General features: G+C 61.2%; 52 protein-coding genes and 2 pseudogenes (1 of these 54 only partly in view). 38 read left to right on the top strand and 16 right to left on the bottom strand.

Going from position 1 to position 57,267, the window contains the following annotated elements; translation table 11 throughout:
- A protein-coding gene (locus tag FSO04_RS09185; protein ID WP_154559375.1) for a nuclear transport factor 2 family protein crosses the window boundary here: on the top strand, positions 1-132 show its 3' end. Its footprint begins 252 nt before the window's first position; 132 of the gene's 384 nt are visible here — the last part of the coding sequence; its start codon lies beyond the left edge, outside the window; the stop codon is at positions 130-132.
- Between the two features lie 64 nt (positions 133-196).
- Here the strand turns inward: FSO04_RS09185 and FSO04_RS09180 are convergent, their stop codons facing one another.
- On the bottom strand, positions 197-949 hold the full coding sequence (locus tag FSO04_RS09180) for an SDR family oxidoreductase (RefSeq protein WP_154559374.1): 753 nt from the start codon (positions 947-949) through the stop codon (positions 197-199).
- Between the two features lie 189 nt (positions 950-1,138).
- Between FSO04_RS09180 and pdxR the strand changes: the two are divergent.
- Positions 1,139-2,683 (top strand): annotated as a pseudogene (gene pdxR, locus FSO04_RS09175) (MocR-like pyridoxine biosynthesis transcription factor PdxR).
- Here pdxR and FSO04_RS46295 read toward each other — a convergent pair.
- Complete coding sequence (locus FSO04_RS46295; RefSeq protein ID WP_166618160.1) at positions 2,670-2,834, bottom strand: hypothetical protein; 165 nt, start codon at positions 2,832-2,834, stop codon at positions 2,670-2,672. The pseudogene pdxR and the gene FSO04_RS46295 overlap by 14 nt on opposite strands.
- 466 nt (positions 2,835-3,300) lie before the next feature.
- On the opposite strand from FSO04_RS46295, the gene FSO04_RS09170 reads away from it, so the two are divergent.
- The 7 genes from FSO04_RS09170 (at position 3,301) to FSO04_RS09140 (ending at position 9,290) form a co-directional block, all read left to right on the top strand.
- Positions 3,301-4,344: an AraC family transcriptional regulator gene (locus FSO04_RS09170; RefSeq protein ID WP_154559438.1), complete on the top strand. Its 1,044-nt coding sequence runs from the start codon at positions 3,301-3,303 to the stop codon at positions 4,342-4,344.
- 211 nt (positions 4,345-4,555) lie between these two features.
- The gene (locus tag FSO04_RS09165) at positions 4,556-5,488 is read left to right on the top strand and encodes a hypothetical protein (RefSeq protein ID WP_154559373.1); all 933 of its coding nucleotides are present in this window, start codon (positions 4,556-4,558) and stop codon (positions 5,486-5,488) included.
- A 46-nt stretch (positions 5,489-5,534) separates the two neighbouring features.
- A complete protein-coding gene (locus FSO04_RS09160; protein WP_154559372.1) occupies positions 5,535-6,107 on the top strand; it encodes an OsmC family protein in 573 nt (190 codons plus the stop codon).
- Positions 6,108-6,343: 236 nt separating this feature from the next.
- Complete coding sequence (locus tag FSO04_RS09155; RefSeq protein WP_093641710.1) at positions 6,344-6,772, top strand: YciI family protein; 429 nt, start codon at positions 6,344-6,346, stop codon at positions 6,770-6,772.
- A gap of 158 nt (positions 6,773-6,930) precedes the next feature.
- Complete coding sequence (locus FSO04_RS09150) at positions 6,931-7,218, top strand: DUF1330 domain-containing protein (RefSeq protein ID WP_154559371.1); 288 nt, start codon at positions 6,931-6,933, stop codon at positions 7,216-7,218.
- A 330-nt stretch (positions 7,219-7,548) separates the two neighbouring features.
- A complete protein-coding gene (locus FSO04_RS09145; RefSeq protein WP_166618162.1) occupies positions 7,549-8,514 on the top strand; it encodes an EAL and HDOD domain-containing protein in 966 nt (321 codons plus the stop codon).
- A gap of 119 nt (positions 8,515-8,633) precedes the next feature.
- A complete protein-coding gene (locus tag FSO04_RS09140) occupies positions 8,634-9,290 on the top strand; it encodes a GntR family transcriptional regulator (protein WP_233464785.1) in 657 nt (218 codons plus the stop codon).
- Between the two features lie 42 nt (positions 9,291-9,332).
- Here the strand turns inward: FSO04_RS09140 and FSO04_RS09135 are convergent, their stop codons facing one another.
- From FSO04_RS09135 to FSO04_RS09120, 4 genes are all read right to left on the bottom strand, one after another.
- Positions 9,333-10,070 carry an amino acid ABC transporter ATP-binding protein gene (locus FSO04_RS09135; protein ID WP_154559369.1) on the bottom strand — a complete coding sequence of 246 codons (738 nt, stop codon included), beginning with the start codon at positions 10,068-10,070 and terminating at the stop codon, positions 9,333-9,335.
- On the bottom strand, positions 10,048-10,737 hold the full coding sequence (locus FSO04_RS09130; RefSeq protein WP_054033465.1) for an amino acid ABC transporter permease: 690 nt from the start codon (positions 10,735-10,737) through the stop codon (positions 10,048-10,050). Before FSO04_RS09130 ends, FSO04_RS09135 begins: the two co-directional genes overlap by 23 nt.
- On the bottom strand, positions 10,737-11,405 hold the full coding sequence (locus tag FSO04_RS09125; RefSeq protein WP_154559368.1) for an amino acid ABC transporter permease: 669 nt from the start codon (positions 11,403-11,405) through the stop codon (positions 10,737-10,739). Before FSO04_RS09125 ends, FSO04_RS09130 begins: the two co-directional genes overlap by 1 nt.
- Before the next feature lie 69 nt (positions 11,406-11,474).
- Entirely contained in the window at positions 11,475-12,305 is an 831-nt protein-coding gene (locus tag FSO04_RS09120; RefSeq protein ID WP_154559367.1) for a transporter substrate-binding domain-containing protein, read from the bottom strand.
- Between the two features lie 160 nt (positions 12,306-12,465).
- On the opposite strand from FSO04_RS09120, the gene FSO04_RS09115 reads away from it, so the two are divergent.
- Genes FSO04_RS09115 through FSO04_RS09090 form a run of 6 tightly spaced genes read left to right on the top strand, consistent with a single transcriptional unit; the run spans position 12,466 to position 17,935 of the window.
- On the top strand, positions 12,466-12,771 hold the full coding sequence (locus tag FSO04_RS09115) for a (2Fe-2S)-binding protein (protein WP_233464784.1): 306 nt from the start codon (positions 12,466-12,468) through the stop codon (positions 12,769-12,771).
- Positions 12,761-14,185, top strand: coding sequence for an NAD(P)/FAD-dependent oxidoreductase (locus FSO04_RS09110; protein WP_233464783.1), 1,425 nt, complete (start codon positions 12,761-12,763; stop codon positions 14,183-14,185). The genes FSO04_RS09115 and FSO04_RS09110 overlap by 11 nt, the downstream gene beginning before the upstream one ends.
- On the top strand, positions 14,182-15,342 hold the full coding sequence (locus tag FSO04_RS09105; RefSeq protein ID WP_154559364.1) for an NAD(P)/FAD-dependent oxidoreductase: 1,161 nt from the start codon (positions 14,182-14,184) through the stop codon (positions 15,340-15,342). Before FSO04_RS09110 ends, FSO04_RS09105 begins: the two co-directional genes overlap by 4 nt.
- On the top strand, positions 15,339-16,289 hold the full coding sequence (locus FSO04_RS09100) for a dihydrodipicolinate synthase family protein (protein ID WP_154559363.1): 951 nt from the start codon (positions 15,339-15,341) through the stop codon (positions 16,287-16,289). The genes FSO04_RS09105 and FSO04_RS09100 overlap by 4 nt, the downstream gene beginning before the upstream one ends.
- The gene (hydA, locus tag FSO04_RS09095) at positions 16,286-17,707 is read left to right on the top strand and encodes a dihydropyrimidinase (protein WP_054033454.1); all 1,422 of its coding nucleotides are present in this window, start codon (positions 16,286-16,288) and stop codon (positions 17,705-17,707) included. Before FSO04_RS09100 ends, hydA begins: the two co-directional genes overlap by 4 nt.
- A 6-nt stretch (positions 17,708-17,713) precedes the next feature.
- Entirely contained in the window at positions 17,714-17,935 is a 222-nt protein-coding gene (locus tag FSO04_RS09090; protein ID WP_154559362.1) for an FmdB family zinc ribbon protein, read from the top strand.
- Positions 17,936-17,984: 49 nt separating this feature from the next.
- On the opposite strand, the gene FSO04_RS09085 is transcribed toward FSO04_RS09090, so the two are convergent.
- On the bottom strand, positions 17,985-19,727 hold the full coding sequence (locus FSO04_RS09085; protein ID WP_154559361.1) for a thiamine pyrophosphate-binding protein: 1,743 nt from the start codon (positions 19,725-19,727) through the stop codon (positions 17,985-17,987).
- A gap of 376 nt (positions 19,728-20,103) precedes the next feature.
- Positions 20,104-21,849: a methyl-accepting chemotaxis protein gene (locus FSO04_RS09080; RefSeq protein ID WP_154559360.1), complete on the bottom strand. Its 1,746-nt coding sequence runs from the start codon at positions 21,847-21,849 to the stop codon at positions 20,104-20,106.
- A gap of 340 nt (positions 21,850-22,189) precedes the next feature.
- On the opposite strand from FSO04_RS09080, the gene FSO04_RS09075 reads away from it, so the two are divergent.
- Both FSO04_RS09075 and FSO04_RS09070 read left to right on the top strand, forming a co-directional pair.
- Entirely contained in the window at positions 22,190-23,206 is a 1,017-nt protein-coding gene (locus FSO04_RS09075; protein ID WP_166618161.1) for a DnaJ C-terminal domain-containing protein, read from the top strand.
- Positions 23,207-23,226: 20 nt separating this feature from the next.
- Positions 23,227-23,589 carry a translation initiation factor Sui1 gene (locus FSO04_RS09070; RefSeq protein WP_154559358.1) on the top strand — a complete coding sequence of 121 codons (363 nt, stop codon included), beginning with the start codon at positions 23,227-23,229 and terminating at the stop codon, positions 23,587-23,589.
- A gap of 71 nt (positions 23,590-23,660) precedes the next feature.
- On the opposite strand, the gene FSO04_RS09065 is transcribed toward FSO04_RS09070, so the two are convergent.
- The 3 genes from FSO04_RS09065 to FSO04_RS09055 all read right to left on the bottom strand — a co-directional run bounded on the left by FSO04_RS09065 (position 23,661) and on the right by FSO04_RS09055 (position 26,967).
- A complete protein-coding gene (locus tag FSO04_RS09065; RefSeq protein WP_154559357.1) occupies positions 23,661-24,548 on the bottom strand; it encodes an SDR family oxidoreductase in 888 nt (295 codons plus the stop codon).
- 147 nt (positions 24,549-24,695) lie between these two features.
- The gene (locus FSO04_RS09060) at positions 24,696-25,805 is read right to left on the bottom strand and encodes a polyamine ABC transporter substrate-binding protein (RefSeq protein ID WP_154559356.1); all 1,110 of its coding nucleotides are present in this window, start codon (positions 25,803-25,805) and stop codon (positions 24,696-24,698) included.
- A 49-nt stretch (positions 25,806-25,854) separates the two neighbouring features.
- Positions 25,855-26,967 carry a DmpA family aminopeptidase gene (locus FSO04_RS09055; RefSeq protein WP_154559355.1) on the bottom strand — a complete coding sequence of 371 codons (1,113 nt, stop codon included), beginning with the start codon at positions 26,965-26,967 and terminating at the stop codon, positions 25,855-25,857.
- Positions 26,968-27,122: 155 nt separating this feature from the next.
- Here FSO04_RS09055 and FSO04_RS09050 point away from each other — a divergent pair, with 155 nt between their 5' ends.
- The 9 genes from FSO04_RS09050 (at position 27,123) to FSO04_RS09010 (ending at position 39,820) form a co-directional block, all read left to right on the top strand.
- Entirely contained in the window at positions 27,123-27,926 is an 804-nt protein-coding gene (locus FSO04_RS09050; RefSeq protein ID WP_154559354.1) for a helix-turn-helix transcriptional regulator, read from the top strand.
- Between the two features lie 201 nt (positions 27,927-28,127).
- Positions 28,128-30,053 carry a potassium transporter Kup gene (locus FSO04_RS09045; RefSeq protein ID WP_414693408.1) on the top strand — a complete coding sequence of 642 codons (1,926 nt, stop codon included), beginning with the start codon at positions 28,128-28,130 and terminating at the stop codon, positions 30,051-30,053.
- 16 nt (positions 30,054-30,069) lie between these two features.
- The gene (locus FSO04_RS09040; protein ID WP_154559353.1) at positions 30,070-31,620 is read left to right on the top strand and encodes a DUF2235 domain-containing protein; all 1,551 of its coding nucleotides are present in this window, start codon (positions 30,070-30,072) and stop codon (positions 31,618-31,620) included.
- A gap of 524 nt (positions 31,621-32,144) precedes the next feature.
- The gene (locus FSO04_RS09035; protein WP_154559352.1) at positions 32,145-33,527 is read left to right on the top strand and encodes an NAD-dependent succinate-semialdehyde dehydrogenase; all 1,383 of its coding nucleotides are present in this window, start codon (positions 32,145-32,147) and stop codon (positions 33,525-33,527) included.
- A gap of 21 nt (positions 33,528-33,548) precedes the next feature.
- A complete protein-coding gene (locus tag FSO04_RS09030) occupies positions 33,549-34,724 on the top strand; it encodes an NAD(P) transhydrogenase subunit alpha (RefSeq protein WP_154559351.1) in 1,176 nt (391 codons plus the stop codon).
- Positions 34,725-34,785: 61 nt separating this feature from the next.
- Positions 34,786-35,157, top strand: a complete 372-nt coding sequence (locus tag FSO04_RS09025) for an NAD(P) transhydrogenase subunit alpha part 2 (protein WP_154559350.1) — start codon at positions 34,786-34,788, stop codon at positions 35,155-35,157.
- Between the two features lie 10 nt (positions 35,158-35,167).
- A complete protein-coding gene (locus FSO04_RS09020; protein WP_154559349.1) occupies positions 35,168-36,619 on the top strand; it encodes an NAD(P)(+) transhydrogenase (Re/Si-specific) subunit beta in 1,452 nt (483 codons plus the stop codon).
- A gap of 33 nt (positions 36,620-36,652) precedes the next feature.
- Positions 36,653-37,687 carry a zinc-dependent alcohol dehydrogenase gene (locus FSO04_RS09015; RefSeq protein WP_154559348.1) on the top strand — a complete coding sequence of 345 codons (1,035 nt, stop codon included), beginning with the start codon at positions 36,653-36,655 and terminating at the stop codon, positions 37,685-37,687.
- Positions 37,688-38,056: 369 nt separating this feature from the next.
- Entirely contained in the window at positions 38,057-39,820 is a 1,764-nt protein-coding gene (locus FSO04_RS09010) for an ABC transporter ATP-binding protein/permease (RefSeq protein ID WP_154559347.1), read from the top strand.
- A 26-nt stretch (positions 39,821-39,846) separates the two neighbouring features.
- Here FSO04_RS09010 and FSO04_RS09005 read toward each other — a convergent pair whose 3' ends face one another.
- Entirely contained in the window at positions 39,847-40,812 is a 966-nt protein-coding gene (locus FSO04_RS09005) for a D-2-hydroxyacid dehydrogenase family protein (RefSeq protein ID WP_154559346.1), read from the bottom strand.
- Positions 40,813-40,944: 132 nt separating this feature from the next.
- A complete protein-coding gene (locus FSO04_RS09000) occupies positions 40,945-41,871 on the bottom strand; it encodes a LysR family transcriptional regulator (protein ID WP_233464781.1) in 927 nt (308 codons plus the stop codon).
- Positions 41,872-42,164: 293 nt separating this feature from the next.
- Here FSO04_RS09000 and FSO04_RS08995 point away from each other — a divergent pair, with 293 nt between their 5' ends.
- Both FSO04_RS08995 and FSO04_RS08990 read left to right on the top strand, forming a co-directional pair.
- Entirely contained in the window at positions 42,165-43,526 is a 1,362-nt protein-coding gene (locus FSO04_RS08995; protein WP_154559345.1) for an MFS transporter, read from the top strand.
- Between the two features lie 44 nt (positions 43,527-43,570).
- Positions 43,571-44,320, top strand: coding sequence for a maleate cis-trans isomerase family protein (locus FSO04_RS08990; protein ID WP_154559344.1), 750 nt, complete (start codon positions 43,571-43,573; stop codon positions 44,318-44,320).
- Between the two features lie 49 nt (positions 44,321-44,369).
- Here FSO04_RS08990 and FSO04_RS47435 read toward each other — a convergent pair.
- Positions 44,370-44,525, bottom strand: a pseudogene (locus FSO04_RS47435) (AraC family transcriptional regulator); the annotation flags it as partial.
- Between the two features lie 181 nt (positions 44,526-44,706).
- A complete protein-coding gene (locus tag FSO04_RS08980) occupies positions 44,707-44,916 on the bottom strand; it encodes a hypothetical protein (RefSeq protein ID WP_154559343.1) in 210 nt (69 codons plus the stop codon).
- A 35-nt stretch (positions 44,917-44,951) separates the two neighbouring features.
- Here FSO04_RS08980 and FSO04_RS08975 point away from each other — a divergent pair, with 35 nt between their 5' ends.
- Positions 44,952-47,384: a DNA-binding protein gene (locus FSO04_RS08975; protein WP_154559342.1), complete on the top strand. Its 2,433-nt coding sequence runs from the start codon at positions 44,952-44,954 to the stop codon at positions 47,382-47,384.
- A gap of 97 nt (positions 47,385-47,481) precedes the next feature.
- Here FSO04_RS08975 and FSO04_RS08970 read toward each other — a convergent pair whose 3' ends face one another.
- Positions 47,482-48,609 (bottom strand): porin, encoded by a 1,128-nt coding sequence (locus tag FSO04_RS08970; RefSeq protein WP_154559341.1) that lies wholly within the window; start codon positions 48,607-48,609, stop codon positions 47,482-47,484.
- Positions 48,610-49,128: 519 nt separating this feature from the next.
- Here FSO04_RS08970 and FSO04_RS08965 point away from each other — a divergent pair.
- The 9 genes from FSO04_RS08965 to FSO04_RS08925 form a co-directional block, all read left to right on the top strand.
- Positions 49,129-50,160 carry an ABC transporter substrate-binding protein gene (locus tag FSO04_RS08965; protein ID WP_154559340.1) on the top strand — a complete coding sequence of 344 codons (1,032 nt, stop codon included), beginning with the start codon at positions 49,129-49,131 and terminating at the stop codon, positions 50,158-50,160.
- 3 nt (positions 50,161-50,163) lie between these two features.
- A complete protein-coding gene (locus FSO04_RS08960) occupies positions 50,164-50,997 on the top strand; it encodes an ABC transporter ATP-binding protein (protein WP_154559339.1) in 834 nt (277 codons plus the stop codon).
- Positions 50,997-51,836: an ABC transporter permease gene (locus FSO04_RS08955; protein WP_154559338.1), complete on the top strand. Its 840-nt coding sequence runs from the start codon at positions 50,997-50,999 to the stop codon at positions 51,834-51,836. Before FSO04_RS08960 ends, FSO04_RS08955 begins: the two co-directional genes overlap by 1 nt.
- A gap of 37 nt (positions 51,837-51,873) precedes the next feature.
- Entirely contained in the window at positions 51,874-53,259 is a 1,386-nt protein-coding gene (locus tag FSO04_RS08950; protein ID WP_168435621.1) for an FAD-dependent oxidoreductase, read from the top strand.
- The gene (locus FSO04_RS08945; protein ID WP_154559336.1) at positions 53,256-54,437 is read left to right on the top strand and encodes a CaiB/BaiF CoA transferase family protein; all 1,182 of its coding nucleotides are present in this window, start codon (positions 53,256-53,258) and stop codon (positions 54,435-54,437) included. Before FSO04_RS08950 ends, FSO04_RS08945 begins: the two co-directional genes overlap by 4 nt.
- Positions 54,434-55,207, top strand: a complete 774-nt coding sequence (locus FSO04_RS08940; protein ID WP_154559335.1) for an enoyl-CoA hydratase-related protein — start codon at positions 54,434-54,436, stop codon at positions 55,205-55,207. The genes FSO04_RS08945 and FSO04_RS08940 overlap by 4 nt, the downstream gene beginning before the upstream one ends.
- Positions 55,207-55,542, top strand: coding sequence for a ferredoxin (fdxA, locus tag FSO04_RS08935; RefSeq protein ID WP_097395489.1), 336 nt, complete (start codon positions 55,207-55,209; stop codon positions 55,540-55,542). The genes FSO04_RS08940 and fdxA overlap by 1 nt, the downstream gene beginning before the upstream one ends.
- A 9-nt stretch (positions 55,543-55,551) precedes the next feature.
- The gene (locus FSO04_RS08930; RefSeq protein WP_154559334.1) at positions 55,552-56,466 is read left to right on the top strand and encodes a LysR family transcriptional regulator; all 915 of its coding nucleotides are present in this window, start codon (positions 55,552-55,554) and stop codon (positions 56,464-56,466) included.
- A gap of 23 nt (positions 56,467-56,489) precedes the next feature.
- The coding region (locus tag FSO04_RS08925) for an aldehyde dehydrogenase family protein (RefSeq protein ID WP_168435620.1) at positions 56,490-57,267 on the top strand (778 nt) is incomplete at its 3' end.

Below are 57,267 nucleotides of genomic sequence, written 5' to 3'. Positions count from 1 at the left end.
CAGGGGCGGGCGGCTTACACGGTAAGCATTATGGAGTTCCGCAACGGCAAGGTCGTTCACGAGACCCAGTATTTTTCGGATCCTTTCGAGGCACCGGGTTGGCGGAGTCGATGGGTTCAGCAGAACGCGTGAAGGCGCATTGCTCGAACGTGCGGTCGCAACAATGCGTTAGTTCAGGTTTCGCATAAACCTGCAATCAACCCTTTTTAGCCTGCGCCAGCCACTGGTCGAGACTGATGCGGCCGGTCCGCGCGTCGCCGAGCGGCACGAGCGATTGCTCCTCGACACGGCCGCCGTAGTACAGCGCATCGCGATCCGTCACCACCGGGCGTGCGTCGCCTACCGATTTCAGATAACGGGTGACGATCTCCGCGAAGGGCGCGCGGTCCGGGCCGGCGATCTCGACCGTGCCGTTCAGCGGCGTGGCGAGCGCGATCTGCGCGAGGCTCGCCGCGACGTCGTCCGCGGCGATCGGCTGAAACAGGCCGTCGCCGACGCGCACCGTGCCGCCGACTGTGCTGAAATCCGCGATACCGCCGATGAACTCCATGAACTGGGTCGCGCGCACGATCGTGTACGGCACGCCCGCCGCTTCGATCACTTCTTCCTGTGCAACCTTGGCAACGAAATACGCGTTCTCCGGCGTGCGGTCGCAGCCGACGATTGATAGCGCGACATGATGGCGTACCCCTGCGGCCACTTCGGCTTTGCCGAGGTTACGGGCCGAGGTGCGGAAAAAGTCGAGCACCGCCTGCGGCTCCCACGATGGCGCGTTCGTCACATCCACTACAACGTCCGCGCCCACGAGCGCGTTGCTCAGGCCTTCGCCCGTAACGGCGTTTACGCCGGTGCGCGGCGACGCGGCAAGCGCTTCATGACCCGCCTCGCTGAGCAGCGTGACCACACGCGAGCCGATCAGGCCGGAACCACCGATTACGACGATCTTCATGGCAGATTCTCCAGATGAAAGTAACTGAACATGTGAGGCGCTGGCGGGCATCGTATTGCGTGAAAGTGTTCGCCGCCGTCGCATCGCGTGAGGCCATTGTGGAAGAATCATGCTCTATCGAAAAGTGCCAAGAATTGTCGATCCGACTAGTCCATGTCGGTTGCTGCTCCCCTTGCCCGCGAGACCCTCATGACCGAACCGACTCCCGCATTGAGCATCGAAATCGATCGGCAGCAGCAGTTGCCGATCTATCTGCAGATCTGCGAGCGTTTCAGGACCGCGATCGCCGCGGGGCATCTGCGTCCCGGCGATCGCGTGCCTGCGCTGCGCGGTCTCGCCACGCAACTGAGCACGGCGCGCGGCACTGTCGAGCTCGCCTACACGATCCTCGTCGACGAGGGCTACCTGCAGATGCGCGGCGCGGCGGGCACCTTCGTATCGACGTCGCTGCCGGCATCGGTGATGCGCCCGTCGCGTGCGCAAGGTGTTCAGGACGCGCGGGGCAGGCAGAGCACTGAAGGAACGGGCACGCCGCAGACGCCGGGCGAATCGCGCAGTGGTCAAGCGGCGCCGCGGCAGCAGGCCATCGCCGTCGCCATGAGCGGCGAGCCGCGGCCGTTGTAACCAGGGCTGCCTGCGCTCGACGCATTTCCGAGCAAGCTATGGAACCGGCTCGTTTCGCGTCGCGCGCGCAGCGGCGACCGCGCGATGCTCGCGTATCCGGATCCAGCCGGCTACCGGCCGCTGCGCGAACATATCGCCACTTATCTTGGGCTGTCGCGCGGGGTGACCTGCCTGCCGGAACAGGTGTTCGTGACCGGCGGCTACCGTGCGACGCTCGAACTCGTATTGCGCAGTCTCGCTCGCCCGAATGATCGCGTGTGGTTCGAGGATCCCGGCTATCTGTTCGCGCGCGGTTTTCTGGCCGAGACCGGCGTGCAACTCGTACCGGTGCCGGTGGATGGCGAAGGGATCGACGTCGAGCGCGGCACACTGCTGGATGCAGAGGCGCGCTTCGCAGTGGTCACGCCGTCGCATCAGAGCCCGCTCGGGCACACGCTGTCTCTCGCACGACGCATGGCACTGCTGGACTCGGCAGAGAAAGCGTCCCGCTGGATCATCGAAGACGACTACGACAGCGAGTTCCGTTATCTGGGCCGGCCATTGCCGGCTTTAAAGAGCCTCGACCGGCGCGATCGCGTGATCTATTGCGGCACGTTCAGCAAGGTGATGTTTCCCGGTTTGCGGCTCGCGTATGTGGTGGTGCCGGAGCGAGCCGTCGAGCGCGTTGGGCGGGTGGCGCACAGCATGAACGCCGGATCCCCGACGCTATTGCAGGCAGCCGTGGCGGATTTCATTGAGCAGGGGCATTTTGCGCGGCATCTGAAGCGGATGCGTGCGTTGTACGGCGAGCGGCGCGTGCTGGTCGTGCACGCGCTGGAGCAGGCGTTTGGCGAACGGCTGATTGTCGATTTGCCGCCAGGTGGAATCCAGTTCGCGGTGCAGTTCGCCGAAGGCCCCGATGGCCCGGTCGACGATGTCGCCGTCGCCGCCCGCGCCCGCGAAGCGGGGCTCGCGGTGCTGCCGCTTTCGATCTGGTACGCGAATGGCCGCGCGCGGCGCACGCTGCGCGGCCTCGTGATGGGCTTCGCGAACATCGCCGATGCGCGTGAGGCCGGTCGTCTCGCGCGAACGTTGCGCGCGTGTCTGGAGTACGGCACTACCCCTTGTTGAACAGGCTCAAGACACGGGACATGGATTTTGCTGCCAGAGCGAGCAGAGCGCCGGAGACGCTGTAGTCGACGTTGAACATCAGGTCGATCAAATAGAACATGGATAGCGCGATGAGCGGGTGGTACATCGCAAGGCTTATCAGGCGTTTCATCGGCATCTCACGCGGTTTCGTTTGCACGAACCGGTAAGTCACTGTGCGTGAACCGATCTGCGCAAGTTTCGTGGCGTGCCAGGCTTCCGGAATCCGTGGAAGGTTTGGCTGCGAAGTACGGATGACGCTGTTCTGTCCCGTCCCGTCCTGTGATGAACTTTGCCTCTCGCAACCTGTTGCCGTCCTGCCCGTGCGTCGATGTTTTTTGCCCTATCGTCCAAGTCTTGCCGATGGTTCTCGTGGCCATTGCAGAGCGTCCAGAAAGCTTGTCTGTTCCTCCTGCAAAAGGGGACGATGTGTTGCACGCGTTTATGTCACACAGCGATGCATCGAGCGCACTGAAAAATCGGTAAGGCATTTGTCATCTACCGCCGCAGCGGGTATAACATGGACCCCTCGGTCAAAATGAAGAATGACCGGCCTCCCGGTTCCTTACCCGGGAAATCGCATACCACGCGAGCTCTTCATGGATGCAGTTTCTGACGTCCTGCGCGCTGTGCGCCTAAGCGGCGCGGTATATCTGACCGCGACCTTCACGGCACCGTGGTGCGTGATAGGCCGTACGGATGCTGCGCTCTGTGCGGCCTATCTGCCGCGCTCCGAACGTGTCGTCTCATATCATCTGATCATAGAAGGTAGCTGCTGGGCCCAACTGGCAGACGACCCCGATTCCGCTATTCATCTCAATGCCGGGGAACTGCTGGTGGTGCCGCAAGGCGAAACGCATTTGATAGGTAGTGCTGTGGATCTTGCGCCCACGCCAATGGAGGTGCTATTGGCTGGCCCGATGGCGGCAGCACCGGGTGAGGTGATGACGGTGTCTTACGGAGGCGGGGGACCTACGACTCGCATCGTATGCGGTTTTCTGGCCTGCGACGATACGCTGAGTAACCCCCTGCTCTCATCGCTGCCGCGACTCTTCAAGATTGATATGCGCCATGATCCGCGAGCAGCATGGCTTGAGTCCTCTCTCAAGTTTGCAGCCAGCGAGGCTGCGAGTTCGCGGGCGGGCGGTACGATTGTCCTCGCCAGACTGTCCGAACTCCTGTTTGTCGAGGCGGTCCGTAGCTGTATTGAAGCGCTTCCTGCCCACGAGACAGGATGGCTGGCCGGCGTGCGCGATCGCTACGTGGGGCGCGCGCTTTCGTTGCTCCATGCTCAAGCCGTCCACCCCTGGACCGTCGATGAGCTTGCACGCAAGGTGGGGTTATCGCGTTCCGCGTTGGCGCAACGCTTCACCGACCTCCTTGGACAACCGCCCATGCAGTACCTGGCGCGATGGCGCATGCAGATCGCGGCGCAGGAACTTCTCGCCGGCAGAAAGTCCCTCGCCGCTGTAGCGGAGCAGATTGGCTATGAGTCTGAGGCGGCATTCAGTCGAGCCTTCAGGCGGGAATTTGGAATGCCGCCGGCAGGCTGGCGGAAGAGCAAAGGAAAGATGGACGGCGCTGGCGAATCTGCGCAGGCCGCGCCCGCTGCGAGTGGCATCACGCCACCAGCAGATCAGTGACATCGACTGCCATACCCGACGCAACGTTCACTCGCACGCGTCAAAGCTGACCCGGCGTTTCGGCCATATCTCCCGGTGGCCCGGCCATAGAACCTCGCGTCTCCCAATCGTACATTCGAGCGTACCGGATGCCAGATCAACCATCTGGTTCTGGCCGGTAGATGAGCATTCACCGCTCGACCGCACGTAGGTCCACATTGGGAGAAATACTATGAACGCAGTATCGCGACTCTCCAACCACGATCGTTACGCCCGTTGCATTCGCGCTTCAAAGATGGTCAGTTGGGACATCGAGCGTGACGTGATTGGAGGCCGCACCTTTGACACGTCCCAGAAGTATCTTCCCGATGGGCTTTCACTGGCTCCGAATTTCTTCACGCTCTCCGAGAACGAAAAGCGTTTCGTCAGCCAGATTCAGGGGCGCACGTATGCCAACGTGTTCGGACTGGTAGAGCGCTTCATCAACGCCAAGGTGCTGGAAGTCAGCCGCGACCATTGGCTCGGCGATCAGGTAGCGCTTGAGGCGCTGGTCCGATTCAGTGAAGAAGAACTCAAGCATCAGGCGTTATTTCGTCGCATCGACGAGATGATCGGTGAGACTCTTCCCCCGGGCTATCACTTCGACGTCGACTCGAATGCCGTTGCCTCTGTTGTTCTCGGTAAAAGCACGTGGGCCGTATTGGCGCTGACGCTGCATATCGAACTGTTCAGCCAGCTCCACTATCGCCAGAGTATCGCTCCAGACGATCAGCTATCGGAGCTATTCAAGAGCGTGTTCCTCTATCACTGGAAGGAGGAGAGTCAACACGCCATTCTCGACGAGCTCGAATGGGTCCGTCACGACGCCACCATGACGGACAGTGATCGCGACAAGACTGTTGACGAATTCATCGAATTAGTCGCCGCGATCGACGGCATTCTGCAGGCGCAGGCTGCAGCCGACGCGCGTTATTTCAAGGCGAACTGCGGGCGCGCAGTCGACGAGACGGAAGCCCAGTCGATCGAAGCGAATTTCCTCGAGGCCTACCGGTGGCAATACATCCACTCGGGTGTACGTCATCCCCATTTCGGCGAGGTGCTTCATGGCCTCATCTCCGAAGACCAGCGCATGCGCATCCATGCTGCGCTCGCCACACTGCAATGAGATTTACCGGAGCTGAACAGTCCACCTATGTTGAAGGAGATGGAACATGAATGCCAACGCACAGATCAACAAACCTAATGTCGTCAACGGTCTTAACGTCGACGACCTGTTCGCCCTGATTGAGGGCGTCAAGAACGATGTTTCGAAAGCCACCACCAGTTGGCGCGTAGCGACGAGCTGGCAGGGGCAGACTCGAACTCGCGCCGAGGTAGAGGGGTTCTCGATCGGCGGGCAGGATGTGCCGCGCCGGTTCACGATCGATATCGATGAGCCCTGCGAACTCGGTGGCTCGAACAAGTTTGCCAATCCTCAGGAGCATCTGATCGCCGCGCTGAATGCCTGTATAACGGTGGGTTACGTGGCGCAATGCGCCGTCCGCGGGATTACGCTCGAGTCCCTGCAGATTGAGACCGAGGGTGAAATCGATCTCAGGGGTTTTCTCGGGATCGACCCGCAAGTGGCAAACGGTTACGAGAGCCTGCGCTACACCGTTCGTATCAAGGGCAGCGGTACCAGCCAGCAATTCGCGGAAGTCCATGACGCGGTAATGGCCACTTCCCCCAACGTCTACAATCTGGCGAACGCCGTCGTTCTGAAATCGACCCTCGTGGTCGGGTGAACTTGGCGATGTGGGCGCGGCGACTCGAATCGTACCACCCCACATAGGATCGATCCAATTAGCGCATCGCCGTCTGGGGCTGTTTCGTGGCGGGCAATGCATGACTACGTTCGCAGCGTTCTGAAAAAACTGCGAAGTCGTATCTTGCGCATGTCGATTTCTCCCACGATCATTCGTCGTAGTTACAGGAGGCGCTTTTGTCTCCGAACACTATCGTCTTCAAAGGAGAAACCCAAATGCGTGTAATGGTCATGGTCAAGGCAACCCCCGAATCCGAAGCCGGGCAAATGCCAAGCATGGAGCTCATCGCGGCGATGGGCAAATATAACGAGGAACTGGTGAAGGCTGGGATCATGCAAGGCGGCGACGGGCTGAAGCCGAGTTCGGCAGGCGTACGCGTGAGGTTTTCAGGGAAGGACCGAACCGTCGTTGACGGCCCATTTGCAGAGACCAAGGAATTGATCGCCGGGTACTGGCTCTGGCAAGTTCAATCGATGGACGAAGCGATTGAATGGGTAAAGCGCTGCCCGAATCCGATGGTGAGTGATTCAGAGATCGAGATTCGGCCTTTCTTTGAGCCTGCGGATTTTGGTGAGGCCTTTACACCTGAGCTTCAAGAGCAGGAAAAGCGTCTACGGCAGCAGATTGACGGGCAGACGCGCTGACAATTTTCACCGCATCAGTCTGCGGGGCGCGCGGAGGCAGCCCCGCCCCGCCTGTCTGAGGTTTGAGTCAGGTGTCCTGGCGCCGTACAGGGACGAGGTGCAACGCGGTTTCATGGCATCATCGTGTGCACCTTCACACCACCGCTGGAGCGCACGCCATGGCAACTTACATTGTCTTCACAAAGGAAAGCACGCAGGATCAGGGGGAGCTCGATATCTACCAAAGCAAGGTGGGCGAGACCTTTAAAGGTCATCCCGTCAAGATTCTCGCTGCTTACGGACCTCAGCAGATCCTTGAGGGCGACGGGCCGGAGGGCGTCGTGATCGTGGAGTTTCCGTCGACGGCGGCCGCGCGCGCGTGGTACGACAGCCCGGCGTATCAGGAGGCCGCGCAGCACCGGTTCAAGGGCGCGCGCTATCGCGCCGTTCTCGTCGAAGGCGTGTGACGAACGGCAGCGCATAACTGTTTTGCATATTGTTAGGCTTTCCAACCAGAGGTAGTCGTGAACAGCGTTTCAATTGAGGCCGTCGCACCGGGCGATGCCGACGTGTTTGTGGCACGTCAACCCGTCATGGATCGGGCTGGTCGCGTTGTCGCATACGAGCTTCTTTTCAGAGACGGTCCCACCGGAGGAGCGCGGATCGGGGACGAACTGCGCTGTACGACGGCGGTGATTGAACGCGCAGTCGGCTCGATCGGTCTCGAACGGCTTGCCGGGAGCAAGGCTTGCTTCCTGAACTGTCCGCATGATTTTCTGTTTTCGGACTACCCGTATGTGCTGCCGGCGTCACGGTTCGTTCTGGAGATTCTTGAGTCTGTCGAGCTGACATCGAACCTCTCGCGACGGTGCAGCGAGTTGCGAGGAGCGGGCTTCCAGATAGCGCTGGACGACGTCAGGAGCATGACTGACGAGATCCGATGGTTTCTTCCTTCCGTCGACATCATCAAGATCGACTGGCCGTTTGTTGAACGCGCGGAGTTGCCAGAACTGGTCAGTCAGTTCAAACGTGCGGGAAAGGTCGTGCTCGCCGAGAAAATCGAAAGTGCAGAGGATGCGGAGTATGCCCGGCAACTGGGTTGTGATCTGCTGCAGGGCTATTATTTCGCCAAGCCGCAGATTCTTTCGGGCAAGCGCGCGATGCCGCCAGTCAAGGCAATTCTTCACGTGTTCGACCTGGTCGGCAGCGACGCGCCGTTGGGTAGTATTGCGCGAGCGCTAAAAGAGACGCCAATGCTGGTTGCCCAACTGTTACGGCTTGCAAACAGCAGCGAGCAGCCCAACGGCAAGACGGAGCCCATTTCATCGCTCAAGCAGGCACTCTCGGTAGCCGGAAGCCGCAGACTTTTGCATTGGTGCGGACTGCTGCTTTACGTCGGCCGGGACGGGCTTCCAGTCGAGGATGATCCGCTTGCGCTGCTTGCGCAACGACGGGCACATTTCATGGAAGAGGCGATCGACGCGATACCGGATGGATCACGCTCGCTGGCGTCCGCAGGCTATCTGACGGGCATGCTGTCGCTACTACATGTGGCGTATCACATGGAACTGCAGAGCTTTGTCGACGAACTACCCGTTTCTGATTCCATCCGGCTGGCTATCCTTAACGGCGGTGGCGTACTCGGCGAATTGCTGTCGGTCGCCGCGCTGCTTGAACGGGGCGATGTGGATGCGGCGACGGTGAGACTTCAACGGCTGGCGGTTTCTCCTGCAGAGGTTCGGAAGATCGTCGAGTGCTACTGACGCGATTTGCAGTATCGGGGGTGGTATGACGGCCAGTCTCAGTCGTTCGACGGCGTATCAATGTGGACATTCGATCGCATACAATACGTATACCGTGCATCCGAAGTGAGTGAGACGACGTGACAGCATCTTCCTTGACAACCCCGGAAAAACTGGGGGAACTGGCCTATCAGACTTTGCGGCGAATGATCCTCGACAAGGCATTACGCAGCGGCGGCGCCGTCGTTGAAGGGCGGCTGGCCGAGGAACTCAACATTTCCCGCACGCCCATGCGCGAAGCGTTGCTGCGGCTCGAAGGCGAAGGGCTGTTGACGCGCGCCGGGGCTCGCTCTTATTCGGTGCGCTTCGTCAGCGCGCAGGAATATTTACAGGCGATGAAGGTTCGCGAGCTGCTCGAAGCGGAGGCCGTCGGCCTTGCCATCGGCAAGATCGACAAGAAACAGATCCAGCAACTGATAAAGAAGATCAAGGCTCTGCGCAGTGGGCAGCAGGAGCAGGAACACTGGCAGATCGACGACCAGGTTCACACGATGATGGCGCATGCAAGCGGCAACGACGTGCTCGCGCGGATGATCGAAGTGGTGCGCACGAACAGCCGGCTGTTTGAACTCACGACACCTTTCAATCGAATCGAGGAGGATCGCGCCGAGCACCTTGCGATCCTCGAAGCGTACGCTGCCGACGACGCAGAAGCTGCACGCGCCGCCGTTCGCACGCACCTGCAGAACTTGCGCCGTTTCGTGCTTAACCGTCTGAGTGGAGGCAGCGGTCCCTGAACCGGATCGGCCCGCTAGCGACTCGCGGCCCCAGCGACTCCATCAGTGGCGCAGGATCTTGCCGACGAATTCACGCGTGCGCGCTTCCTGCGGAGCATCGAAAATCTGCTGCGGCGAGCCTGTTTCGATCACATGGCCACCGGCCATGAACACGACTTTCGACGACACCTCGCGCACGAAGCTCATCTCGTGCGACACGATGAACATGGTGATGCCCTCCAGCGCCAGAGCGCGAATCGTATCGAGCACCTCGGTGACGAGTTCAGGGTCGAGCGCGGCGGTGACTTCATCAAGAAAGAGCACGTTTGGCTTCAACGCCAGCGCGCGGGCGATTGCCACACGTTGCTGCTGACCGCCCGACAACTCGTCCGGATACGCTTTCAGCCTGTGCTCGAGGCCCACGCGCGTGAGCAACCGGATGGCATCGTCTTCCACCTGCTTGCGCGGCCACCCCTTGATCCGGGTAGGCGTGATCATCACGTTGTCCAGCACGGTCATGTTCTGGAACAGGTTGTATTGCTGGAAAACGATCGCGATTTCCGAGCGCAACGACCGCACGGCCGTCTTGTCCGCATAGTTCACAAGATCACCGTTCAGCCGTACGCTGCCGTGCTCCGGCGGCAACAGCCCCAGTAGAACGCGCAGCAACGTGCTCTTGCCTGACCCGGACGGCCCGATCAGGCTGACGATTTCACCTTTCTCGACTGACAGGTTGATACGTTCAAGGACCGTGTGCGGCCCATACGACGCCTTCAGATCAACGATTTCGAGTTGCGGCAAGTTTCTTCTCCAGGCGCTTACCCAAGCGCGACAACGGATACGACATCACAAAATAAAGCACCAACACCGTTCCGTACACGAGCCACGAGGAAAACCCCTTGTTGGTCAGCACCTTGCCGGCGGACGTCAGTTCCATCACGCCGATCTGCGAGGCGAGCGCCGTGTCCTTGATGAACATGACAAAGAACCCGAACGTGGGCGGCACGATCACGCGCCACGCTTGCGGCACGATGACGAAGCGCAGCGATTCGAAGTACGAGAAATTCAGCGTTTGCGCGGCTTCCCATTGATTTTTATGGACCGATTCGAGTCCGCTTCGAATGATCTCGCCAAGGTACGCGGACGCGATCAGGCAGACGCTCAGCGACGCGACGGCGAACGTCGAGAGATTTGCCTTCGACGTTTGGCTCGCGAAGAACACGAGCATCAGCGTGACCAGAAACGGGATGCGGCGAAACAGGAAGCAATAGACAAAGGCGAGGGCGCGCAAAGGCGCCATCGTGCGGGAATGCGTGACACGGACAATCGCTATGACGAAGCCCGCGAGAAAGCCCGTAAAGCAGCCGGCAGCGGACAGCACGAAGGTCGCGGCGAACCCTTCCACTAGCAACAGCAGGTTGTAGAAAGAAAACAGTTGTGCGATTTCGGCGTGTGAGGAAGCGAACATCAGAACACCTTGATTTTGGCGCGGCAGACATGGCGCCCGATCATCGCCAGTGCGAACGTCGCGATCAATGTGACGGCGACATACAGAACGGCGGCCACGCTGAACGCTTCGACCGAAAGGTAGGTTTGTGAACTGAGGTTGTACGTGCGCCCCGTCAGTTCCTCGACGCCGAAGATCGACGCCATCGACGTTCCGAGCGTCATGACGATGAACTGGTTCGACAGCGGTGGGAACATCACCTTCAGTACGTGCGGAAAGATCACATGCCGCACGATCTGCGGCGTGGAGAAGCCGAGTACTTCGGCAGCCTCGATCTCCATTAGCCGGACCGAATTGAACCCGGCGCGCTGGATCTCGCACAGATAGGCGCCCGCATTGAATGTCGCTCCGATCAACACCGCTGTGAACGGTGACAAGGTGACGCCGATCTCAGGCAGCGCGAAGAACAGGAAAAAGATCTGCACGAGTTGCGGCGTATTGGTCGCGAACACCACATAGGCCATCACCACTTTGCGCAAAAGCGCCGGCCCGTAGCGCAACACCGAAGCACAGACGAGGCCGATGATCATGCCGAACCCAAACGCGAGCACGGCGATCTGCAGGCTGAGCCATGCGCCGGCAAGCAGATAAGGCCACTGCTGGAGGATGGGCTCGAAATGTAGGGTCATCGAATAGTGGCTCCCGCCGGATGCGCAGTGCTCGTCCGTTACGGCGACGAGCGCTGTCGCCAGTTTCCCTTACTGCGCGGCTGCAACAGGTGTAGGTGAGGCGGTCGGATCGTGCAGCATGGCGCTGCCGAACCACTTCTTCCAGCTTGCGGCGACAAAGCCGTTCTTCTGCAACGTGCCGATTTCCTTGTTCAGACGCTGCGTCAGCGCCACATTGCCCTTTTGCACGCCGATGCAGTCGTAGTCCACTTCGATCGGCGCATCCACCACACGCCATTTCGTCGGATAGTTCTTCGTGTAGCTCAGCATGAAGTCGAGCACGTCGATCAATGCATCGGCGCGCCCTTGAGCGATAGCGCGAACCGCATCCGGATAGTTGTCGAGAATCAGAAGCTGCGCCTTGGGCAGTTTGTCGTGGATCAGCTGGATAGGCGTCGTGCCGCGTACCTGAACGAGGCGTACCGCCGGATCGTTCAACTGGGTCCAGTCTGAATAAGACGTCGCCTGTGTCGTCAGGACGCCTAGCACTTCGGTGTTGACCGGGTCTGTGAAGTCGATCACCTTCAGGCGGTCCGCGTTGCGCGTCATGCCGCCCATCACCGCGTCGATCTTGTCGGTCATCAGAAACGGCACGCGATCGTTCGAGCCAACCGGAACGATTTCGAGCTTCACGCCGAGCGAGTCGGCAATCTTCCTGGCAATAGTGACATCGAAGCCGTCGATGGTGTTTTTCGCGTCGTAAATGCCGAGCGGCGGCAGGTTGGGGTTGATGCCGAACACGATCTTCTTCGACGCGATGATTTCGTCGAGCGTGCGAGCACTGGCGTCGAACGCGCCGAGCAACGCGCAGGCGGCAATGCCCACGGCGAGCATGCGGGTGAGGAGGATCGAGGATTTCATGCGGCAACTCCGTAAGAGGTTCGGGGGCGAATGCTGACCGGTCTGGCGCACGGTTCGGACGCTTCCCGGACCGTCTTTATTTTGGCCATTTTGTGTATACGAAACGTATACGATAAGATAAAAACATCGACGAAATTAGTTGTCAAGGGAGCCATGCCCCGTGCTGGATGAGAAGACCATGCGCATCTCGAAGGCAGGCGGCGCGGCTACGGTGAGGTTTCTCTTCGACGGTCGGCCGGTGCGGGCGCGCCAGGGCGAAAGCGTGGCGGCAGCGCTGTTCGCCTCGGGTACGAAGACCTTACGGACGAGCCCGCGCAATGGCGCGCCGCGCGGCATGTTCTGTTTGATGGGGTCTTGTCAGGAGTGTCTGGTCGTAGTCGATGGTCGCCGCGCGCTTGCATGCCGGACGACGGTCATTGAAGGAATGCGCGTCGACAAAGTACCGGAGATCGGCCTTGATATCTGAGTTCGATGTCCTCGTGCTCGGCGGCGGCCCGGCCGGCGTGAACGCGGCGTTGGCTGCGTCGGCAGCAGGTCTCAGGGTCGCGCTGTTCGATGAGAACCCGGCGGCCGGCGGGCAGGTGTACCGCGCACCGGTCAGCGCCGCTGTTCCATCGAGTGCGGACCAGCAAGCGGGCGACGCGCTACGGCGCGAACTCGCTGAAAGTAAGGTCATCACCTACTTCGATCACGTGGTCTGGGCGGTCACCGCCGACTATCGCGTCGATGCCGCTGGTCCGGCCGGCCCCGTGCATTGCACTGGGCGTGCGCTGATCGTCGCAGCGGGAACCACGGAACGTGTCGTGCCCTTCGACGGGTGGACCACGCCCGGCGTCATCGGGCTGGCCGCCGCAACGATTCTCCTCAAATCGCAAGCCATCCTGCCAGGCCGCTCGACATTAGTCGCAGGTTGCGGACCGTTGCTTGCGGCCGTCGCCGCGAAGACGATAGAAAGCGGTGGCAAGGTCGAAGCAATTGCGGATATCGCGGGCCTTGGCGACTGGGCACGCGCGCTCCCCGCCATGGTGTCGCGCCCCGATCTGATGCGCGAGGGTTTCCACTGGTGGCGCGAAATTCGCCGCGCAGGTGTGCCGATTCATTCGCGGCACACGATAGTCAAAGTCGAGCCCGCCGGCGATCGGCTGCGCGCGACGCTGGCGCCGTGTGACGCAGCAGGGCGGCCCGTCTCCGGAGAACACCGCAGCGTGGTCGCCGACTGCATCGCGGTCGGTCATGGGCTGACCCCGTCAACCGAAATCACGCGTCTCCTGCGCGCGGAGCACCGGTACTCGCGGCAGGCGGGTGGATGGGTCGCCATCGCCGACGAGAACTGCCGCACCTCGCGCCCGCGGCTCTACGTGGCGGGCGACGGCGCAGGCATCGCCGGCGCGGCCGCAGCGAGCCATCATGGCACGCTAGCGGGACTCGCCTGCGCCATCGAGCTTGGCGGCACGGACATCGCCGGGCTCCGGTCGCGACTGTCATCCGTGCGTCGGGCGTATCTCAAGGCGGCGCGCTTCGGTCGTTCGATGGCGCAATTGATGGCGCTACGAGCCGGCCATACCGACGGCATTGGGCCGCAAACCATCGTCTGTCGATGCGAAGACGTGACGCGCGCCGAGATCGACGCCGCCTGCGACGCCGGCGCGCACGACGTGAACCAGCTCAAGGCCTGGACGCGCTGCGGCATGGGACCGTGCCAGGGCCGCACATGCGGAGACGTAGCGGCGGAACTGCTTGCCGCACGCGCATGCGGCGGCTCGCGCGAACGCGCGGGCTGTTTTTCCGCCCGCACGCCGTTGCGGCCCGTGACGGTTGAAGCGCTGACGGGCGAGTTCAGCTACGACGACATTCCGATCCCGAAGGCTGCGCCGCTATGAGCCAGCCGACGACAACCGCATTCGATGTCGCCGTGCTTGGCGGCGGCGTGATGGGCTGCACCACCGCACTATTTCTGGCGCGAGCCGGCATGCGAGTGGCGGTGATCGAACGCGATGCGCTGTGCCGTGGCGCGTCGGGCGTCAACGCCGGCACGCTGACGCTGCATATGACGCGTGCCGCGCTCGTTCCCTACGCGATCCGCGCGTGGAAAATGTGGATGAACACCGACACGTGGCTAGGCCACGGCGTGCTTGCGACGTCGGCACCCGGCCTCTCGCTCGCCTTCACCGAATCCGAGAAAGCGCTGCTGCAGCAACGCGCGGCGGCGAGGCGCGAGTACGGCGCGCAGATCGATCTGCTCGACCGGGATGCCGCGCTCGCCGTCGAGCCAGGCCTGAATCCCGCAATGCTGCAAGCCGCGTACTGTGCAACCGATGGCTTCGCGAGCGCCTATCTCACGGGCCGTGCTTTCCATGCGGCATTGCGCGAAGCAGGTGTACACGTTTTCGAGCAGACACCGATCACGCGCATCGAGCGCGTCGCTGGGATGTATCAGGTGTACGGCCCGGATGACGCCATCCGTATCGACGCGACGCGTCTGGTGACGGCGGGCGGCGTGTGGCTGGAACCGCTGCTCGCAATGCTCGGCATCCGCATCCCCGTCAAAACGCTCGTCAACCAGTTGATCGTCACTGAACGCATGCCGCCCGTGATGAGATCGGTGCTGGGCATCGCGAACGGGCTGCTGTCGATGAAGCAGTTCGCCAACGGCAGTGTCCTGATAGGCGGTGGCTGGCAAGGCATCGGCGATCGCGAGCGGGGCGGCGTGGAAACCGTGCCGGACAACCTGATCGGCAATCTCCGGCTCGCGCAGCATGTGATCCCCGCGCTCGCCAAAGCGCGCGTGGCCCGCATCTGGCTCGGCCTCGAAGCCGAAACTTCCGACGCCATGCCAATGATCGGTGTGCTCCCCGGTTCCCCCGATGCGTGGGTGATCGGTTGCGTGCATTCCGGTTACACCAGCGGTCCGTACATGGGCAAGCTGCTTGCCCAGGCCATGCTCGGCGAAGAACCCGAGTTGCCCTTGTTCGATCCGGCGCGGCTTGTTGTTCATGACGATGCGCCCGCCCAACTTCATCGGGAAAAGACAGAATGATCCCTACGCATGCCGACCCATTCAACGGCGTCTATGCCGCTACGCTGTGCCCCCTCGACGCGGATGGGCGACACCTGGACGAAGCGGCGCTCGAGCGGCATATCGAAGCGGTGGCGAGCGTCGACGGCATTGTCGGGCTTCTGGTGAACGGCCATGCCGGCGAGAACTTCACGCTCTCGGCGGCGGACAAGCGGCGCGTCGTGGAAATTGCGCATGCCGTCTGCGGCGATCGCTCGATCATCGTAGCCGGCGTGAATGCCGAGGACAGCTATGAGGCGCAGGCCCACGCAAACGACGCAAGACAGGCCGGCGCCGACGCCATGCTGCTGTTTCCGCCGTTCTCCTGGGCGCTGTCGACTGATCTCGACACCGTTCTGACGCATCACCGCATTGCTAACTCCGAGGCCCGCCTGCCCATGATGCTTTACCAGGCCGGCGTCGCCACGGGCGGCATGGCCTACACGCCGCAGATGCTTGCCGCGCTCGTCGGCTTGCCCGAGGTCGTTGCTATCAAGGAAGGCAGTTGGGAGACGGCCGCGTACGAAGCAAACCGCCGGCTCGTTAAATCGATCGCGCCGCATGTGGCCGTGATGGCATCCGGCGACGAACACCTGTTCACCTGCTTTGCGATCGGTACCGAAGGCAGCCTCGTCAGCCTTGCGGCCGTCGTGCCCGAACTGGTCGTGGCGCTGTATCGCGCTGTCGAACACGGTGATCTCGGCCGCGCGCAGCAGCTTCACGAGCGCATCTATCCGCTCGCGAAGGCAATCTACGGAACCGCACCGGGTTCGTACGCCAATGCGCGCCTGAAAGCTTGCCTGCACTTGCTGGGCCACTTTCCGCATCCGTCGATGCGCCCGCCGATCCCGCCGCTTTCCCATGCAGAGTTGATGCGTCTCGAAGACGCGCTCGCCATCGCAACCGACACTCAACGGAGTGATTCATGAGTTCGACCCCAACCCTCATCAAAGGCGGCCGCATCATTACGGCCGTTGACGACTACGTTGCCGACATTCTTGTGGAAGGCGAGCGCATCGTCAGCATCGGACTGAATCTCGACGGAGGACCGGATGCACGGGTGATCGACGCGGCAGGACTGCTGGTGTTTCCTGGCGGCGTCGATTGCCATACGCACATGGAAAACACCTTCGGGGCCTCGGTGACCTGCGACAACTTTGCGTCGGGCACACGCTCGGCCGCCTTCGGCGGAACGACGACGATCATCGACTTCGCGTTGCAAACGGCCGGCACGAGTCCGCTCGATGCGATCTCGCGGGCGCAATCGAAAGCCGCATCGGCCGCGAGCATCGATTACGGGTTTCATGTGATCGTGACGCAGGTGGACGAGCGCGTGCTCGGCGACATGCAATACGCGATTCGTCACGAAGGTGTCTCGAGCTTCAAGATGTTCATGGCTTATCCCGGCACGGTCATGTCGGACGACGCCGCCATTTTTCAGGCGATGCGGATGGTCGGCCAGCACGGTGGCATGATCGCGTTGCATGCCGAGAACGGCACGGTCATCGACCTGCTGATTCGCGAGGCGCTCGCTCAGGGCCATACCGCGCCGCGTTATCACGCGCTGACGCGGCCCGCGATCATGGAGGGCGAAGCGACGCATCGCGGCATCAAGCTCGCCGAACTCGCCGAAGCGCCGGTTTATTTCGTACACCTTTCTGCGAAAGAAGCATTGAAGCATGTGATCGAAGCGCGCGATCTCGGCATTCCGGTGTTCGCAGAGACCTGCCCACACTATCTGTTCTTCGACGAGTCGGCATACGCCGACGACAGCTTCGAGCTCGCGCGTTATGTGATGAGTCCGCCACTGCGCTCGAAGGAAGCGCAGAACGCGCTCTGGACCGCGCTCAAGACCGACGATCTGCAACTGATCTCGACCGATCACTGTCCGTATTGCATGAAGGAGGGGCATCGCGGCAACGTTAACCAGAAGCCGCTTGGACGCGACGATTTTTCGAAGATCCCGAATGGCGTGCCTGGCGTCGAAACGCGCATGACGGTGGTCTACGACGGTGGCGTACGCGGCGGCCGCATTTCACTGAATCGCTTCGTCGAATTGATGTCGACTGCGCCAGCCAAGCTCTTCGGCCTGTTCCCGAAGAAGGGAACGTTAGCGATCGGCAGCGACGCCGACATCGTCCTGTTCGATCCGAACGAGTCGCATACGATCAGCGCGGACACGCAGCATGGCGATTGCGACTTTACGTTGTTCGAAGGCCACGCAGTCACGGGCCGGGTGAAGAAAGTGCTGCTACGGGGGGAGTTACTGATCGACAACGGCGACTGGGTCGGACGGACCGGTCAGGGCCAGTTTGTCACGCGCGGCGAACTGGGCGGTCACTGGTAGAGCGTCATGCCAATCTATGAATATGCCTGCGACGCATGCGGGACGTTCGATTCCATCCGCCCGGTCGCGAGGCGAGATGAGCGAACGCCGTGCCCGGAGTGCGGGCTGCTGTCGCCGCGCATCGCCAGCGGTGCGACGGTGTTGCTGTCGCAGCGCGGCGAGACCATACCGGCGGAAGAAGGGGCTTATGGCTTCAGGCATCAAGGTGGCTGCGGTTGCTGTCGCTAGAAAGCTGACCCGACTGCGCAAACGACCGCTGCACCCCGATAGCTGTTGTTCAAGCCGCGCATTCCGCGTAGTACCGATTCGGTGCCGGAAAGACCCCGGTCATCACTTCGATCAGGAATGGACCGTTAAGCTGTGATGCATCGCTCAGCGCATCTGCCAGGTCATCGAGGTGCTCAACCCTGCGCGACGCGACACCGAGCGAAGTGGCAAAAGCGGCCCAGTCATGACTCGGGAGCTCGCTGAACTGAGCCGGAATAGAGCCGTTGCTGATTGCGTCGATATGGACCGCGCCATGCGCAGCATTGTTCAACACGACATAAAGCACCTTTATGCCGTATCGCGCTGCGGTCTGGATCTCCATGCCGTGCATCAGCATGCACCCGTCTCCGGTCACGACGACACACGGGCGCTCCGGGGCCGCAAGCTTGACGCCGATCCCGGCGGCGACTGCCCAACCCATCGGCGCGAGGGAGCTGGATGAGAAATAGTTGCCAATGCCCGATGAGAGCCAGTAATGAGCCATGAATATCCGGTGAGCGCCCGAATCCACGACAACGTTTGCGTCCTTCGGCAGGAGTTGACACAGTTGCTTGACGACATCTCCTGTATAGAGCGATTGATCGCCATCTGAACCCCGCACGCCGGGTTGCTCGAACTTATAGTCGTACAGCGGGGTCTGGTTGACCTCGGCGACCCATGCTTTTCTTCGTTCCAGGATCGTGTGAAAGTCGGCGCTCCGGTTCGTGTCCATCTGGGACAGCGCGCGAAATGTGGCGCCAATCCCGGAGAAAACCCTGCCGCGCGCGACATGCCCCGTCGCGGGTGCGTCGAAGCTGTCGTCGAAAATGATCAGTTCCTTCCAGGCAGCCAGCTTCTCTGTCCAGTTCATGCTGTCGCGCTGATTCAGGTCGCTGCCGAACACGACGAGGACGTCGAGCTCGTCCGAGTTGATGACGCGGACGGCCCGCGAGTGGCCCGAGAATCCGTACACGCCGAGCGAAAGGACATGATCCTCAGGAAACGCGCCCTTTCCCGATAGCGTGGTCGCAACAGGAATGCAAAATTTTTCGGCCGCGTCGAGCAGGACCTTTGCGGTTTCCGCGTCATTGCCGCGACTGCCGATCAGGAAAGCGACTCTCTTCGATTTGAGCAAGTACCTGTTGCACAAGGCATCCAACGCAGCAAGGTTCGCGGGGACCTCGCAGGCGTTGAACTCGTCATGATCGTACGGTTGCCGGGATGCGTCGTGGCCGGGTAGAACTTCCTGCCGTTGAACGTCGACAGGGATGCTCACGAAAGACTGCGCTCGACGCATCCAGTTCAACCCGTCTGTCGCGCGACGCATTTCGGCCTGAAGATTGTCTTTGTTCTTCAGTTCAACGACATTTTCGACCAGACTCCTTACCACGCCGCTTTCGAAAATGCCGCTCATCGTAGCGTCCTGGAACGCGCCTTTGCCTTCTGCGCGCGACGAAACCCCTCCGGCAATATAGAGCATGGGAATCCGGTCGGCGTGAGCGGCCGCCATGCCGGGCACGAAATTCATGGTGCCTGGTCCGGCAATCCCCACGCACACGCCAAATTTCCGGCTGGCCCGCGCATAACCGTCAGCCATGAAAGCACTGCTGGTCTCATGCGCGCAAACAATTCCGCGAATCGATGGCGACTTGTCGATTGCATCCAGCAGCGGGTAAATCATCTTCCCCGGCACGAGGAAGACGTGATCGATTTTCGCGACTTCCAACGACTTCACGACCGTTGTCGATACATTGAGGGGAGCGTGTGATTCCATATTTTTTGAGTACGATCCGAGTAGAAACCAATAATCGGATCTCGCTATCCCTCATACGGACGTCGCACGTGGCCCTCGAAAGAGCAACGTGACGAAGCCGGCGGCACAACGCCGGTATGCGGAGACAGCGAGACGGCCCTGAACGCGCTGCATACCGGCTGCAATCGCGTTCCGTGCTGCTTCATCGAGCCCGCCTGAAACGGGCCCGTGTCTCCATCCGTGAGTACTCTTTCCCGGCTACGACGTCGCTCGCATGCACTGCCTCAATGGCTGAGGCGAGCGCTGCGAGGTGTTATCGACCATGCGGCGCGCGTGAATCGCGAACCTCGGTCCGTTCGACTACAGGTTGCCGTCCAGCCTGAATGCGCTGCACCGTTCAGAATGTCTGCCAGTCGGCAGTCTCACTGGCGCTGGTCGCGACTGCGGTGCTTCCGGCACTTGTTAAACGTGGCGTCGCCGTGGGCTTTGTCAACTTTGCAGGGGACGATGCGTGAATTTTCGGCGGCGTCCGATGTGGTTCCTTCCGGGGCGTATTCGCTGGTGACACAGATACGCGCCTGACGTCGATCTTGAAGAAGGCTACCGCTGCACGCAGGCCCTGGGCCTGCTGCGCCATCGACTGTGCCGCCGCCGAAGCTTCTTCCACCAGCGCGGCATTCTGCTGGGTTACCTGGTCCATCTGGTTGACTGCCTGGTTGACCTGCTCGATGCCGGTGCTCTGTTCTTGCGACGCCGATGAGATCTCACCCACGATATCGGTGACACGCTTCACCGACGCGACGATCTCGTTGATCGTGCCGCCCGCCTGCTCGACAAGCGTCGAGCCCGCCTCCACCCGGTTGACCGAATCGGCGATCAAGTCCTTGATTTCCTTTGCGGCGCTGGCACTGCGCTGCGCGAGGGCGCGGACTTCACCGGCCACGACGGCGAAGCCCCGACCCTGTTCGCCGGCACGAGCCGCCTCGACCGCTGCGTTGAGCGCGAGGATGTTGGTCTGGAAGGCAATACCCTCGATCACACTGATGATCTCGGACATTTTGGTCGAGCTTGCGGAGATCTCGCGCATCGTTTCGACCACCTGCCCGACGACCTCGCCGCCTTGCTGTGCGATGCCGGAGGCCGTACCGGCGAGCGTTGCTGCCTGCTTCGCGTTGTCCGTGTTGTGGCGGACCGCGGCGGTCAGTTCCTCGATGCTCGAGGCGGTTTCTTCGAGCGATGCTGCCTGCTCTTCTGTGCGGCTCGACAGGTCCAGATTCCCTTGTGCGATCTGCGCACTCGCCGTCGCCACCCCTTCGGCGTTCTCGCGGACTTCCGCCACGACTTGCGACAGGGCATCGCGCATGGCCTTCAGCGATGCCATGAGGCTGTTCGTATCGCCGGGCCGGAGATCGATGCTTACGCTGAGATCGCCCGCTGCCACGCTTCTGGCGAGGTTGGCGGCTGTCGCCGGCTCAGTGCCCAGTTGCCGTGTCAGACTGCGCGCCATCCAGACGCCGATTCCCCAACCGATCAACACGGAGAAGACCACCAGAACGAGCATCCGATTGCGGCCGTCCTCGTACACCTTGTCGTTAGATCCGGCCGTCGCTTGGGCGTCGCTCTGTTTCACATTAACCAGAGTGCCCATCAGGACCAGGGTCTTGAAACCCTTCTCATGGTATTCGCCCAACAGATAGGCAGTCAGGGCAGCTTGATCCTGTAGCCCGGCGGCGTTAATCCGGCCTTTCATTTCATCGAAGGCCTGTATGTAGTCGTGCCAGCCCTGATCGAGATCGGCGAAGGTCGCTTTCCCTTTGTCGGTGTAGACGAGGGGCTCGGCTTGATTGAGGTGCTCGCGCGCCGAGGCCAGGGTTTTTTCGGCCTGGGCTAGCGAAGCGGTCCGCTGCTCGGCAGTGGAAGCCAGAATGGCGTTGCGTAGATATGTGCCGACTCTCAGCACATCGGCGTTCGCTTGCTGGATCTGGTTAAGCCCCACGAGATCCATTCGATAGGTCGTGTCTGCGTTTGCGCTGATCTGTCCCATGCTGCGGACACCGATCACGCTGACGATGGCACTGATGACTGATACGAGGATAAAGGCGCTGATGAGTTTGGCGCCGAGTTTCATATTGCCGATATTCATAGCTTGCTTCGTCAACGTGAAAAAAATTGGAACAAAGAAATAGATCCAACGACGCTCGCGCGTCGCCGGATAGTCGGCAATGCCGTCCGGGGATGCGGCAAGTGCTCCATGTATTCAGTTAACGGCAGCCACAATACATTCTTCAGACAAATTATCGTTTACACGTAAATTCGCCGTACTTTTAGGCTTTCAAGTTATTACTTTGTAAGGTGCGGGCGAAGACAAAGGCCGCAGGTCCAGCGGCTGAAAGCGGCAGATGAGGTGACGTTTCGACAACTGGCAGTCCTTTCACCGCGTCTTGATAGACTTGCGCGTACGGAAAGAAATGCGGGGGAAATGCGTGAGTCTTGATGAATACTATAGGCGGCTGAAGTTGCCGGGCACTGCGTCGCCGGCAGACGTCAAGCGCGCGTATCGACGGCTAAGAGCGAAGTACCACCCCGATCGCAACAAGGGGGCCGAATCGACAGTCGAACCGGTGTTCAAGCGCATTCAGGAGGCGTTTGAGATTCTGACCGGCAAGCGTGAACCGCCCGTGTCCAGTCCGGTGGCGGCATCGACTGAGCACCGCGACAAGCCAGCCCACTCACGCGAACACCGCAGCCCGCCTCCCATGCGCGGTGCGAACTGTCTGATCGAACTTTTCGTGCCGCTCGAAGCAGCGATTCACGGCGGCGAGGTCGAAGCGAGCTATTCGGTGAAGGGACCGTGTCATCCATGTCAGGAAAGGGGCGCCCAGTGCGCGAGCTGCTACGGCAGCGGTCTGTCGGCCTCGGGCACGCACTGCGTCGCCTGTGGGGGAACCGGTCGCCCGCCAGCGAGTGAGCGGTGTCAAGCGTGTCTCGGCACGGGTATCAGAACATTTCGGAAGTCCGAGGCGGTGAAGGTTCCAGCGGGTGTGTGGGATGGCCAGCGCCTTGTCGTCGAAGGTGGCGGCCATCCCGGGCCGAATGGCGGTCCGCCCGGCGACGCGATCTTCTCGGTCGTGATTGTCTGCAGCGCGGCCTTTCGTCGAGACGGTTTGAATCTGGCCAGCGAGATTCAGGTTGATTTCGTGACCGCCACGCTCGGCGGTAACTTCGAAGCGCAGATTCTGGGCCGTGCGCACCAGATGACGATTCCGCCGAACGCGCAACAGGGCAGCACGATCCGTCTACGCGGACATGGACTCACCGACCGCAACGGCTCGCGCGGTGACCTGACGCTGCAATTGGTGCTCGCGATGCCGGCAGCGGCTTTACATCTCACAGACAACGAACGACAACGGCTGCGTGAGATGTTTGCGGATGCTGGGCGTCGAGCAATGCAGGCAATTCCTGCGCACTCGCAATCGAGCCGGCGTTTCGCAGCCAAGTAATATCTTTGAGCAATCCAATCATGAAACGTAGTTCAAAAGGCGGCCTTGTCTATTCGACCGACGGCGGACAGATGTGTCCCGAATGCAGGCAGGTGATCGCGGAATGTATCTGCAAGACAGTTGCCAAGACATTACCGGTAGGCGATGGCGTGGTGCGCGTGTCACGCGAGACCAAGGGCCGTGGCGGGAAAAGCGTGACGATCGTTAAAGGCTTAGCGCTCGATCCTCTCGCCTTGGCCTCATTAGGCAAGCAATTGCGCACAGCCTGCGGTTCTGGTGGAACGGTCAAGGATGGCGTGATCGAAGTGCAGGGTGACCATTGCGAGCGGGTCATCGAAGCGCTCAAGAAGTACGGCTACAGCGCGAAGCGCGCCGGGGGCTAATCGCTTCAATGAGCGTTAACGCCCCGACGTAGATCGATTCCGCTTCGCTTCGTGCCGATCAACAAAGGTGACTAGACATACCGCGCTTCGTTGAGGTCGGCGATGAGCGTCGGTCCGGTTGGATGCCAGTTCAACCGGGCTTGTGTCTGAACACTCGAGGCCGGCATATCCAATCCGACGAACATTGCCATCCATCCAAAATGCGACGCCGCTTCATCCGGGCCAATCGAAACGACGGGCAAGTTCAGACCCCGACCAAGCGCCTCGGCGATTTCGCGGCTACTGACCCCTTCTTCGCCGACCGCATGATATCGAGCCCCCTGTTGGCGCTTTTCTACGGCGAGCCGATAGAGACGCGCCACATCGGAGAGATGGCCAGCCGGCCAGCGGTTACGGCCCTCGCCCACGAAGGCGCAGACGCCTTTCTCCCGAGCGATAGCAACGAGCGGCGAGATGAGACCCTGCTTGAACGGGTTGTGAACCTGAGGTAGACGCACCACTGACACGTTGACACCTGCCTCCAGGAGAGCATTCCCCGCCATCTCGGACGCAATCCGCGGATTGGGATGGCTGATATTAAAGACATCTTCGGTCGCCGGTTGACCATGCTCGCCGCTGCCCATGCCGGTCCCGGAGGTGATGATCAGAGGACGGTCGGAGCCGGCGAGCACCGAACCGAGTGCCGCGATCGCTCGCTTGTCCTTTTCGCAGTTCTCCACGAATCTAGAGAAATCGTGATCGAATGCCGTGTGAATGACGGCATCTGCTTTTGCGGCGCCGCTGCGCAGGCTCTCCGGGTCCTCCAGGGTTCCGCGATGCACTTCCGCACCTGCATCGATAAGCGCTTGCGCTCCCGCGTCCGAACGCGTCATGCCGATCACATGATGACCCGCGTTGATAAGTTCGGGAATGATGGCCGCACCGATGAAGCCCGTCGCGCCCGTCAGAAAGATACGCATAGTGAAACCTCCGTGATTGTCACCGCGACTATCTGACCATTTCCCGTTCTGTTGAAGTGGTGACGTCATCCTATGAAAGGAACTAACAGGATCCCGATGTCGGCCGGCCAATCCAACGCTGACGCAATACGTCGATCCGCCCCAACCTCAGCGCCCGGCCTTAAGCTGTGTCCACAGCCTGTTTTCAAGGCGCAAGATATCGGCCGGCAAAGGCAATGACAGCGTGAGCGATTTCATCTTTTCTCCGCGAGGATAAACCGCTTCATTCTCGAGGATCGCCGGCTTCACAAAAGCACGGGCCGAAGCGTTAGCGTTCGGATAGAAAACCTGATTGGTGATCGCCGCGCTAACCTTGGGCTGAAGGATGTAATTGATCCATTGCATTGCAGCTTCCGGGTGTGGCGCATCTTTAGGAACACCCATCAGATCGAACCACAACACTCCATCGCCCTTAGGAATGACGTAGCGAATCTCATAGGCGCGATGGGCCTCTTCTGCACGCCGCTTCGCGATCCCGACGTCGCCCGACCACGCTAGCGCGATGCAGACATCGTTATTGGCGAGATCGTTGATGTAGCCGGAAGAATTGAACTGGGTGATGTACGGGCGAATCGTTTTGAGCAGCTTGAACACTTCCTGATAATCGGCGGGGTTCTTACTGTTGGGATCCTTATGCAGGTAGATCAACCCAACCGAGAATGCGTCCTCCGCGGAGTCGAGCACGGAAACGCCGCAGGTTTTCAGCTTCGAAACGTATTGCGGATCGAACAGCAGGTCCCAACTATCGTAGGGTGCGTCCTTGCCTAATATCTGCGTCACTTTCGTGACGTTGTAACCGATGCCGTCCGTGCCCCATGACCATGGCACGGTGTATTGATTGCCCGGATCGGCCGACGCAAGCATCTTCATGAGCACGGGATCCAGATTGGCCAGGTTTGGAATCTTGGTCTTGTCGAGTTTCCGATAGACACCTGCTTCGATCTGCTTGCCGGCATAGCTGGATGACGGCACTACAACGTCATAGCCCGATGATCCGCTTAGCAACTTTGCCTGCAAGGTGTCGTCGCCGTCATAGACGTCGTATCGCGTGTGAATGCCGGTTTCCTTTTCGAACCCAGAGACGGTGTCGTCGGCGATATTGTCCGACCAGTTGTAGACATTCAGCTCTTCGGCTTGAGCATGGTTTGCGGTCGCAGCCAGCGTCCCCGCAACTGCGAGGAGTCCAGTGACGACAGTGATGAGATGGCGGGGTGTCATAGCGGCCTTTCTGTTTTAATGAAGGAACCCATGCGAGGGGGAAGAAGCGTCAGTCAGTAATCGGGCGGTCGCGGCGCCAACCAACGTGTTCCAGTGCTTTCAGCAAACGTGCGGCGCCGAGCGCGGGGACATGAACGCCTTGGCCGTCCATATCTTCAGCAGCAACGAGGGCGTTGAGAATGGCTTCTTCGACCGCTTCCGCAGCCGCGACGAATAGCGGAGAAATGAAATCGTGAATGACGCTGCGCACGCTGATGACAGGCTCGATTGCCTTGCCGTAATCCGCCGGCGGTATGCCGCGGTTACCCACCGAGAAGGCAATGAAGATGTCGCCACTGGAGTATTCGGTGCCGCCGCCCACGCGGGCTAATCCGATACTCGCGCGCCGTGCAATCTGCTCGCACTGATGCGGAAGAAGCGGCGCGTCGGTCGCAAGCGTCACCACGATCGATCCCATTCCGGGGACACCCGCCCGACGTCTGTCGAATGGCGACGGCAGATCTCGCAGCACCTCGCCAACCGGATAGCCGGCCACGCGCAGCGCATCGCGACGACCGTAGTTCGCCTGGACCAGCGCGCCGACGGTCCAGCCACCGTCCTCTGCCCAGAGCCTGCGCGAGGCTGTTCCAATGCCGCCTTTGAACTCATGACAAATCATGCCGGTACCGCCGCCAACCGAGCCCTCGGCCACCGGTCCACTGCGAGCGTCGGCTTGCGCCTCGTGAACGTGCGCGGCGGTGACATGCTGCCCCCAGATGTCGCTCAGCACCCCATCGAAAGTTTCCAGCACCACCGGCATGCACCAGTACTGGCTATCGCCGACGCATGCGCGTTCGGCGGCGACCAATGCGTCGCGAACCACGCCGACGCTGTGCGTGTTGGTGTAGGCGATAGGCGTAGTCAGCAAGCCTGATTCGCGGATCCATTCCAGGCCGGTGGCATCGCCGTTTCCGTTGAGCACATGACAGCCGGCAAAACATGGATCGAGCCGTGCCATGCCGGCGCGTGGTTCGATGATCGTCACGCCGGTTCGAATCGAAGCTTCTGCGCGGTTTTCGACCAGGGTACGATGACCGACTCTCACGCCTTGCACGTCGGTGATGCTGTTAAACGGACCGGGCGTGCCGTGGCCAACTCGAACGCCGATGTCTCTGATACCCATACTTTTCTCCTGTGTTGCTCGCTGCGAGCAAGCCTGCCGACACGCATGCGACGGGGTACAGAGATGGTAGGGTGGGGAACGACGCGTGAAAATCAGGCCGAAGGGCTAGAACGATGGGACGACCTACCCTTTAAGGGGTAGTGGGGGAAACTGACATGCAGCTTGATGTATCGGACGTTGCCTTTCATCAGCGGCTTGGACGTCTGGTCGAGAAGCTCGACGACAAACAGTTCTGGCATGCGCTGATCGACCTGTTGCGCAAAGTGGTCCACTTTGACAACTGGGTGGTGGTGATCTTCTGGCCCAACGGGAAACCCCAGTTGATTGCGGAGATCCAGTCGCGCACGCCGAACGACGAACTGTTCAAGGGGTATTTGAACAGCGTCTATTTGCTGGACCCTTTCTATCAATTCAGCCTGGGCGGGATCAGTCCGGGCGTGTATTGTCTCGACGAAGTCGCACCCGATCACTTCCGGGAAACCGAATATTTTCGCCGCTATTTTTCGGTGAACGTGCTGGAAGATGAGGTGCAGTTGTTAGCCCCGCTGCCCGCGGGTGGAACGCTGTCTGTATCGATGGGCAGTGAACGCCGCTTTAGCTCGACTGAAATCGGAACCCTCTGTCTTTACGGCGCATGGTTGCTTCCGTTGATGTGCCATGCCTTGGCGGCGCAAACAGCCGTGCTTCCCCCGCCGGTGAGTTCACCCGCGGGAGGTGATCGACGCCTTCACTTCGAACAGGCGTTGCGCAAGCGCTCCAATGCGTCGCTGACCAACCGCGAAATCGAAATCGCGCTGATGATTCTTGCCGGACATTCGACCAAGAATATGGCAAGGCTGCTTGGCGTGTCACCTGCTACCGCCAAAGTTCACCGACACAATCTTTACAAGAAGCTGAACATCTCCTCTCAGGCGACACTGTTTCTGCTCATCATGGATGAAGACCCGGAGACCAACTGAGGCGAACCGGTTCTGATGGGTGATCCTAAGGGGATGCCTGGCTTTGAACCGCGCCCTTTCTTCTGTACGCTGTCATCGACAGGCCGTCCGCTGATCGGCCCATTGCAGGAGGATCAGCGTGACCAGACGGGCCGCCAGGCGCTTGAGCGCCGGCGCACCGTTCGCTGGCCGGGGGCCCCACCCACTGAGAAGGAGCCATTCATGGAATCGTCTTCAGGCCAACAACCGGGCACCCCTGCCGGCCACGTCGCTGAAACCAGCCACGGGTCGATGGCCAAACTGGCGCTGGCCGCCATCGGCATCGTGTTCGGCGACATCGGCACCAGTCCGCTCTACACCATGAGCACGGTATTCGACTCGGGTCACGGGCTGGTGCTCAACCGCTTCAATGTGCTGGGCGTGGTGTCGCTCATCATCTGGTCGCTGATCATCGTGGTGACGCTGAAGTACGTGACGCTGATCATGCGTGCCCACAACCACGGCGAGGGCGGCATTATGGCGCTGCTGGCGCTGGCTTCCAGTTCGGTAATGAACCGGCCCCGCCTGCGCCACGGGCTGCTGCTCGCCGGCGTGTTCGGCGCGGCGCTGTTCTACGGCGACGGCGTCATCACGCCGGCCATCTCGGTGCTCAGCGCGGTGGAAGGGCTGGAAGTGGCGGAGCCGCAACTTAAGCCCTTCGTGGTGTCGATCGCGCTAGTCGTGCTGATCGCCTTGTTCCTGGTGCAGCGGCGCGGCACGGCCGGCATCGGCGCGGTGTTCGGGCCGGTGATGGTGCTGTGGTTCGGCGTGATTGCGGTGTCGGGTCTGCTTACCATCGGCCGCGCGCCGGGCATCCTGGCCGCTTTCAACCCGTTCGTGGGTCTCGAATTCCTGGTGCGCAACGGCTGGCGAGCCTTTGTCTCGCTCGGCGCGGTGGTGCTGGCGCTGACCGGCGCCGAGGCGCTGTATGCCGACATGGGCCACTTCGGCGCGCCGCCGATCCGCCTGTCGTGGTTCGCACTCGTGCTACCCGCGCTGGCGCTCAACTACCTGGGCCAGGGCGCGCTGCTGTTGTCGGACCCCAAGGCCGTGGACAACCCCTTCTTCCACCTCTTCCCGTCGATGGCGCTGTTCCCGATGGTGCTGCTGGCCACGGTGGCGACTGTGATCGCGTCGCAGGCCGTGATCAGCGGCGCGTTTTCCATGACCAAGCAGGCCATGCAACTCGGCTTCATGCCGCGCATGGGCATCGTCTACACCTCCGAACGCGAGGTCGGCCAGATCTACGTGCCCGCCATCAACTGGATGCTGCTGATCGCGGTGGTGGGGGCGGTGCTGGGCTTCGGTTCCTCCACGGCGTTGGGCTCGGCCTACGGTATCGCCGTAACGGGCACCATGATGATCACCACCTTCCTCACGTTCTACGTCGTGCGCTATGCCTGGCACTACAACTGGTTGCTGTGCGTGCTGGCCACCGGCTTCTTCTTCGTCATCGACTTCACGTTCTTCTCGGCCAACCTGCTCAAGTTCGTGGATGGCGGATGGTTCCCGTTGCTGCTGGGCGCCATCATGTTCACCATCATGTCCACCTGGCACCGCGGCCGTGAGCTGATGGTCGAAGAGGCCACCGTCCATGCCGGCGCGCTGCCGCTGGCCAGGTACCTGGACAGCCTGTTCGCGAAGGCAACGATACGCGTGCCCGGCACCGCCGCGTTCCTGACCATCAACCCCAGCACCGTGCCGCACGCGCTGATCAACAACCTGGCGCATAACCACGTGCTGCACGAGCGTGTGCTGTTCGTGCACGTGACCAACCTGGATGTGCCCTATGTGCCGCGCGAGCAGCGCGTGGCGATCACGCCGCTGGGCCACAACTGCCACAGCATCCTCGTGACCTACGGCTTCAAGGACGAGGCCAGCCTGCCGCAAGCGCTGCGCGACTGCGAGCCGAAGGGCCTGGTAGTCGATCCGGCGCAGGTGTCCTATTTCCTCAGTCATGCCACCGTGGTGGCGACCGGAGGCAAGGGCATGCCGGTGTGGCGCGAACGAGTGTTCAGCGTAATGGCGCACAATATCGGTAACCCTGCGGCTTATTTCAAGCTGAGTTCAAACCGGGTGATCGAGCTGGGCTCGCGCGTCGAAATATGAGGTAGAACCCGCAAACATGAAGAGACTTTTCGTTTGCTGCGACGGCACATGGAACTCGGATAGCGACGAGTTTCAGGGGGTGCCTGTTCCAACCAATGTCGTTCGCTTTTTCAACGCGTTGAGTGACCACGGTGACGATGGCGTCGAGCAACTCCGGTACTACCACGTCGGCATTGGCGCTAATGAAGGGCGAGTTCGTCGTATCGTAGACGGTGCGCTGGGATTAGGCCTCTCGCGAGACATTCGAACCGCGTACAAGTGGCTGTCCGACCACTACGAGGAAGGTTCTGAAATCTTTGTCATTGGCTTTTCGCGTGGTGCGTTCACGGCGCGAAGCCTGGTGGGCATGCTCCACCGTTGCGGACTTCCTCGCGAGGCAAGCTGGGTGCTAGTCAAGCAGGCATGGAACCTGTACCGGCTTGATCCAGCAATGCCGGAAAACATCAGCCTGCAGGAACGGTTCTGCATCGAGAATGGCAAGCCGCCTCCCATTCGCTTCCTGGGCGTTTGGGAGACGGTGGGCGCTCTCGGCATTCCTGAAATTGCGAACATGTTCGGCTTCGGGAGACAGCGCCTCGAATTTCATGACACGAGGCTTTCGCCGGAAGTCGAACGCGCGGTGCAAGGCCTCGCCATTGATGAGCAGCGGAACACCTTCTTGCCAACGTTGTGGACGGATGCGGATGGCTGCGACCCGGTGCGCGTGACGCAAGTGTGGTTCCCTGGCGTGCACGCCGACGTTGGGGGCGGCTACAAGGAGACCGGGCTTTCTGATGCCACACTCAAATGGATGATTGCCGAGGCTGCGCAGTGCGGTGCGGTGTTTGAATCGGAGATGTTGGACCAGATAGCCGATGCGGGCCAGTTGTCGGCGGTGCATGGCGTCCTTCACAACTCACTCACAGGCTTTTACAGGAGGATCGGATTTCGTCCCCGGTCCTTTCCCTATCTGGCGAAGGATTCACGAATATGCTCCGAATCGATATCGGATCTGGCATTGGCACGGCAGGCCAGTCCGCCAATCTTTCAGGCTCCCTATCGACCGAATATAGAGCCTGCGGCCGGGGTCCAGGTGCGGGTTTTCGCCAGCACGCTGTGGAACTGGACCGGTATTTTCATGAAGGAAGGGGTGAGCTACCGGTTCAAGGTGCCTGAAGGTCAAACATGGCTGGATGGGGACATCGCATCGGGTGCGGAGGGCACGCCAGGCAACTGGATGCAGCGCCTGTTCGCATGGTCCAAGCGGGTCAGGGGAGCGAACTGGTTCGAACTCTGCGGTGCCATCTCTTACCCAGGGGAGCCGAGCGAAGCAGGCGTGTCACCTCAACCCTTCTACTTCAGAATCGGCAGAGAGATGGAGATCAAGGCTCCTTACTCGGGTTACCTGTATTGCTTTGCCAACGACGCCACCTGGGCGTATTGGAACAATCAAGGCAGTCTGCGGGTTGACATTGCCGAATCAGGCCGCGTGCCGGCTGGCAAAGAGATGGCACACCCGTCTTTTGACGAAGACCTGACTGCGCCGGCAACAGCACCCGGAGGTTCGGGAGCGGGCGAACCGTCCTGAACGGTACCGCGACGGACATTGAGACTTTGTTTCGTGCTCATTGGGGCCGGGTCCGCACTTGTACGGCACCGTACCGACCTCCACCGAGGTTAAGCGCACCGTGGTTGCACGCGCCTTGCGTCTCTCATCCAAAAGCGCTCGAAACACCCTCGCGCAGTATGATTTTCTTTGATCGCTCGCCCGGGCCGCCCCCTCCAGCAAGGAGTGGCCATCATGCTCACAATCCGAAAACACTATTTCTTTCCGCCGCGCTCATGGCGGAGGCAGTCGCTGCTATGCAATGGCGCGGCAAGACAGATCATTTTGCGTGATTTCGGTCCAAGGACTGACCAGGACGTGAAAGAGTCGAAGGCCGCGATGAAGAAGCAGGGCGCCTGAGGTCAGACGCGCAAGCTGGGTTCGAGCTGCAAGCACTCGAAGATAAATAATTAGGATGTCGAACACAAGATGTGCTGGTGTTCGACAGATGCTTGACGTTCCACTACCGGACTCAAGCCCAACCCCATTTAAAGAGAACACAAATCATGGCTTATCAAAGCGTCAACCCTAACACCGGCAAGGTTCTGAAGAGCTTCGAAAAACTGACCGATGAGCAGCTTGAAAAGTCGATCGCCGCTGCCGAGACCTGTTTCCAGACATGGAAGCACACGACCTACGCCCAGCGTGCCGAAATCGTGGATAAGGCCGCAACGCTGATGCGTAAGAACGTCGATGAATTTGCCAAACTGGCGACCCTTGAAATGGGTAAGCGCATCGACGAAGCGCGTGGCGAAGTCAGGTTCAGCGCCGACATCCTTGCTTATTACGCCGAGCACGCGAAAACTTTCCTGGCACCGACCAAACTGAATCCGAAAGTCGGTGAGGCGCACATGGAGAATAGTCCATTCGGCGTGCTCTTCTGCGTGGAGCCGTGGAATTTCCCGTATTACCAGCTTGCACGCGTCGCCGGCCCGCAACTGATGGCGGGTAACGTGCTGGTGGTCAAGCATGCAGGCTGCGTACCGCAATGCGCGATTGCCTTCGAGAAACTCCTGCTCGACGCGGGCGCACCTAAGGGGGCCTACACCAACCTGTTGATCTCGCACGAGCAGTCCGAGCGAATCATCGACGACCCGCGCATCAAGGGTGTGGCATTGACGGGCAGCGTCGAGGCCGGCAGAAGTATTGCGGCGCGAGCGGGGCAGAACCTCAAGAAGACTTCGATGGAGCTAGGCGGCAGCGATGCGTTCATCGTGCTCGACGACGCCGACCTGGAAAAGACCGTTCCGTGGGCTGTATGGGGGCGGATGTATAACGCTGGCCAGACCTGTTGCGCGGCGAAGCGATTCATCGTTCTCGATTCGATTGCCGACAAATTTCTTGCGAAGTTCAAGACGGCGCTCTCCGAATTGAAGGCAGGCGATCCGATGGACGAGAAGACCACGCACGGCCCCTTGTCCACCGAGGCGGCGCTGGTTCAACTGCTCAAGCAGGTCGACGATGCAGTGGCACATGGCGCCACGCTGGTGATGGGCGGCAAACGCATCGACCGACCCGGCTCGTTCATGGAAACGACGATCCTCACGGATATCAAACCGGACAATCCGGCTTTCCGCGACGAATTCTTCGGTCCGGTGGTGTCGTTCTTCCGCGTCAAGGACGAAGCCGCGGCCATCGCGCTAGCCAACGATTCGGACTTCGGCCTCGGTGGTTCGGTCTTCACGAAAGACGAAGCGCGCGGCAAGCGTGTGGCGAGCGGGGTCGAGACCGGGATGATGTTCATCAACAACATCGACTGGTCCGATGCGGAACTGCCGTTTGGCGGCATCAAGGATTCCGGCTACGGCCGTGAGCTCGGCAACATGGGCATCCAGGAGTTCGTCAATACGAAGCTTGTCCGTACCGCCCGCCTCGATGCGCCGGCCTGATCTCCACAAGGAAAGCCCGCCATGTATGTCAACGTTGCTGTTCTGACGGAGACCCGGGCCCATGAACGCCGTGTGGCGCTCGTGCCGTCCGTGGTCCGGAAGCTGGTCAAACTGGGTGCCCGGCTGCATATGCAGCCGGGGGCGGGCGCGGCGATTCATCTGGATGACGCCGCGTTCGAGAACGTCGCCTTTATAGCGGATCGCACGGCGCTGGTGAAAGACGCCGATGTCGTGCTTGCCGTTCAGCCGCCCGCGCTCGAGGTGGTCAACGCGATGAAGGAGGGCGCGATCCTCGTTTCGTTCATCTATGCACACAACGAGCCCGCGCTGGTGGAACGCCTGCTCGACAAGAAGATCACCTGCTTCGCGATGGAGCGGGTGCCACGCATTACGCGCGCCCAATCCATGGACGCGTTATCGAGCCAGTCCGCGCTTGCAGGCTACTACGCGGTGCAACTCGGCTCTACCCATCTCGCTCGCGTGGTGCCCAAGATTACCAGCGCGGCAGGCTCGATCGGACCGGCTCACGTTCTGGTAATGGGGCTCGGTGTGGCAGGGCTGGAGGCGATCGCGACGGCGCATCGCCTTGGGGCCGTCGTCGAGGGCTATGACGTGCGGCCGGAAACTCAGGAGCAGGCGCTCTCGCTGGGCGCCACCTTCGTCGATACCGGTATCGATGCGCGCGGTAAAGGCGGCTATGCCCGTGAGCTCAGTGCCGAGGAAAAGACCAGGGTCGCGGACGTGCTGACGAAGCACATCCAGAGCGCCGATCTGATCATCACAACCGCCGCGATTCCCGGTAAGGCCTCGCCCAAACTCATCAGCCACGCACAAGTGGCCGGCATGAAAGCGGGCTCGGTGATCGTCGATCTGTCGGCGGAAGGCGGCGGCAACTGCGAGGACACGCGGCCTGGCGAGACCACCCGGATCGGCAACGTGACGATCGTCGCGCCGCTGAACGTGCCCTCGCTGCTCGGCGAGGACGCGAGCGAACTGTATGCGAAGAATCAGTACAACCTGCTCGCGTTGATCATGAAAAACAACGTCATCGAGATCGACTGGAGCGACGAAGTCCTCGCCAAAACGGTGCTCACCCACGCGGGCGAGAACAAGGCAGAGGCGAGCGACGAGGCGGCCAAGCCTGTTGCCGCCGCGAAGAAGCCCCCCGCGAAAGCCGAACCTCTTGCATCGGTATGAGCGCCGGCATAAGCGCCTGTATTAACACCGGCACGAACACGCTCTGACCAAGGACTAAGTGATGGACTTCCAGATCAGCATTTCCGGCTTCGTCGCGATTTACGTCTTCATGCTGGCCGCTTTCGCCGGCTGGGTGATCATCGGACACGTGCCGGCCATCCTGCATACCCCGTTGATGTCGGGCTCGAATTTCGTACACGGCATTGTCGTGGTGGGCGGCATCTATGCGCTCCTGAACGCGAGTACGGTCCAGGAGCAAGTCATCGGCTTCGTTGCTGTGTTGCTCGGCGCGGGCAATGCCGCAGGCGGTTATGCCGTCACCGATCGCATGCTCGCGATGTTCAAGACCAGCGGCCACCCGTCCGGGCACGGCACGCACGGTGCGCACAGCAAGTCCGGCACCGTGAAGTCCATCCACGCAAAGAAGCATTGAGGACGCCGCCATGTTGACCCTGCTCCCCCAACTCGGCATCGGCGTGGTCGATCTCGCTGCTGCTTTTCTCTTTCTCTACGGCCTGCACCGCATGTCGTCGCCTGTTACGGCGCCTTCGGGCATTTTCGTCGCCGGTATCGGCATGGCCGTGGCCGTGCTCGCGAGCTTCCTGTACGCCTTCGACGTCGGCGCGGCGGCCCGGCCCAACCTGCCGGCCAACCTGGGGCTCGCTGTCGTTGCTTTGGCGCTGGGCGGCGGGTTGGCCTGGTGGGGCGGCCGCAAGGTGGCGATGACCGCCATGCCGCAGATGGTGGCGATTTACAACGGCATGGGTGGCGGCGCGGCCGGCGCGATTGCCGCCGTGGAACTGTTCGGCAACAAGGCGCAGGGTGCGCCCGCGCTCATCATGACCTTGCTAGGCGCGCTGATCGGCGCGGTGTCCCTGTCGGGTTCGCTGATCGCCTGGGCCAAACTCGATGGGGTCATCAACAAGCCCGTACGAGTGAAAGGGCAGCAGGTGTTCAATGGACTGGTGTTGCTGGCAACCTTCGTGGTTGGCGGCTACATCGTCGTCGCAAGCGCGGACAACTCCGCGCTGATATTGACGATGCCGACCTGGATTTATCTGTTCTTCGGTTGTGCGCTGGCGCTCGGCGTTCTGATGACGCTGCCAATCGGCGGTGCCGATATGCCGGTGGTGATTTCGATCTTTAACGCCTTTACCGGCCTCGCGGTCGGCATTGAAGGCTACGTGTTGCAGAACCCCGCACTGATGATCGCCGGCATGGTGGTCGGTGCAGCCGGCATGTTGCTGACACTGCTGATGGCCAAGGCCATGAACCGTTCCGTGAGCAATGTAATCTTCACCAACTTCGGTGAGGTCGCCACGCGCAAGCAGGGCAAGATCAAGGGCAGCCTGAAGCCGACGCAGCCAGGCGACGCCGGCATCGCGATGCGCTATGCGGCCTCGGTGATTATCGTCCCGGGTTACGGTCTCGCGGTCTCGCAGGGGCAAGGCAAGCTGTACGAATTCGTCAAGCTGCTTCAGGCGGGCGGCGTGTCGGTGAAGTTTGCGGTGCACCCGGTGGCTGGCCGCATGCCGGGCCAGATGGACGTGCTGCTGGCCGAAGCTGGCGTGCCCTACGACGTGATCTTCCAACTCGAGGACATCAACGACCAGTTCGCCACTACGGATGTTGCGCTAGTGATCGGCGCCAACGACGTGGTCAACCCGGCCGCGCGCACCGACAAATCGTCGGCCATTTACGGCATGCCGATTCTCAACGCCGATCACGCCAAGCAGGTGTTTGTGATCAAGCGCGGGGAAGGCAAGGGCTACGCCGGCATCGTCAATGAACTCTTTTACGCAGACAACTGCAACATGGTCTATGGCGACGCCCAGACCGTGCTCATCAAGATGAGTGAAGCGGTCAGAGGGCTTGGATTGCCCGCTGTTGCCTAGTGCGCTGAATTCATCGCAACCGAGGAACAAGCCATGACATCGAAAATGCAAGCTGCCGTCGTCGAACAGTTCGGCAAGCCACTGGTGCTAAAGGAACTGGATATTCCCGAGCCCGGTCCAGGCCAGATCCTGGTGAAGACCGAAGCGTGCGGCGTATGCCACACTGATTTGCATGCCGCGAACGGGGACTGGCCGTTAAAGCCCACATTGCCGTTCATACCGGGCCATGAAGGCATCGGCATCGTCGCCGCCCTTGGTGCGGGTGTAACGGCCGTGAAGGAAGGCGACCGGGTCGGCGTACCGTGGCTCTACTCCGCTTGCGGACACTGCGAGTTTTGCCTCGCGGCGCGTGAGCCCGTATGTGCCGAAGCACAGTTTGGCGGTTATACGAAGAACGGTGGATTCGCCGAATACATAGTCGCCGATCCGAATTATGTGGCGCATATCCCAGCCCATCTGGCGGCCCGCGACGCGGCGCCCCTCATCTGTGCCGGGATTACCTCGTACAAAGGCATCAAGGAGACTCAGGCGCGCCCAGGTGAATGGGTCGTGGTCTCTGGCGTCGGTGGCCTCGGACACCTCGGCATTCAGTATGCCAAGGCGATGGGCTTGCATGTGTGCGCAGTCGACATCGATGACGGCAAGCTCGCGCATGCCAAACGCCTTGGCGCCGATGCCATGATCAACGCCAAAGACGGCGATGCGATTGCGGCCGTCAGAAAGGCCACTGGGGGCGGTGCGCATGGCGTACTGATTACGGCGCCGTCGCTGGCCGCATTCAAGCAAGGCGTTGGCATGACGCGCAAATGCGGTACTTGTGTGCTGGTTGGGTTGCCGCCGGGCGAGTTTCCGACACCCCTGTTCGACGTCGTGGCGAACTGCATCACGATTCGCGGCTCGTTTGTCGGCAATCGCCGGGACATGGCCGAAGCGCTTGCCTTCGCCGCTGACGGCAAGGTCAAGGCCGATATCGAGTTGCAGCCGCTCTCGGCGATCAACAGCGTGTTCCATCGCCTCGCGCACGGCGATGTCCCATCGCGCGTGGTGCTCGAGTTCGCAAAGGGTTGAGAGGAGGGCGCTATCGTGGCTGCCGGACCCCGGTCCGGCTCTATGGCCATATAACGCAATCGAACTAAACGGAGCTGACGCCGAATACTCCGGTCGCCAAATCGTGCTCGAAATCGGCGTGCCACGCCGTGCCTTGGCCAGCAGCATAAACACCCGACTTATCATTGCTCCGTCGAGTAACCATGACTTGTCGGCGAACCGGGCCCGCACTAGCGCCCGCCGGGTACTGGTCTTCGTCACGGATGTCGAAATCGATCATATCGAAGCCATGGCTGGCGAAGATTAAAGTCGCATCGACGGCCGGACAGGTCACACCCTACAATCACCCCGTGCACTCGGTCCGTATTCACTGCGCGTTAAGGGGCGTTCATGAGCGACCAATCTTCCGGCCCTGCGTCCGGGCAAGCGGACCGTGTCTCAGCCTGGAGCCTGATCAGACCGTACTGGGTCTCTGAGGAACGCAAGACCGCGTGGAGTCTGCTGATCACGATCATCGTCATGGACCTGGTTCTGGTCGGCATCAACGCCCGCCTGAATACGTGGAACCGTGATTTCTACAACGCACTGGAAGGCAGGAAGGTCCATGAATTCCCGCAATTGATGCTGCTTTTCAGCGCGCTTGCGTTCGCGTTCGTCGCGATCTCCGTCTATAACCGCTATCTGCGCCAGATGCTTGGCTTCCGATGGCGCCAGTGGCTGACCACACGCTATCTGCAGGAATGGCTGGGCGACGGCACCTTCTATCGCATCGAGCGCGACCGCCTCGCCGACAACCCTGACCAGCGGGTCGCCGTCGACCTCGAGTCATTCGCCAACACCACACTTTCGCTCACACTCGACCTGCTCTCGACACTCGAAACACTCGTCTGGTTCTCGATCGTCCTATGGAGCACGGCGGGCGCGCTGGCCGTCATGATTGGCGGCACGCCCGTCCAGATTCCGGGCTACATGCTGTGGGCAGCCATCGTCTATGCGATTGCCGGCTCGCTCCTGACCAACAAGGTCGGGCACCCGCTTGTGTCGATCAACTACCAGTTGCAGCGCGTCGAGGCGGATTTCCGGTTTGGCCTGATCCGTCTGCGCGAAAACGCCGAGCAGATTGCGTTCTACGACGGGATGCGGACCGAGGAATCGACCGTCCAGGACCTGTTCGGCCGGATTCGCGAAAACTGGTGGCGCGTGATGAAGTACACGCGGCGCTACAGCTTCGTGCTTAATTTCTACGCTCAGATCGCCGAAATCTTTCCGATCGTCGTGGCATCGCCCCGTTACTTCGCGGGTGTGTTCAGTTTCGGGACACTGATGCAAATCGCCGACGCATTCAGTTCGGTTAGTGGATCGCTCTCGTGGTTCATCAACAATTACGACACGCTCGTCCAATGGCGCGCCACCGTTAATCGTCTGCGCGAGTTCAAGCGCGTCATGCAGCTACCTCATCTGAAGGAGTCTGTGTCGCCCGCCACCGAGCATGGCGGCATCAATCTGCACTACGTCGACGAGAGCCAGCTCGCCACGCACACCCTCACGCTTGCGCTGCCCAACGGCGAGACGCTCGCGAGCGTGCGCGACATTGCCGTCAAGCCCGGTTCGCGCTGGCGCGTGCGTGGGCCTTCCGGCTCAGGCAAGAGCACGCTGTTGCGCGCGCTGGCGGGTCTCTGGCCGTTCGGAAACGGCTCGATCGATGCACCTGTGAACGCGCGCATGATGTTCGTCCCGCAGCAGAGCTACCTGCCGGTTGGCACCCTGAAGGCTGGGCTCACCTATCCAGCAGCGGCCGCCCACTTCGGCGACGAGGAATGTTGCGAGGCGCTGCGTCTGTGCCGGCTCGAAGGCTACGTCGACCGATTGCACGAATCTGACCATTGGTGGCGCATTCTTTCTCCCGGCGAGCAACAGCGGCTAGCAGTCGCTCGTGTGCTGATGCACAAGCCTGACTACGTATTTCTCGACGAAGCGACGAGTGCGCTCGATGCTGAAAACGAAGCGTATCTGTATCGCCTGTTGACCGAGCGATTGCCGAAAGCCGCGATAGTCAGTGTCACGCACCGCGAGTCGCTTGCGACATTCCACCAGGAGACGCTCGATATTGTGCGCGCGCGCGAGCACACAGTGGCACATACACCGCCGCCGTAGACGTGACTTACGTGACTTGTTGACCGCTACCCTTGCGCAGAACGCCCGGTTTCATCAAGCCACCGAACGATGTTCTGCACCGTATCGCCATAGAAGGTGCGATACAGTTCCTTCGACACATAGCCGATATGAGGCGTCGCGAGTACGTTGGGCAATTCGCGCAGCGGGTGCGGATTCTCGAGCGGTTCGACGTCGTACACGTCCAGCGCAGCGCCGGCAATCTGACCGGTCGTGAGTGCCCGAAGCAGGGCGGCATTGTCGACGATCGCTCCTCTCGACGTATTGATCAGCCGGCTCGTGGGTTTCATCTGCGCGAGTTCCGTCGCGCCGACCAAAGCTCGGGTTCGCTCGCTAAACCGCAAGTGGATTGACAGGAAATCTGCGGTGGAGAACAGCACATCCTTGCTGACTCGCTGCACGCCTTTTTCCGCAGCACGTTCCTCGGTGAGGTTCTCACTCCACGCGATGACGTTCATTCTGAATGCCCGGCCGATGATGCCGACAGCCGAGCCGATATGGCCAAGGCCAAGCAATCCGAGCGTCTTGCCCGCGAGTTGTTCGCCAAGCGAAAGCTGCCAGCCTCCCTGACGCACTGATTGAGTCTCGAGAGGAATGTTGCGGGCCATCGCGAGAATCAGCGCCCACGTCATCTCGATCGTCGGCGTGGACGAATAGCCCGTATGACGAATTTCGATGCCGCGTTCGGCAGCCGCCTCCTGATCGATCGACACATTCCCCGGGCCGGTCGAGGCAATCAGCTTCAGGCTCGGCAGGCTTTCGATGACCAGGCGGGACAGCGGTGTGCGTTCTCGCATGACGCATACGACGTCGAATGGCAGCAGGCGTTGAATCAGGCTCCCGATATCAGCGACGTGATCGTTGAACACCGTCACGTCTGCCAGGTCCTTAAGCGGCGACCAGTCTGCCACGCTCAGCGCGACGTTCTGATAGTCGTCGAGGACGGCGACCTTGATCGGGAGTTTCAGGTCCATGTTGCGCGCTCCGTGAGTTGTTGATGTTGCTGCTACCCGAATGCTAAGAATCCCGGCCCGTCAGGTAAATCAATAAGTAACGACGCCACCCATCGCGAGCCGCGATGGCTCACCATCGACTGGTGACAGTCCTCATGGCTCGTTATCCCGGTGCTTGTTGAGGTGGTCGACCAGCATGCGTGCAGGCAGCGGCAGCGTCTCAAAGTTGCGGGCGATGATGACCAGTGGTCGCTGCGACCACGGTTCATCAAGCTCAACGACGCGAAACGGCACCGACTGCATATAAGGCGTCACGCTTCCCTTGGGAAGCACGCCAATGCCGAGACCCGCGCTGACCATGTTGCGCACGCCCTCGAAGCTGGTCACTTCGATGCGCACGCGAAGCCGCATGCCCGCACGCTCAGCGGCGGCGCGACACAACTTCGAAATGGACGTGCCATACGGCATGCTGACGAAGTCGTCCTCCAGAACTTCCGCGAAGGTCACGCTCGCGCGCTCGGCGAGCCGATGATCCGACGGCACGATCACGACCAGCTTATCGACGCTGTATGGACGCCACTGCAGATCGCCGAGAGCGTCCCGGGTAGCCGCGCAGATGCCGAGATCGGCGACACCGCTTGCGATTGCCTGCACGACTTCATCGCTCGACTTCTCGGCCATATCGATCCGCACCTTCGGATTGGTGCGCAGGAAGGTGCGCAGCACACCCGGCAGATACTGGACCATGGCCGTAAAGTTCACATAAATCCGGGTATGGCCCCTCAATCCCGCCGAATACTCAGACAATTCATCCGAAATTTGCTGCAAGTGCTCGCTCAGCCGCTTCGCATGATGATAGAGCGCCTCGCCGGCCGGCGTAGGTTGCACACCGCGGCTGTGCCGATACAACAGCGGCGTGCCGGCGTCCTCTTCGAGATCCGATACGCGCTTACTGACGGCTGACGCCACGATATGCGTGCGGGCCGCCGCCGCGGCAATGCTGCCCTCCTCAATGACGGCCACAAAAATGCGCAGGGACTCCATGTCGAGGCGCAACGGCCGTTCTGCTGAAACACGCATCCTTACTCCTTCGGGTTGGCTATCCGGTCGCGGGCACCCATCGCGGTTGGCGATGCCTCTATTGAACATTGAGAAGTTTTCAATCCGCCTGCCGACCGGCATCCTGTGTGCCATAGGGCTCAATCCTCGCAGGACGATCGGTTGAGGCGTGCGACCGGGCACTGTGCCTCGCGATTCTATGTCGAGGCGGCGCGGTTGTCCTGGACGCCGGCCCATCAGCCTTTTCAGAAGCACAAGCCGGTGGACGGCCGGCACGCAGGAAAACTCGGTTGAAAACATGAAGGAGACGAAAGATGGAACACAAACAACTGGCCTTGAGCGCGCGAACGCGCTGGTACGAGGGGCTCACGGCAATGCACTGGCGTGTGCTGAAGGCCAGCTTTCTCGGCTGGATTTTCGACGGCTATGAGGCACTGGCACTCGTCGTCGTGCTTGGGCCGATGCTGCATTCGGTGCTGTCGCCGGCACAAGCCGCGTCTCCTACGACATACGCAGGTCTGGTTATCGGCATCACGTTGCTTGGCTGGGGGGCGGGCGGTCTGATCGGCGGGATTCTCGCGGACTATGTCGGACGCAAGCGGATGATGCTCTGGTCCGTCTTCCTCTATGCGGTGTTTTCGGGTTTGACCGCATTCTCGCAAACCTTCTGGGTGTTGTGCGGGCTGCGCTTCCTGACCGGCCTCGCCATGGGCAGCGAATGGAGCACGGGCGTCGCGCTGCTGTCGGAAACATGGCCTGAGCGGGCGCGTGCGAAAGGGGCGGGGTTCCTGCAATCGGGCTTCGGCTGGGGCACGCTGATCGCGGCGGTCGTGTGGTACGCGCTTTCGTCGGCGCATCCACTCGGCGCCGAAACGTGGCGGTTGATGTTCGTGCTTGGCGCAGTCCCCGCGCTTTTTGTGCTGTACATCCGCCGTGGGGTCAACGAGTCGGAGAAATGGCAACGCGCGGTGCGCGAAAAACGCTGGAGCGCGACGAGCACGACGAGCACCCAGCCGGTTGCGGGCGACGCGTCTGCTTCCGACAAGCGCCCCTTCACGCTCACGCAACTGTTCCGCGAACCCGAAGCGCTGCGCCGCACGCTGCTTCTGCTCGTGCTGTCGATCGTCACGACCGTTGGCTGGTGGGCCATTTCCAGCTGGCTGCCGACTTATACCGTAGCGCTCGCTAAAGCCGAAGGCATCCCCGATGCGTTGTCGTGGGGCTCGAAGGTATCGATTGCGTACACCATCGGCGCGATTGCAGCCTACATGATCGCGGGCTTCGTGGTGGATGCAATCGGCCGGCGAGCGTTCCTGTCACTCACTTTCGTCGGTGCACTGCTCACAACGGTCGTCACGTACAAGCTGACGACAAGCGTCGAAGCGATGATGGTCGTTGCGCCAATCAATGGCTTCTTCACCTTGGGCTGTGCCTATGTCTGGATGGCGATCTACCCATGTGAACTCTTTGGTTCCAGCGTACGTTCCACCGCGATTAGCTTCGTGTTCAATGCTGCGCGTCTGATCGCGTGGGTGTTCCCGATCATCGCGGGCAGCATGATCAAATCGTTCGGTGGTGTGTCTCAAGCTGCGTTGGCACTCGGCTCTGTGTATCTGATCGGTATCGTGGTTCCGTGGTTTTTGCCGGAGACGCGTGGCACGGGCATGCCGGACTGAGTCAGTTCATAAATTTGGATACCTAATTCTATTTGGAGAGAAAGATGCCTCAAAATTTTCGTATCGGACAGATCGTTCCAAGCTCGAATACGACCATGGAAACGGAAATTCCCGCCATGCTGCGTGCCCGTGAAGCGATCCGTCCCGAGCGGTTCACTTTCCATTCGAGCCGGATGAGAATGCACAAGGTCACGAAGGAAGAACTGGTCGCGATGAACAAGGAAGGTCTGCGCTGCGCGGCGGAACTCGCCGACGCGCGTGTCGATGTCATGAGCACGGCGTGCCTGGTTGCGATCATGGCGATGGGGCCCGGATATCATCTGCAAACCGAACGCGAACTGCTGGAAGTTGCGCGCGCCAATCATTGTCTTGCGCCCGTCATGACCTCCGCGGGCGCGTTGGTAGACGGTCTGAAGATCATGGGCGCCCGCCGGATTTCGCTGATGGCGCCATACATGCGGCCCTTGACTGACCTTGTCGTCGCTTATATCGAGAACGAAGGCATTGAGGTCATCGATTCCCTCTGCTTCGAGATTCCCGACAACCTTGAAGTCGGTCTGCGCGACCCGATGCAACTGGTCGACGACGTTCGCGGTCTGAACACGGAAGGCGCGGACGTCGTGGTGGCGTCCGCTTGCGTCCAGATGCCTTCATTGCCGGCGATTCAGCGCATTGAAGACATGCTGGGAATCCGCACCGTCTCGACTGCGGTATGCACCGTTCGGCGCATGCTGGATCATCTTAAGCTTGAGCCGATCGTCCCTGGCGCGGGGGCGTTGCTTGCCGGGGTGTGATCGGCTATCGTTGACGCTCAGCCGATTTTTTCGAATGCGGCTTTGTACATTAGCGGAGCTCTGCGCGAAGCTCGCGCACTCCCCGCCCTAAGCGATCACGCAAGAGCGTTCCCAACGTCGCCCCGTCAGCGTAGCCGACCTCGACTGCGATGGCATCGAGGTCAAGGTCGCTGCCGTGGACAAGCGATCTCGCCCGCTCGCCCCGCTGGGTCTTCTGCTCCAGGGCAAGTAAGTGCGGGAGGCGCCATCAATGAACGCCCTCATCGTCATTGCTGGCGCCACCGGCAGTGTCGCGACCAGGCGCTTGCGACCGACAACCGGAAGCTGGAATACGCCGCGCTGCATCTCGGCGAATAAGAAATAGAAAAGACGTCGAACAGTTCGCCTTAAATAGTGGCCGGTTTGACGCCGCGCGTCCGTTCGTCCGATGCCGCCTTGATATCGCCCATAATATCGATCTCACGCTGTACCGCGCGGATGACGTCAGTCACCGCGTTGCCGGTTTTTTCAGTGAACGGCGAATCGCGCGGGATGAGCCAACCCGCATTCCTTTCGTCGGGAATATCGCTGGGTGGAGTAACGTATTGGGGACTCAATTTTTCGTCAGGTCAAAATGAGCTTTGAGGCGCTTATGTCTACGGACGCAGACACAATCACGGACGAACTCGTCGCCGGAATCGCAGATCGCATGGTCGAAGAAGGCCGGAAGGTGTCTCCAGTGACCATTTGGCCGGAGATTCCTGGCGGTTCGATCGTTGCCATTGCGGCAGCTTTGCAACGCTGGCGCGAAGCGCGACAGCCCCTCACGCCCCATGTGCAGGTTCAGGCCGAGTTGCCGGAGCATATCGCCGGAACCATGACGAGTGCCGCTGAGCGGCTCTGGATGGCCGCCCAAGGCGAAGCTGACCGGGCGGTCAGTCAGCACCTGAGTGCCGTGAACCAGCACCTCGATGCTGCCCGCACGGAACGGGATGAGGCGCTTGCCGAGTATCAGAAGACAGCGGCGGAAGTCGAAGCCGGGCGTGAGCGGCATAGTGCGCTGACGAGCGCGCTGAGTACCGCCGAGGATACGTCCGCGCGTCTCGCGGCGGAACTCGCGGCCGCTACGGCGCGTGCTGACGCTGGCGAGGTTCGCGCGGAAGAACTGGCACAACGTGTGTCGGTGGAAGAGGCCGCGCTGGAGCACACGAAGGCGGAACTCGACCAGGAGCGTCACGCGCGTGGGGAGTTGGCCGCTGCTGCTTCCAGCCACCACGATCAGATCGCACAAATGAAGCAGGAGCTCGACGAGGCGCGGCAGGAGGTTACCTCGATCGGCTACGACTGTCAGGCGAAGTCGGCCGAAGCGGATAGAGCGTTGGATGAGGCTAGCGAGGCTTCGGCGCGCGCAGAAGCGGCCACGGCGCAGATGAACGAGAGTCTCGCGCGGGTTGCTGGACTCGAGGCTGAGCGGGATGAGGCGCGCTTTGCGCTCGAAGCAGAGCGCCAGACGAGCGCGGCGCGGAGCGAGGAAGCGTTGATTCAGTTTGATGAATTGCAGCGCGTCGGACGGGAACTGGAGGCGGCGCGGGAGCAGGTCAGCGCCATGACTGAGGCGAAGGCGGCTGTGAGCGCTGAGCTGGCTCAGGTTTCGCACGACGCGTCTGTCGCGAGGGACGAACTGGCTCGGGTCTCGCAGGATGCGTCTGCCGCGAAGGAGCGGGCAGAGGCCGCGGAGCAGCAAGCGGCGACGTTGCAGCAGCGCCTCGCGGAAGTCGAGCAGGCGAAGTCGTCCGAAGCTGATCGATGGGCGCAGGAATCTGGCGCGGCTTCGTCGCGTGCAGAAGCCGCTACGGCGCAGGCGAACGAGAGCCTCGCGCGGGCCGCCGCGCTGGAGGCTGAACGGGATGAGGCGCATGCCGCGCTTGCAGCAGAGCGTCAGGCGAGCGCAGTGCGGAGCGAGGAAGCGTCGGGTCAGCGCGACGAACTGCAACGCGTCACCCGGGAACTCGAGGCGGCGCAGGAGCAGGTCAGCGCCATGACCGAAGCGAACGCGGCCGCGACCGCTGAACTGGTCCAGGTCTCGCACGACGCGTCTGCCGCGAGGAAGCGGGCAGAGTTCGCGGAACAGCATGCGGTGACGTTGCAGCAGCGCCTCGCAGAAGCCGAGCAGGCGAAGTTCGCCGAAGCGGAACGATGGTCGCAGGAATCCAGTGCGGCTTCATCACGCGCAGAAGCCGCCACGGCACAGGTGAGCGAGAGCCTCGCGCGGGTTGCCGCGATCGAAGCTGAACTCAATGAGGTGCGCACTGCGCTCGCTGCCGAGCGCCAGACAAGCGCGGCGCGGGGCGAGGAAGCGTCGGTCCAGCTGAACGAACTGCAGCGCGTCACTCGGGAACTCGAGGAAGCGCGGATCGCGCTCGAAACAGAGCGGCGGATAAACGCAGAGCGGAGCGGGGCAGCGTCGATTCAGCACGACGAACTGCAAGGCGTCACCCGGGAACTCGAGGCGGCGCGGGAGCAGGTCAGCGCCATGACTGAGGCGAAAGCGGCCGCGATCGCTGAACTGGCTCAGGTTTCGCAGGATGCGTCTGCCGCGAAGGAGCGGGCAGAGGCCGCCGAACAGCATGCGGCGACATTGGCGCAGCGCCTTGGAGAAGTCGAGAAGGCTCGCGCGGAAGAAGCGCGACGCAACCATCAACTTGCCCTTCAGGCGGGCGACTCTGCGAAGGCGGAAGAAGTCGTCGAGTTACAACGGCAGATATCGGCTCAGGCCAAAGCGCATGAGAAGGCCTTTAACGAGCTTCGCACGATTGCTGAACAGTGGGTGGAGCATGCTAAAGACCTGAAGGAACGACTCGCTTCGGCAAACGAAAAGCTATTGTTCATCGACTCGCGCAGCACAGGAGAAGTGGCGCTCATCCGGAAACTCTCGTCTGAGCTTGAGCGGCTTAAGCCCGATAGTGAGTTGGTATCCCGGGACACGCAGCAAAAGCTGATCGGGGCGACGATGACCGAGCGACTTTCGCAGAAGGGTTATCGGTATGACCCGACGACGGCGGTTATGTCGAAGGTAGAGCGTTGATTTCCTGCTGGCCATCGACATCGCCGGCCAGCCCACTGAAGAACGCCGGATCCTTTGATCCGGCGTTCTGCGCCGTCGTGCCGGCAAATCACACGGCTTACCACTTATGCCGGAGTCCGATCACCGCCGACACTTGCGACTTGGTGGTGGACGGTGAGAGCGAATAGATCTGCGCGTACTGCGCATCACCCGCCGCTTTCTGATAGATGCCTACCAGAAATAGATCGGTGCGCTTGCTGAGCAGGTAGTCCACGCCGGTATTCACCTGATGCCATTTTGGACTGTTGTTCTGCGGGTGGTATTGCCCTGTGGTGAAGATATACGCGGCGCCAAGAATGAGTTGCCGCGTCACGTAGTCAGTCAGCGAAACCTCAAAATTCTGCAGCGTCAGGCGCGACGTGTCGAGATAGTCGAATCGCGCGTTGGTATAAAGCAGCGACAGGTTCGCCGGCCCGAACGCGTAAGCGCCGCCCGCTCCAAACATCCTCTGCTTGTTGACGCCCGCTTTGGTCGCCGGATTCGTGATGAACGGTGACGTGAAGCCATAGTCGTTGACCACCGCGCCGTTCGTGTTATTGGCGTCGTTCGGCGTATTGACCTGAAGGAACGCCAGGCCGGCTGATAGCGGCCCGTTGCGATACTGCACCGCGGCGCTATAGGCATTGTTGTCGGAGAAGCCGCCCGCCTTATTCGAGAAACCGTAGAGCCCTTCGAACTGAAGACCTTTGTAGTCGATGCTCTTGTACTGGACCGCGTTATTGATCCGGAACGTGTCGAACACGTTATCACTGTCGCCAATGTGCGCGCCGTACGCCGCGAACTGACAGGCCGACGAGAATACACACAGAGTTACCGCCTCGTCGTATTGACGGCCGAGCGTCACCGTTCCGAGGGTATCCGACGACAAGCCGACAAACGCCTGCCTGCCAAACTCACGGCCTCCCTGGGACAGTGCGCCAGTCGCCAGGCTGTAGCCGCCTTCCAGCGTGAAGATGGCCTTCAGACCTCCACCCAGATCCTCTACGCCCTTCATCCCCCAGCGAGGCGTCTGCATCGGGCCGCTCGCGAATTGCCACGTCGCGTGCCCTTGCTTGTCGGCCCCTTTCTGATTGTTCGCGTAGACGATGCCGGTCGAGATCAGCCCGTACAGGGTCACGCTGCTTTGGGCAGATGCCGTCTGGCAGAGCAGGGCCATTGAAGCGAGAACAAAGATGCGTCGATTCATGATTTCCTTTAAATGGCTTGTTTTGGGAAAGTGAAAGCAAATACTTGAATCTGAATTGTTTTTAGGATCACGAAGCAAAGTCATTGCACAGAGAAGGCTTCGTGTCTCCGATAACCGTCTCAACTTTCTCGGGTGAATGGACAGATCAGCCTGGCGTTCCCGCGCCGTGAAGGTCTGTCGCGACCACTGCCTTTCGGTAATCGACCTGTACGGCGATGCGAATCTGGTGCGATTGCTGGCGATTCTTGCGGAACAAAATTCACGACAGCTAGCACCGAATTTGACTACCAGTGATCGAATTTTTAGCGCATCGAAGGCTCAGAGGTGCGCGAATCGCGCACGCTCGCGTGCAATTTGTCTGATGTTTTGCGCAGAATGGGTGAGCTAATTCCGGCATCACTCATCTTCAAAATTGATGCTTGCGGGGACACTTTTGGCTCTTAATAATCGTTTGGACCGGCAGCACTCAGCGTTAAACGACCGGCCCCTTGTATCCAGGAAGGACCAACGGAGGAGATGATGTCAGTAATCGAAAATGCCGGACGTCGGCGTTTGCTGCGGATGACACTCGCGGCGGGCGGCATGGCTGCAACGGGCGCGCTGCTTTCCGTGCGCGCCTTTGCAGGCGACAGGGCAACCGTCAACATGCAACTGGGCTGGATTCCGGGCGGCAACCAGGTCGGTGAGGTGACGGCGAAGCGGCTCGGCTATTACGAGCAGGAAGGCATCGATTTTCACATCCAGCCGGGTGGCCCGAACATTGACGGCGTCGCGATTGTCGCCTCGGGCCGATCCGAAGCCGGAGAGATTTCGTCGAGCCCGTCGATCATGCTTGCGGTCTCAGAAGGTTTGCCGATCAAATGTATCGCGGTCGGGCTGCAGCAGCATCCTTACAGTTTCTTTTCGCTCAAGAAGAATCCTGTGCGCACGCCGCACGACATGATCGGCAAGCGTATCGGTATCCAGTCGACGGGCATGGTGCTGCTCAAGGCGCTGCTCGCGAAGAACAAGATCCCGGAAAGCCAGGTCAACATCGTGCCGATCGGCGCCGACATGATGCCGCTTCTGAGTGGCCAGGTCGACGCGGTGACTGGCTGGCAAACCAACACCACAGCGCTCAAGGCGCTCGGGGCAGATCGCGTCGACCTGCGTCTGTGGGACACCGGCGTGCGCCTCTACGCGCTGCCGTACTACGCGAACACCGCGACACTCAAGGACCATCCCGACATCGTTACGCGGTTCATGCGCGCAACCGCGCGTGGCTGGCTTTACGCGAATGCGCATCGCGACCAGGCCGTCGATCTGCTCATCAAGGAATATCCGAATCTGAACCACGCCGATGAGCGCGTCGCGATCGATTCGCTGATGGGCTACGCGTTCGATCAGGCCACGCAGACCCAGGGCTGGGGCACGATGGACGCGAAGGTCTGGGAGGAGCAGATCACGATGTACGGTCAACTCGGCCAGTTCCGGGGAAGTCAGCCCAAGGTCGATGACGTGATGACGATGGACGTTCTTAACGCTACCCGTTCCTCTCGCCTCAAGGTGTAATCCATGCATGCTGCCACTATGAATCCGCCGCGCGCGGACGGGTCCGGTTCGTCTGCCGGCGCGCTGCAAGACACCAATCTGTCTATCAGTTGCCGCAATATCAATGTGCGCTTTTTCACCGACCGGCGCAGCGTCACCGCGATCGAAGGCTTGAGCCTTGACGTCGCCGCCGGGGAATTCCTCACGCTCCTCGGTCCCTCAGGCTGCGGGAAGTCGACGTTCCTGCGAGTCGTCGCGGACCTCATCAAGCCGAGCCGTGGCGAAATCAGCGTGCTTGGCGCGGCGCCCCGTGTCGCGCGTGAGCGTCGGGACATCGGCTTCGTGTTTCAGGACGCGGCGTTGCTGCCGTGGCGCACGGCGATCCAGAACGTGCAGTTGCCGCTCGAAGTCGCGGGTGGCAAGGCGCGTGCAGGCCGGGCGACACCGCGTGAACTGCTCGAACTCGTCGGCCTCAAGGGGCGCGAGGACGCTTACCCGCACGAGATGTCCGGCGGGATGCGCCAGCGTGTCGCGATTGCGCGTGCGCTCGTCAGCGACCCGAAAGTCCTGCTGATGGACGAGCCTTTTGGCGCGCTCGATGAAATCACGCGTGACCGTCTGAACGAAGAATTGCGTCGCGTCTGGAAAGAGATGGGCCTCACGACGCTCTTCGTCACCCACAGCATTTATGAAGCGGCGTTTCTCGGCCAGCGCGTGCTGATGCTGGCCGCCAATCCTGGGCGTGTGAAGGAGATCGTCCCGGTTGGACTGCCGGAAGACCGGACGCTCGATATCCGCGAGACCCGTGAATTCGTCGAACTCGCTGCCTATCTGCGGCGCGTACTGGAGACCTGCTGATGACCACGTCCGAAATGCAATTGAACCTGTCGTCTCAAGCGGCGGACCCTGAAGCGCAAGCATGGCTTGCGCAACGCCGCCAGCGCCTGTGGCGCGCGCGCCTCCTGCCGGTACTCGGCGTCGCGGGCTTGCTGTTCACGTGGTGGGCGGTGGTGGCGGGCTTTCATGTGAAGCCGTTTATCGCGCCGTCGCCGCTCCTGGTTCTGGAGACGCTGTTCAACAAGAGCGACGTGCTGCTGCAGAACCTGGTGCCGACCGCGATCGAGGCAGTGGGAGGTTTTCTGCTCGGCAACCTGGCGGCGATCCTGATCGCCACCGTTTTCGTGCACAACAAGACGCTGCAGGACATCTTCTATCCGGTCGCGGTGATGATCAACTCGATTCCGGTGGTCGCGAAGGCGCCGATTCTCGTTCTCATCATGGGTAACGGTCTTGAGCCGAAGATCACGATCGCGGCGATCGTCTGTTTCTTCCCGACGCTCGTGAATATGGTTCGCGGGCTGCAAGCGGTGAACCCGCAGGCGATGGAACTGATGCAGATCCTGTCGGCAAGCAAGCGCGAAATCTTCTTCAAGCTGCGCCTCTACGCTTCGCTGCCTTATCTCTTCTCCGCATTGCGCATCGCTGCGTCGATGTCGGTAATTGGCGCGGTGGTCGGCGAATGGATCGGCGCCACGCAAGGTATCGGCGCCATGATCATCCAGGCGACCTACAGCTTCGATTCAGCCCTGCTGTACACGGCAATCATCATGAGCGCTGTGCTGTCCGGCATGTTCTTCCTGGTGATCGCGATTATCGAACGCCTGGTGGTCAGATGGCAGCCCGAAAGCACGCATTGAACCGAACACGAAATACCCGAATTCTCAGAGGAGACAAGTGAACATGATCAGCGATTTGATTCAGGAAAATGCGCGCGACGTGCGCGTTGCGGCCAAGGCAAATGTTGTGGTGGTGGGCGGCGGTCCCGCAGGCCTGTCGGCAGCGATCGGGGCGGCGCGCAACGGCGCCGAAGTGATTCTGCTGGAGCGTTACAACCACCTGGGCGGCCTCGCATCCGGCGGCATGGTGCTGGTGCTCGACGACATGTGGGACAACCACCTGCAGGAAATTTCGGTGCGCGGCGTCTGCATGACCTTCATCGAACGGATGGCGGCGCGCAAGCTGGCGGCGTTCCCGCGCTCGGACGAGTGGGGCGAGGATCCTGCCGCGTATCGCAAGTGGGGACGTTGGGGCACCTTCGACTTTCACAGCCAGAAGACGCCTCACCCCGTGTGCTTCGCCGCAGCGTTCGATCCGGATGGGATGAAGCGCGTCGCGCTGGAGATGGTGGAATCGCTCGGCATCAAGTTGCGTTTGCATTCATGGTTCTCGCGCACGCTGGTCGAAGACGGTCAGGTGAAGGGCGTAATCTGCGAGACGAAGAGCGGTCGTGAAGCGATCCTCGCCGACGTGGTGATCGACGCGACGGGTGACCTGGATGTTGCTGCGTCGGCGGGCGTGCCGCATGTCGGCGGCACCTATATCACGACGACGGTATTTCGACTCGGCGGCGTCGATACGGAAGCGGCCGAACGTTTCGAAGCCGAAGAACCCGAGGCATTCGCGGCACTCGATCGCCAGATCAAGCGCATTCTCGGTGGCTCGTGGGGCTACTGGTGGCTGAAGACACCGTTGCCCGGCGTGGTGTGGTGCAACTGCCCGCACATGGCCGGTCTTGACGGCCTCAATCCCGAAGACCTGACACGCGCTGAAGTACAGGGCCGGAAGCACATTCACGCGGTGGTCGATTTCGTGCGCGAGAAGTTGCCCGGGTTCGAGCAGTGTTACGTGATCGATGTCGCGCCGCAAACCGGCGTGCGCCAGACGCGCCTGCTCGAAGGCGAGTATGTGATGACGAAGGACGACCTCGCGCAGCGTACCCGTTTCGACGACAGCATCGCGCGTGGCCGTGACTACTACATGCCGTATCGTGTGTTGCTGCCGAAGCAGATCGACAACCTGCTGGTTGCCGGCCGGCACTATTCGGCGACCTCGCAGGCGCAGAAGATGTCGCGTGAAATTCCGCCTTGCATGGCGATGGGCGAAGCCGCCGGTGTGGCTGCCGCGCTCGCGCTCGACGCGGGCGTGCGAGTGCGCGACGTGGACGTGCACTCGCTGCAGAAGACCTTGCGCACACAAGGCGCCGATCCGGGCGACCAGACCGGCCGCAACGCCGACGTCCCATCGCTTGCCGCACACATCGAGAAGCGGGAGGCCGCATGAGCGTCGCCGACAACGTCGCGAAGACAACTGACCTGCCGCTTGCCGGCGTGCGCGTAGTCGATCTCACGCAGGTCATGATGGGTCCGGTCTGCACGCAGATGCTCGCCGATTACGGCGCCGACGTGATCAAGGTCGAGAGAAAGGGCGCGGGCGACTTGAGCCGTTCGACGTTCGAGCCGGTGGCCGGTGCGGACAATCCGATCTTCTGCAGTCTGAATCGCAACAAGCGCAGCGTGGCGCTCGACCTGCGCGACGCGCAGCAACTGGCTGATCTGAAGGCGCTGATCGCGGACGCGGACGTGGTCGTCAGCAATTTCCGCGCGGGCGTGATGGACCGTATGGGCGTCGGCTACGAAGACTGCCGCCGATTGAATCCGCGGATCATCTACGCGGTGGGCACGGGCTTCGGCGAAACCGGACCGTATGCGCACAAGGGTGGCCAGGACGTGCTCGCCCAGGCGATGAGCGGTGTGATGGCGCGCCGCGCTGATGAGTCGTTGCCGATTTCCGTGTACCCGACTGCGCTCGCCGACTATTCGGCCGGCATGCACATGGTGCAGGGCATCCTGCTCGCGTTGCTGCATCGTGAGCGCACGGGCGAGGGGCAGAAGGTCAACGTGTCGCTGTACAACTCGATGCTCGCGATGCAGATGCAGGAAGCCGCCATGATCATGATGGCCGACTCGGAAGTGAACTGGGCCGCGATGCCGCTCTCGGGTGTCTTCGATACCCAGGATGGCGCACTGGTGCTCGTCGGTGCGTTCAAGGCGAATCCGCTGCGCGACATCTGCGCCGCGCTGGATATCGACGACCTGTCGCTCGACGCGCGCTTTTGCAATCTCAACCAGCAGTTCGTTCACAAGACCGAATTGCAGCGGATTTTCCGGGAGCGCTTTGCAAGCAACACGCGCGACTTCTGGCTCGCACGCCTCGAAGATCAGGACCTGCTGTGTGCACCGGTGCGCGATCTGCGTGAAGCGCTGGTCGATCCTCAGACGCTGCATAACCAGCTGATTCTGGAGGGCGAGGGCGAAGGCCAGCCGGTGCGCTTCATCGGCAGCCCGATCGAGCTTTCGCTCGCGCCGGTTGGCTTGCGGCGTGGGCCGCCGCGCCTCGGCCAGCATACCGAAGAGGTCTTGCAACAATTGCGCGGCAAGGTCGCCACGGAGGCTGTATGAGCGTACGTCTTGTCATCGACCAGCACGTTGCCACGGTGACGCTGGCGCGGCCGGAAGCGCTCAACGCCGTGGACCTCGCCACCGAAGCCGAACTGCAACGCGTGTGGAACGAGCTCGAACGGAACCGCGATGTGCGGGTCGTGGTTCTGACGGGCGAAGGCGAGCGCGCGTTCTGCGTCGGCGCGGACCTGAAGAATCCGTCGGTGAGCGGCCTTGAGTACTGGGCGGCGCCACGGCCAGGCGGCTTTGGTGGCATTGCGCTTCGCGAGACGCTCAACGTGCCGGTTATCGCGCGGGTCAACGGTTATGCGCTGGGTGGCGGCTTCGAAATGGTGCTGGGTTGCGATCTGGTGGTCGCGTGTGACGAGGCGAGCTTCGGGCTGCCCGAGGCGCTCGTCGGGCGCATGCCGCTTGACGGCGGCATGACCCTGCTGCAACGCCAGATCCCGTACCGCCAGGCGATGGCGATGCTGATGACCGGTCGACGCGTTTCGGCACGCGAGGGACTCGAGATGGGCCTCGTCAACGAAGTCGTGCCGCGTGCCGAACTGGACGCCGCCGTCGAGCGCTGGGTTCAGGCGCTGCTCGCGTGCGCCCCGCTGTCGCTGCAGGCGATCAAGCAGGTGGTCAAACGCACCTCCACACTCTCGCCTGCGGACGCCCAGGCACTGCGACTGCCCGCCTTGGTGGCCGCGTTGCAATCCGAGGACGCGAATGAAGGCGTGCGCGCGTTCCAGGAGAAGCGCAAACCGGTCTGGAGTGGACGCTGATGGCCTACGTCATCACTTCGCCGTGCATCGACGTCAAAGACGGGGCGTGCGTGCAATGCTGTCCGGTCGACTGTATCTACGAAGGTGGGCGCACGCTCTACATCCACCCTGAGGAGTGCATCAACTGTGGGGTGTGTGTATCGGTGTGCCCGACCGAAGCGATCTTTCACGATGAAGAACTCCCGCAATCGGAGGCCATCTTCGCCGCCGTGAACCGGGATTTCTTCGGGCCGGAAGCGAGTGCGCTCGGTTCCCCGGGTGGCGCATGTGACGTGGGCAAGGTAGCCTGCGATCATCCCGTGGTCGCCGCCTGGACGGTGCGGCCGATGAACTGAGAAAACACGATGCATGCGAATGTCCTGAAGTATTTTGTCGAAGTGGCTCGGTGCAGTTCGATCCGCAAGGCCGCGCAGAACCTCTATGTCGCGTCGAGCGCGGTCAACCGGCAGATCCTGAAGCTCGAAGCCGAGATGGGGACCGAACTGTTCGACCGGCTGCCGAACGGCATCCGGCTGAACGCGGCCGGCGAGCGCATGCTGCAACACATTCGCGCGACACTGAACGACTTCCACTTGATGCGCAGCGAACTTGACGATCTGAAGGGCGAACGCAAGGGGCACGTCTCGGTCGTGGCAATGGATTCGCTGTTCGTCGATTTTCTGCCGGCGACCGTCGAGGAGTTTTCGGACGCCTATCCGGCTGTCACTTATTCGATCGCCGCGGTGCCGCCGCACGACGTACCGACGCGACTCGTGAGTGGCGAGTATGACGTCGGCATTACGTACATTACGAAGCTGCCCGCCGGCCTCGATGTCGTGACCGAGGTATCGTTGCCGCCGGGTGTGGTGATGGCGTCGTCGCATCCGCTGGCGAAGACGGAGCGCATCAGCTTCGACGAATGCCGTAATCACGCGTTTCTGCGGCTTGAAGGACGATCGCCGATCCAGGGCGTCGTCACGACCGACTTTCCCGAGTACTGGGAGTCGTTGCAGCCGAGCGTCACCTGCAACTCGACGACGCTGCTCAAGCGGCTGATTGCGTCAGGGCGGGGTATTTCATTTTTTTCAAAACTAGCTTTCCTCGACGAACTGGCGCGCGGTGACGTGGTATGGAGACCGCTCGACGACGTGAACGTGAACGCACTCACCGTCGGCGTCATCACACCCAATCAGCGTGCGTTACCTCACGTGACGCTGGAGTTCGTCGAACGTATCGTGCGGCGCCTGAGGCATGTCGAATTGGCGTTGCGCGACGCGTGATCATCAACTAACAGGAACATAACGTGGTCACATCAGGCTATACAGATACCCGTCTTCTGATCAACGGCGAGTGGTGCGACGCCGCCAGCGGCAAAACCCTCGACGTCGTCAATCCCGCCACCGGCAAAGCTATCGGCAAGGTGGCTCACGCCGGTATCGCCGATCTGGATCGCGCGCTGGTCGCCGCGCAGCGCGGCTTCGAAGCCTGGCGCAAGATTCCGGCCAACGAACGTGCCACCACCGTGCGCAAGGCCGCGGCCCTGGTGCGTGAACGTGCTTCGGACATCGCCCGCCTGATGACGCAGGAACAGGGCAAGCCGTTCGCCGAGGCGCGCGTCGAAGTGCTGTCCGCGGCGGACATCATCGAATGGTTCGCCGACGAAGGCCGCCGCGTCTACGGCCGGGTCGTGCCGCCGCGCAATCTGGCGGTGCAGCAAACCGTGCTCAAGGAGCCGATCGGCCCGGTGGCCGCCTTCACGCCGTGGAATTTCCCGGTCAATCAGGTCGTGCGCAAGCTGAGCGCGGCGCTCGCGTGCGGCTGCTCGTTCCTCGTCAAGGCGCCGGAAGAAACCCCGGCGTCGCCGGCGGCGTTGCTGCAGGCGTTCGTCGAAGCCGGCGTGCCGGCCGGTACGGTCGGCCTCGTGTTCGGCGATCCGGCGGAGATTTCCAGCTACCTGATTCCGCATCCGGTGATCCGCAAGGTCACGTTCACCGGCTCGACGCCGGTCGGCAAGCAACTGGCCGCGCTGGCCGGCACGCACATGAAGCGCGCGACGATGGAGCTGGGCGGTCATGCGCCTG

This window comes from Paraburkholderia madseniana, from assembly GCF_009690905.1.
Classification (GTDB): Bacteria; Pseudomonadota; Gammaproteobacteria; order Burkholderiales; family Burkholderiaceae; genus Paraburkholderia; species Paraburkholderia madseniana.
This window is presented reverse-complemented; position numbering and strand designations above follow the sequence as displayed.

What these genes read in the sequence shown, in the direction of transcription:
- FSO04_RS09180 (WP_154559374.1), bottom strand. Translation starts at nt 949, where the DNA reads ATGAAGATCGTCGTAATCGGTGGTTCCGGCCTGATCGGCTCGCGTGTG.
- FSO04_RS46295 (WP_166618160.1), bottom strand. Translation starts at nt 2,834, where the DNA reads ATGAAACGCCTGATAAGCCTTGCGATGTACCACCCGCTCATCGCGCTA.
- FSO04_RS09170 (WP_154559438.1), top strand. Translation starts at nt 3,301, where the DNA reads ATGGATGCAGTTTCTGACGTCCTGCGCGCTGTGCGCCTAAGCGGCGCG.
- FSO04_RS09165 (WP_154559373.1), top strand. Translation starts at nt 4,556, where the DNA reads ATGAACGCAGTATCGCGACTCTCCAACCACGATCGTTACGCCCGTTGC.
- FSO04_RS09160 (WP_154559372.1), top strand. Translation starts at nt 5,535, where the DNA reads ATGAATGCCAACGCACAGATCAACAAACCTAATGTCGTCAACGGTCTT.
- FSO04_RS09155 (WP_093641710.1), top strand. Translation starts at nt 6,344, where the DNA reads ATGCGTGTAATGGTCATGGTCAAGGCAACCCCCGAATCCGAAGCCGGG.
- FSO04_RS09150 (WP_154559371.1), top strand. Translation starts at nt 6,931, where the DNA reads ATGGCAACTTACATTGTCTTCACAAAGGAAAGCACGCAGGATCAGGGG.
- FSO04_RS09130 (WP_054033465.1), bottom strand. Translation starts at nt 10,737, where the DNA reads ATGTTCGCTTCCTCACACGCCGAAATCGCACAACTGTTTTCTTTCTAC.
- FSO04_RS09125 (WP_154559368.1), bottom strand. Translation starts at nt 11,405, where the DNA reads ATGACCCTACATTTCGAGCCCATCCTCCAGCAGTGGCCTTATCTGCTT.
- FSO04_RS09120 (WP_154559367.1), bottom strand. Translation starts at nt 12,305, where the DNA reads ATGAAATCCTCGATCCTCCTCACCCGCATGCTCGCCGTGGGCATTGCC.
- FSO04_RS09105 (WP_154559364.1), top strand. Translation starts at nt 14,182, where the DNA reads ATGAGCCAGCCGACGACAACCGCATTCGATGTCGCCGTGCTTGGCGGC.
- FSO04_RS09100 (WP_154559363.1), top strand. Translation starts at nt 15,339, where the DNA reads ATGATCCCTACGCATGCCGACCCATTCAACGGCGTCTATGCCGCTACG.
- hydA (WP_054033454.1), top strand. Translation starts at nt 16,286, where the DNA reads ATGAGTTCGACCCCAACCCTCATCAAAGGCGGCCGCATCATTACGGCC.
- FSO04_RS09090 (WP_154559362.1), top strand. Translation starts at nt 17,714, where the DNA reads ATGCCAATCTATGAATATGCCTGCGACGCATGCGGGACGTTCGATTCC.
- FSO04_RS09085 (WP_154559361.1), bottom strand. Translation starts at nt 19,727, where the DNA reads ATGGAATCACACGCTCCCCTCAATGTATCGACAACGGTCGTGAAGTCG.
- FSO04_RS09080 (WP_154559360.1), bottom strand. Translation starts at nt 21,849, where the DNA reads ATGAATATCGGCAATATGAAACTCGGCGCCAAACTCATCAGCGCCTTT.
- FSO04_RS09070 (WP_154559358.1), top strand. Translation starts at nt 23,227, where the DNA reads ATGAAACGTAGTTCAAAAGGCGGCCTTGTCTATTCGACCGACGGCGGA.
- FSO04_RS09065 (WP_154559357.1), bottom strand. Translation starts at nt 24,548, where the DNA reads ATGCGTATCTTTCTGACGGGCGCGACGGGCTTCATCGGTGCGGCCATC.
- FSO04_RS09060 (WP_154559356.1), bottom strand. Translation starts at nt 25,805, where the DNA reads ATGACACCCCGCCATCTCATCACTGTCGTCACTGGACTCCTCGCAGTT.
- FSO04_RS09055 (WP_154559355.1), bottom strand. Translation starts at nt 26,967, where the DNA reads ATGGGTATCAGAGACATCGGCGTTCGAGTTGGCCACGGCACGCCCGGT.
- FSO04_RS09050 (WP_154559354.1), top strand. Translation starts at nt 27,123, where the DNA reads ATGCAGCTTGATGTATCGGACGTTGCCTTTCATCAGCGGCTTGGACGT.
- FSO04_RS09045 (WP_414693408.1), top strand. Translation starts at nt 28,128, where the DNA reads ATGGAATCGTCTTCAGGCCAACAACCGGGCACCCCTGCCGGCCACGTC.
- FSO04_RS09040 (WP_154559353.1), top strand. Translation starts at nt 30,070, where the DNA reads ATGAAGAGACTTTTCGTTTGCTGCGACGGCACATGGAACTCGGATAGC.
- FSO04_RS09035 (WP_154559352.1), top strand. Translation starts at nt 32,145, where the DNA reads ATGGCTTATCAAAGCGTCAACCCTAACACCGGCAAGGTTCTGAAGAGC.
- FSO04_RS09030 (WP_154559351.1), top strand. Translation starts at nt 33,549, where the DNA reads ATGTATGTCAACGTTGCTGTTCTGACGGAGACCCGGGCCCATGAACGC.
- FSO04_RS09025 (WP_154559350.1), top strand. Translation starts at nt 34,786, where the DNA reads ATGGACTTCCAGATCAGCATTTCCGGCTTCGTCGCGATTTACGTCTTC.
- FSO04_RS09020 (WP_154559349.1), top strand. Translation starts at nt 35,168, where the DNA reads ATGTTGACCCTGCTCCCCCAACTCGGCATCGGCGTGGTCGATCTCGCT.
- FSO04_RS09015 (WP_154559348.1), top strand. Translation starts at nt 36,653, where the DNA reads ATGACATCGAAAATGCAAGCTGCCGTCGTCGAACAGTTCGGCAAGCCA.
- FSO04_RS09010 (WP_154559347.1), top strand. Translation starts at nt 38,057, where the DNA reads ATGAGCGACCAATCTTCCGGCCCTGCGTCCGGGCAAGCGGACCGTGTC.
- FSO04_RS09005 (WP_154559346.1), bottom strand. Translation starts at nt 40,812, where the DNA reads ATGGACCTGAAACTCCCGATCAAGGTCGCCGTCCTCGACGACTATCAG.
- FSO04_RS09000 (WP_233464781.1), bottom strand. Translation starts at nt 41,871, where the DNA reads ATGCGTGTTTCAGCAGAACGGCCGTTGCGCCTCGACATGGAGTCCCTG.
- FSO04_RS08995 (WP_154559345.1), top strand. Translation starts at nt 42,165, where the DNA reads ATGGAACACAAACAACTGGCCTTGAGCGCGCGAACGCGCTGGTACGAG.
- FSO04_RS08990 (WP_154559344.1), top strand. Translation starts at nt 43,571, where the DNA reads ATGCCTCAAAATTTTCGTATCGGACAGATCGTTCCAAGCTCGAATACG.
- FSO04_RS08975 (WP_154559342.1), top strand. Translation starts at nt 44,952, where the DNA reads ATGTCTACGGACGCAGACACAATCACGGACGAACTCGTCGCCGGAATC.
- FSO04_RS08970 (WP_154559341.1), bottom strand. Translation starts at nt 48,609, where the DNA reads ATGAATCGACGCATCTTTGTTCTCGCTTCAATGGCCCTGCTCTGCCAG.
- FSO04_RS08965 (WP_154559340.1), top strand. Translation starts at nt 49,129, where the DNA reads ATGTCAGTAATCGAAAATGCCGGACGTCGGCGTTTGCTGCGGATGACA.
- FSO04_RS08960 (WP_154559339.1), top strand. Translation starts at nt 50,164, where the DNA reads ATGCATGCTGCCACTATGAATCCGCCGCGCGCGGACGGGTCCGGTTCG.
- FSO04_RS08955 (WP_154559338.1), top strand. Translation starts at nt 50,997, where the DNA reads ATGACCACGTCCGAAATGCAATTGAACCTGTCGTCTCAAGCGGCGGAC.
- FSO04_RS08945 (WP_154559336.1), top strand. Translation starts at nt 53,256, where the DNA reads ATGAGCGTCGCCGACAACGTCGCGAAGACAACTGACCTGCCGCTTGCC.
- FSO04_RS08940 (WP_154559335.1), top strand. Translation starts at nt 54,434, where the DNA reads ATGAGCGTACGTCTTGTCATCGACCAGCACGTTGCCACGGTGACGCTG.
- fdxA (WP_097395489.1), top strand. Translation starts at nt 55,207, where the DNA reads ATGGCCTACGTCATCACTTCGCCGTGCATCGACGTCAAAGACGGGGCG.
- FSO04_RS08930 (WP_154559334.1), top strand. Translation starts at nt 55,552, where the DNA reads ATGCATGCGAATGTCCTGAAGTATTTTGTCGAAGTGGCTCGGTGCAGT.